Origin of the sequence: Flavobacterium muglaense, from assembly GCF_014305155.1 — a bacterium.
Classification (GTDB): Bacteria; Bacteroidota; Bacteroidia; order Flavobacteriales; family Flavobacteriaceae; genus Flavobacterium; species Flavobacterium muglaense.
Genome location: NZ_JACRUK010000004.1, coordinates 1 through 57671 on the forward strand (window position 1 = coordinate 1; position 57671 = coordinate 57671).

Below are 57671 nucleotides of genomic sequence, written 5' to 3' on the forward strand. Positions count from 1 at the left end.
AGAAAGGTATTTAGACGAATATAGTTATAGATTAAATAGGTCAATATACAAGGAAACTATTTTTGACAACCTAATTATTAAGATGATGAAGCATAAACACATTGGATTACAAATAATTAAAATAAGTACATAACTTTACACCTCTAATTATTTATTCATGATTCTTTGTTTTATTTTTTTTAGATCTTCAATTGGACTCACAACCCTTGCAATTGTTACAAACCACTACTACTAATTAGATTAGACCGTAAAAAAGACAAATAGTTTAATGCAAATCATTCGATTTCCACAAAAAGTATAAAAGCCTTACTTTACTGTTTTATTTAAAAAGCAATTCCTAACAATTGTTGCTGTTTTTTAAATGAAATATAAATGTACTGCATAGTATCTAAACCGCTAAATAAAATAGATTAGCACCTACTAACCATATACAAATGCGATCAATTACATGACGAAAGTCCAACAATTGTGTAATTTTATACAGACTGCATAAATAATCCCATTTTTTTGTATTTTAGCCTAGTCATGAAAAAAACAATCCTCCTCTTTTTTATTGTCCATTTGTATCATTTTACAGCGCAAGGGCAACTAATAAAAGCACTTCCGGTTTCCTCTCAAAAAACAGATGCCGATGTTTTCATTGGATTGGACAGTATGGATCACAGTTACTACATCAAAGACAATGTGTTTTATAAAAAAAATCAAACAGCCATCTGGCAATACAAAAATGTTTCTTGGGGCCAGATCACAAAAGTCGACCTACAAAACCCATTAAAGCTTGTCCTGTTTTACGAAAACTTTAATGCAGTGGTTATCCTAGATAATCAACTGAATGAAATTCAAAAAATAAACTTATCGAACAATCAAGACCCTATTATTGCTAATGCTATCGGACTGGCAACTCAAAACCAACTTTGGGTGTACAATAGTTTCAACCAGCAAATAGGCCTATACAATTACTTAAAAAACGAATACAAGTCCATCTCGACTTCCTTTCCAGAGAGCATTCTTTATTACCAATCGACCCTTACTACATTTTACTGGATCGATAAAAAAAACCAATGGTATTCGTGTGATCGTTTTGGAAAAATAACAGCAATAGCAACAACTACGGCATTTGATCAAATAGAAATTATCAGTGACAATCAATACCTCTATTCGAAGAACTCAATCATTAGTATTGAAGATATTGCGAAAAAAGAAAAATATGAAATTGAAATTTTAGAAAAAAGCTTTAAATATTTCACTTACAAAGACCAAATTTTATCTATTTTTACATCAGAAGGAATTACAAATTATAAAATCATAATACCGTAATGCACATAGCAGTAGCAGGAAACATTGGATCAGGAAAAACAACATTAACACGTTTACTAGCCAAACACTTCAAATGGGAGCCCCATTTTGAAGACGTTGTTGACAATCCATATTTGGATGATTTTTATCATCAAATGGAACGTTGGTCGTTTAATTTACAAATATATTTCTTGAATAGTCGTTTTCGTCAAGTGATGCAAATTCGCGAAAGCGGAAAAAAAATCATTCAAGATCGAACGATTTATGAAGATGCACACATCTTTGCTCCCAATCTATACGCTATGGGATTAATGACTAATCGTGATTTCCAGAATTACAGTTCCCTTTTTGAACTGATGGAATCAACCGTTAAGGCACCTGATTTACTTATTTATTTAAGGAGTTCCATTCCTAATCTAGTAGGACAAATTCACAAACGTGGACGCGAGTACGAATCTACAATTTCAATTGACTACCTGAGTCGATTGAATGAACGTTACGAAGCTTGGATTCACACCTACGATCGCGGAAAGCTACTTATTATTGATGTAGACAACATTAATTTTGTTGACAATCAAGAAGATCTTGGTAGTATTATACATCGTATCGATACCGAAATCAACGGACTTTTCTAAAGTTCAAACTATACCATAAAAAATGCCTCGCAACTTAATAATTGCGAGGCATTTCTATTTGAAATAGAATGAGCATTTAACAACAAACTTGAAACTATTAAAATTCAATATCATCGCTTACATTACCACCTTGCTCACTTGCGAATTGGCTAGAATACTCTTTTATTTTTTCTTGCTGGTAATTTGAAAAATGCAACACATTCTCAAAATCATCACCATCTACCTCACTTTTTTGAATAGCAGCCCATTGCATTGCCACTATTTGAAAATCCCCAAGATTTATTCCAAAGTTATCTTGTGTCCACTGTGCACCATCTAAACCATAATTGTATGCTGCTATTCTAGCACCACATAATTCTTCGTAAAAATAGCGATCCGTTTTAAGTTTTTCCATATTTTCTAAACCATCTTCAGTGACCGCTGCATTGAGGTCTTTTAACTTTGGATGATTCTCTACTTCTGCAAAACACTTCCCAAATTCAGTAGTAACTTCCCAAGTGCTATCTTCTTGCATTCTAGCTACCCATAATGCCGATGCTTCTTCATAAACAGCAGATTCAATTCCTAAAGCGCTTAGAACATCATTCTCTGCAACTCCCGCGCCTAACTTTGCACAAACCGCGGCGTAATCAAACAACGATACACCGTGAATGGGCTCTAATAATGGATTACTCATATCTTTAATTTTATATATAATAATTTTCTTTTAATAATCTAGTGTAAAATTTTTCGTGTTCGTTTTTCATGGTAGGATTAATTGCATTCCAATGATCAAACAAAGTGCGCAAATACCTTTCATATAAAATGGGTAACTCCTTTTCGACAGCTTCATTTTGTGCTGTCAGTTCTTGGATAATTTTAGTTTTTTGGACTATTACATCTTTAAGATTTTCACCTGCTAAACTCATCTCTAATTCATGCTTTTTACTAAAAATAACCGACGCTAATTTTGATTGCTCTTTATACTCTTGCAATAAATGAGCGGTTCTTTGCTCAGCAAGACTCCTTCCCACATGTTCTAATTGTTTAGTTTGAGAGCTGGGTTCAAAAGTATTTTGAGTAAAACAAGCTGCACAACTGAGATAGGTGGTAGTAAAATAAATTTTATCAATTAGTATTGGACTACTACACTGCACACAATTAAAATTATTTTTAATACTATCGTATTCTTCAAGAATAGCTTGGTAGACCATTTCGTAATCCTGAGAATCTGTCCCTTCAATTTGATTTTTGTAATAATTTCGAGTAATTTCAAGCTTTTGCAATCCATCCAAACATTGATTCCTAAAATCATAATAAAGAGAGCGATGCTCATGCTCTATTTTACCTTCAAAATAATTCTTTTTTTCCTCAAAGACGTCTCTTGCTTTTTGTACAATACTATCAAGCTGTCCTTCCACCGAGGACTTCATTCGATAAAAACCCAACTTATTACCATCAGGATCATTTTTATTGAGATCAGTCAACTCAGGCAATGCTTCTTCGGCAAATTCCTTTAATCTTATCTCTAATTTTTGTAAAAAAACAAAAAATCGATCCTTAGTTGTATGGACTTCATCAATCACTTTTTCTATTTCTACATTTTTAGACAAATTAAACATACAACTGTCAGTTAGAGTTATTTTCTTTTTTTATAGTAATACCATCGGTAAGCCGAACCGATAGGAATTCAAAATCACAGTACGCACAAATGGTCAAACCTTCATCCTTAGCTCTACCGGCCCCGCAATTTGGACAATTACGAACAGTTAGCTTAGCTTCCTGCTCCACTAAAGCTCCTCCATAGGATTTTTGGGTTACTGCTTTAAGCTTCAATCTATCAATTAAGCTTAACGGTGTTTTATCAGCCTCTTCCATACCTTATAATTGAGCAATCAAATCAGCTTTCTTTGCTTTGTATTCGGCTTCGTCAATCAATTCATTTTCAAAAAGTATTTTAAGTTTTTGAAGTTTAGCAGTAACATCATCATTAGCATGAGACTGCTGATGCGATTGTTGCTGTACTTGATTCATCAACATTCCCATAGCCACAGCATTTTGAGCCGCATCATTTAAAGCAGTTCCTTTTTCTCCAATGGCAGATGCCGTATTGAATTTGGTAAACTTATCCATGTCTGCCACCATATTCATATTGGTTATTTTATCATAATGTACTAATACGGAGTCCGGTAAAGTGACACTAGTAATTGTAAAACTGATCAATTCTATTCCAAACTGATCAAAATAAGGTTTGAGAAAAGGCTCTATTTTTTTCCCTAACTCACTAGCATTACCTGCAACATCAATAACAGCCCAATTTTGTTGTGCTAGCACTTCCCCAAACTTAGGCGCAATAAAATCTCTTAATTCATGCTGTAGTTCAAAAATCGTAAAAGTGTTATAGGAGGCTGCATATTGTGTGAAAAAACGAGCAAAATCATTTATTTGAATGTCAAACGTTCCAAAAGCCCGCACTCTCACTTGACCTAACTCTGGATCCCTCATTAATATGGGAGATGGCGTCCCCCATTTATTGTTAACAAATTGGCGTGTATTCACAAAGTAAACATCCGCTTTATACGGACTATTAAAACCGTACTTCCAACCTCTTAAACTACTTAAAATAGGAATATTCTCTGTAGACAACGCATGCAAACCTGGTTTAAACACATCAGCAAGCTGTCCATCGTTCAAAAAAATAGCAACTTGAGATTCCCTTACAATCAGCTTAGCCCCATTTTTTATTTCCTTATCCTCATCTTCATACTTCCACATCAGTAAATTTGGATCAGGAGTAGTGGCCTCGATAATTTCTATAAATGGTAATTTCATATTTCTACAAGATTTTTTCGTCATTACAAGCTATTCTGTAACACTAAATAAAAATGTTACCTATAGCTATTTAGTAGCGTTTTGAAAAATCAATATATAATGCTGCTCAACTACAACTGAAATTGCCCTTAAAGCTGCACGTCAAAACGGCACATATATCTCTCTACTCAAAAAAAACTACTTAATAAAACCAAACTTATTTTCGAATATTGCTCCAATAACCGGAACAGGCTTTTCAACTTCATTCATTGCATTTATAATTCCGAAGATCCATAAAACCAAAACCAATAAACTAATCAATGAAAGTACACTGGCAAGTGCTGGAACAATCAAAGCAATGACATTAATTGCTACACCAACAATCAACCCTACGCAGGCCACACCTAAAGATTGCTTTAAGTGATAGTTTACCAATGCGCTCTTTGGTGTTCTGTCTTTATAAGAGAAATAAGAAATTAACCATCCGATAATGGTGATGTAAGAAACGATAGCAACTGTTTTGTTGTTCATGGTTGATTGTGTTAAATCAATACAAACCAAATGTACATGTATACCTACTAATCTTGTTAAAAACAGTGTCTACAAAGTGTCTACAACACACATCCACAAAGCAACAAATCATATACGCAAAAACACAAGCTGCTAGTAAACAGATAATTATAACCAGTGAGATGAAAAAAAAGAGGATCGAATAAAAAAAGAAAGCGATTATTTTTTTAGCTATTTTTAGCAAATGAAAAAAAGTATAAAAACAGTTTACATTCTAGTAAGTATTCTGATCTGGCAATTGGGCTTTAGTCAGCAAACCCTTATTACTGAACTACAAACTAAAGTTACCAATTCAAGCAAAAATACCCAAGTCCATTACCTACATAAAGCACAACTTGCTGAAGCTATCAAATTCAAGGAGCATTCAAGAAGCCTTGCGTTAGTGAACGAAGCCTTACACCAACAAAATGTTAGCTTAAAAGATAGCGTCAAAATCCAAATACTCAAAATTGCTGTAGACATCTACAGGATTAATAACCAGTACACTGATATGAACAATGCGATAGAAAACCTACTAACTATTGCCTTGAAGACAAAAAAACCAGAAGATCTAGCTAATGCTTATTACTTCAAAGCCAAAGGACTAGACGTTTTAAACAATCCAAATATTCTACCGTACTACTTCAAGTCATTACAATATGCCGAAAAAACCAACAACAATCTTTTACTGAGCAACATTTATTATAAAATCTACGGTTATTATGCCTCAAAACATGATTTATTATTAGAAAATAAATACGCAAATCACTGCTTGAGTGCTGCTATTAAATCAAATGATCCGCAACAAATCACCTTAGCTTGGCAAGCTAAAGGAACTTCATTTTATGATCTCAATAAAAACAAAAATCCAAAAATTGACTCCACCCTAATTGCGTTTCGGAAAGGAATTAGTGTATTCAAACAAAATAAAAACAAGATCATTCTTCAAAGTCAGCTTGCCATACTACAACTCAACACTGCGGTACATTTGTACCAATTGTACATGCCTGCCGCTAAGGATTCGGTAGACCTGTACGCAACACTTGCTTTAAAAAACGGATTAGCAACAAAACACGAAGGAATCATTATAAACTGCCTTGGCTTGCTTTCACAGCTAGCCGATATGGATAATAACAACTCAAAAATTGAAGCTCTATTATTGCAATCGAAAGCCAAAATCGAAAGCTACTCCGTAAAACAACCCGATTTACAATCTAAAATCTATTATGCTTTATCACAATTTTACAAAAAGAAAAATGACCAAGCACAAGCACTTACTTACTACGAGTTATATGTAGAAAGCTACACCTTATCTAGCGAAGAAAATCTCCAAAGAAGCAACCAACTTCTTGATGCCAAATATGAGCTAACCAAAAAACAAGATCAGATCAAATTATTAGACGATAAAAACAAAGCCATAACCTACCAAAAGTACATATACGTAGGTATTGCGATCTCACTATTTATAGCGCTTATACTTTTATTTGTTTCTTATAATTACAAACTAAAGTATTCTATCCAACAACAAAAAGTACTAGAAATAAAAACCGAAGAAACCAATCTAAAAGCAGCACTATTAGAAACAGAGCAAAGATTGATCTTGGCAGAAAAAAAGCAATTACAAAAAGAATTATTAGCTGAATCTGTGCAAGTAGAGCGAAAAAAAGAACTACTGCACAACATGAAAGCGGAATTTGGTACCGACAAATTGGACCAAAAAACAATCCAAAATCTAACCCGAATAATAAACGAAGAAATCAGACTTGACAAAGATTTCGCTACCTTAAAAACAGATATTAAAGAAATTGATCCCGAATTTATATCGCGATTACAGCAACAAAGCGATAATAAACTAACACAATTAGATCTCAAATACTGTTCCTATTTAAAACTAAACCTGACAACCAAACAAATGTCAAAACTACTTCATGTAGAACCCTCTAGCATACGGATGAACAAATACCGCTTGAAGCAAAAACTACAACTAAGCAAAGACCAAGACTTAAACAACTATCTTGACCAATTATAAAGTGCCAATGTGATCTATTTCTTGGCTGAATAAAAAAATGCCTCGCAATACTAGATTGCGAGGCATTTCTACTGATGTCTTAAATGAATTATTTTTCGGCATCAAGTTTAGCCTGAACTTCACTTTCGGATCCTTCAAAAACTTTGGTGGTTACTTTACCATTCACGTTTTTGGTTATTTTACCAACCGTTTTTCCATTACTTGTAGAAACACTTACATCAACACTGTTTTTACTGTATTTAGAAGTATCAAAACAATCTGTTCTTTGGTTTAAAAACTGACCATCTTTATCATAATGAGCTAGACATTTCTCTTTTTGTTCAGGTGAGCAACCTACCTCATCACACATTTTGACACATTCTTCCTTAGTCATTGTAGCACATTTACTCATATCGCAGCCAGTTGCCTCCATTGATGCACCAGCCATTTTTACTTTTGAGCAACATGCACCATCTGTAATCGTTGCGCTGCCATTTCCTAAAATAGGGGCCATCACTAATCCAATCAAACAAGTTAACTTGATCAATATATTCATTGATGGACCAGAAGTATCTTTAAACGGATCTCCAACTGTATCTCCAGTCACAGCAGCTTTATGTGCCTCAGACCCTTTATAGGTCATTTCGCCATTGATCATAACACCAGCTTCGAATGATTTCTTAGCATTATCCCAAGCACCACCAGCATTGTTTTGAAAAACAGCCCACAATACCCCCGAAACCGTTACTCCCGCCATATAACCCCCAAGCATCTCGGCTATTAATTGGTTGTTATCTGCGTAGACTAATTTACCTAGCAATACAATCGCTATCGGGAAACCAATAGTCAAAATACCCGGTAACATCATTTCGCGTAAAGCGGCCTTAGTCGAAATATCTACACATTTTGCATACTCAGGCTTACCCGTTCCTTCCATAATTCCTGGGATTTCTTTGAACTGACGACGCACTTCATACACCATATCCATCGCTGCTTTCCCTACGGAATTCATAGCCAAAGCCGAGAAAACTACAGGAATCATTCCACCTACAAACAACATAGCCAAAACGGGCGCTTTAAAAATATTTATTCCATCGATACCTGTAAAGGTTACATAAGCCGCAAACAAAGCCAAAGAAGTCAATGCTGCAGATGCGATTGCAAATCCCTTACCTGTTGCCGCAGTAGTATTCCCAACAGAATCTAAGATATCAGTACGTGTGCGCACTTCTTTAGGCAATTCACTCATTTCGGCAATTCCACCTGCATTATCAGATATAGGACCAAACGCATCAATTGCAAGTTGCATTGCAGTAGTAGCCATCATAGCCGAAGCCGCCAATGCCACCCCGTAAAATCCTGCAAAAGCATACGAAGACCAGATCGCTGCTGCAAACAAAATAACGGTAGGAAAAGTAGAAATCATTCCCGTTGCTAAACCTGCAATCACATTAGTTCCAGCACCAGTGCTTGATTTTTGAACAATGGCCATTACTGGTTTTGTACCTAATCCGGTGTAATATTCTGTAACTGATGAGATGCTTGCACCTACCACTAAACCTACAATGGTTGCATAGAATACTCTCATGGAAGAAATGTCTTGAATTCCTTCACCAAAAAACTCCATCTTCATAGTGGTAGGCAACATATATTGAACTAAAAAATAACAAGCAATCGTGGTCAAACCTATGGAAACCCAATTCCCTATATTCAACGCTTTTTGCACCTGTGCTTCCTTAGCATTATCATCCGTAATTTTAACTAACATGGTTCCAATTATCGAAAACAATATTCCGAATCCGGCAATTGCCATGGGTAGCAATATTGGACCGATTCCGCCAAAAGCATCTTCAATTTTCCCGCCCATGTCTTTAATCACATAATTCCCTAGAACCATAGCTGCCAAAACAGTCGCAACATAAGAACCAAATAAATCCGCTCCCATTCCCGCTACATCCCCTACATTATCCCCTACATTATCTGCAATAGTGGCTGGGTTACGAGGATCATCTTCCGGAATTCCTGCTTCGACTTTCCCAACTAAATCAGCACCTACATCGGCAGCTTTAGTGTAAATACCTCCACCTACACGGGCAAAAAGAGCAATAGATTCGGCTCCCAATGAAAAACCGGCAAGCGTTTCAAGAACAATGGTCATGTCTTCAGTAGAAGTCCAAGTACCATTCATAAAATAATGAAAAAAGATTATAAAAAAAGAAGTCAATCCCAGCACAGCCAAACCGGCTACACCCAGACCCATTACCGTTCCACCACCAAAAGAGACTTTTAAAGCCTGTGGCAAACTTGTACGTGCCGCTTGGGTTGTTCTAACATTGGTTTTGGTTGCGATTTTCATACCCATATTTCCAGCAAGAGCCGAGAAAAAAGCACCAAAAACAAAAGCAACCACTATCAAAATATTAGTGGTGGGCACAAAATAAGAAACCCCAGCTAGTGCAATACTAGCTCCTATTACAAAAAAAGTCAATAACCTATACTCCGCTTTAAGAAATGCTAATGCACCTTCGTAGATGTAATCTGAAATCTCTTTCATTTTCCCATCACCAGGATCTTGTTTTAGCACCCAAGCTCTTTTAAAAAACATAAACAGAAGTCCGACGAATGCCATGACTATTGGCAAATAAATCATAATTGTATTCATAAATTCGTTTTGGTTTTGGTTAATAATCAATACTATACCAACGAATTTAAATAAAAAAAGCAATACTCTTGGTAGAATATTGCTTTTTTTATAAAATATAAAGGTTGAAATTATTTAATTCCAAATAATCCTTCTGGTTTGTTTGGAATTGCATTAAAACGCTCTGTACATTTCTTGATAATGTCATAGGCTTCATTAACATCTCCCCATCCACCTACATCAACAGTTTTGTTTTCAAGATCTTTGTACACTTGAAAGAAGTGTTCAATTTCTTTTACTAAGTGTGGATTCATGTCAGACAAGTCATTCAATGAATTCCAAATTGGATCAGAAACTGGTACACAGATTACTTTTTCATCTGGTCCTTTATCATCTGCCATATGGAAAACTCCAATTGGCTTTACTTCCATCACACATCCAGGAAAAGTTGGTTCATTTACTAAAACCAAAACATCAAGTGGATCTCCGTCTAAAGCTAAAGTTTCTGGAATGAAACCATAATCCGCTGGATACATCATCGAAGAGAACAACATTCTATCGAAACGCATTCTTTTTATTTCGAAATCGTACTCATATTTATTTCTACTTCCTCTTGGAATTTCGATTAAAACATCGAAAGTTGTTATTTTATCTGCAGTCATATTATTATATTGTCTTAAATTCAATTTATGCGTGAGCAAAAGTAAGATAAAAACCCATTTATCACAAGAAATATCACCCTTAAAACACAAGAAAACAAAAGCATTGCATTTTGTGCAACAAACACCTGTTTTTCATCATAGTAAACTATCTCACAACAAGATAAAGCAGCTGCTACCCACTTAAAACAGTAAGGCTTTCGCCAAAATTACTTTGGTTTTCTAAATCCATTTCGAATAAAAAACCGCAACAAATCCTGTTTTTTATATATTTCCGTATACCAAAAAGAGAATAGAAGAACCAAATTCGATTAAAAATAAAACCCAAATGATCCTTTTACAGAAAAACGCTGTGTGTCTGGCGTATTCAAATAATTCCCTCTCCAAGCTAAATCAATGCGAAATACTTTAAAAATATTCCCAATTCCGGCGCTATACTCCCAGTACATTTTCTCTGGAGCCATATAGGTTAAGCCTGATGCATTGATGGCTCTATTAGCATCTGATATGGTGCCATAAACACTCCTTGCTCCTACAATCTCTCTCCAATTCAGTTTTCGCATAAACGGTATTCTTGAAAAAAGTCGCCCACCAAAGTTATGTTCCCATTGCAAAGTAGCATACTGATCAGTTACAAACTCATAGAAATTAAGGTTACTAAAAGTGTTTTCTATTGTAAAATAGGTTTGATTCCCTGGAATAACACTCATCAAACCAAGCGGTATTGTACCAAAGGTTTTTCCAAGCTCCACAATAACATTCGACTTCCCTAAAGGCCCAATAATAATAGGTTGCTTGTAGTACAGCTGAATCTTATCGTATTTAAAATCACTATTCAACAATCCTTTAAAACCATGACTGTAATTCACATAAAAACGGCTAAAAGGACTATCCACATTAGAACGTTCAACACCGTAGCCAATTGTTTTTCTATTAGGCGTATACTCTACTTGAAAATTAACTTCAGATTGTTTCACATCACTCTTTATAGTTGTAAAACTAGGATCTGTATAATAATCCAAACTAAATAACGAAGAAGCCGACTCTAATGTACGGTATGAAAAGCCCGCTTGAAACGTCAAATTTTTAACTGGTTCCATCTCGATCCCTACATTGGTCAAGTTGATATTAGTCAACTTCCCATTACTTCCTGTTGAAAACACCGATGATGACGCAAAACTACGTCCAAGAACATCATTAGTACTAGTTAAACTAGCCCCAATTTGTTCGATATCGCGTCTATTTCCTCCCGATAGGATGATTCTTCTTTTCTTATCGACCATCCATTTTCCAGACAATCCGTATTTAAACTTATCATCTCCAAAACCATAAGCTGTATATCCTTGCAAACGCCAAGTATCGTTTGGCCCAAAATACGTTCGACCACCTACACGCAAGCGTACACCCTCGACTACATTATAACCAAAAGTTGAAAAAATAGGCCCATAATCAAAATGCCCTTTTTGTATGTAACCGCTTCCAAGAATAGAAACCAAGTTGTACAAATTTTGAAACTTCTTAACGGTTTGTAAGGTATCTAACATTTTATAAACCCCTTTTTCGTCCTTATTCAGGTTCTCAAATCTATTTTCGTCCCAATACTCTTCGGATTTATTATAGACGTCATTATCAATATAATTAACCTCTTCCCTATAAAATGCAGTAGGTTTTTCTATATTAAATTTATGATTTTGATACAAAGTAGTTCGTTTACCATACACCCCTTTTGACTCGTCTTTTTTATTCAAAGCAAAATCAGACATCATATAATCTCTAGTCAATAGAAACACCGAATCGTTTTGCACTTCAAATTCTTGTTCGATATAAATATCTTTCACCCAGTTAATATTAGCGCTTTTTGTAACTGCCATATTAATTTTCTTGATGGCAAAAGTGCTGTCATTCACCCAAAAATCACCTTTAAAGGTTAGTTCATTTTTACGTCTAGGATAAAATATAATATTGTAGCACCATTTCTTATCAATATAAGCACTGTCTCTTAAAATATAGTTATACGTGTCAATCCCGGTTTTAGACAAAGGACTTGTAAAGCTTTTATCAAAAAAAGTAAGGTGATTGTTGTAAATATCATAGTCTGAATACAAATCTTTTACAAAGGATAAAATTTGTTGATTATCACTAAAACCGGAGTTCTTATTGGCTTTAATTTTTTCTTTTACCTTATTGATTTTGTTATTTCCATACACATCGTACAAAGACTCGTTTATAAAAATAGGTAAATAGGTTTTTCCAGTAACATTGGAAGTATCGACATGATTAAAAATGAACTCCATGCCTTTGAAAATTTTATTTTTCATGAAGGCACTATCAATAGTATTCATATCAAACTCAACCTTCTCGTACTTTTCCATTTGATATTGTTCAAATTTCGAAAGACCGTTTTTACGTTTTCTTTCCCAAATTTTCCTCAAAATATCAAGTGCCGGATTGTCTTTTTTAGAGGTTTTTCCGGTAAAAATCACCACCTCTTTCAAACTTTCGGCTTCACTTATTTGCACTTTAAAATCGTAGTTCACCAATTTAGGCAAACTGATTTCCTTGTCCGAATAGCCTACAGACGTGATAATTAATGTTGTATAATTTTGTGCTGCTTCAATATAAAAGCGACCGTCTTCATTTGACAATACACCAATATTAGAATCCTTAAAAAGGACATTTGCAAATGGCACAGGTTGATTGCTTTTATCAACAATGATTCCGCTCACTTTAGTTTGAGCATTCAAAACAGTTGTAAACAACAATAAAAACAAGAGTATCTTCTTCATAATTTAACTTTAAAAAAAAACTTCATCACACTAACGCATGATGAAGCCTTTATAGTATAATTTAGAAATGTATTATTTTTTATACATTACTTTTTTAACCGCTTTGATAACATCATCAGCATTTGGCAACCATTCTTTCAGTAAAACTGGAGAATAAGGAGCTGGAGTATCAGCAGTTGTAATTCTTTGGATAGGCGCATCAAGAAAGTCAAAAGCACGTTCTTGCACCACATAAGTAATCTCTGAAGCAACACTTGCAAAAGGCCAAGCCTCTTCAAGAACTACTAATCTATTTGTTTTTCTAACCGAAGCTAAAACAGTATCATAATCTAATGGACGAACCGTTCTTAAATCTACAATCTCACAAGAGATTCCTTCTTTAGCCAATTCTTCAGCAGCGATATGAGCTTCTTTGATGATTTTACCAAAAGAAACAATTGTTACATCAGTACCTTCACGTTTAATATCAGCAACTCCTAGAGGAATAGTGTATTCTCCTTCAGGAACTTCTCCTTTGTCACCATACATTTGCTCTGATTCCATGAAAATAACTGGGTCATTATCACGAATAGCTGCTTTCAATAAACCTTTGGCATCATAAACAGTAGATGGAACTACCACTTTAAGGCCAGGCGTATTAGCAAACCAGTTTTCTAAAGCTTGAGAGTGTGTTGCCCCCAATTGTCCTGCCGAAGCAGTTGGTCCACGAAAAACGATAGGTACATTAAATTGTCCTCCCGTCATTTGACGCATTTTGGCAGCATTATTTATAATTTGATCAATACCTACTAAACAGAAATTGAAAGTCATGTATTCCACAATTGGTCTACAACCATTCATTGCTGATCCTACAGCAATACCTGTAAAACCAAGTTCTGCAATTGGAGTATCAATAACTCTTTTTTCTCCAAACTCAGCTAACATACCTTTAGATGCTTTGTATGCACCATTGTATTCAGCAACTTCTTCACCCATTAAATAAATAGACTCATCATGACGCATTTCCTCGCTCATTGCTTCGCAAATGGCCTCTCTAAATTGTATCGTTCTCATATTTGATATTGTATCAGTGTATTTTTCGAAAAGCAAAAATAAATATTTAAAATCATTAAAAGCAAAATTACAACAAAATAATGCTATGTTATTTTAAGTAATTTGTTATATCTTTTCACAGTTTAACTAATTTCAAACACTAATGCTTTACTAATCCGAACACGAAAACGTAATAGTTTAACAAAAAATATTATGCACGCATAGTATATTATTCAAATTATTATTTTAAATTTGTAAAAGAAATTAAGAAATAAAAACATACAACCATGAAAATATTAGTTTGCATCAGCCACGTTCCTGATACTACTTCGAAAATTAATTTCGTCAATGGCGACTCAGAATTCGATACCAACGGCGTTCAATACGTAATTAATCCAAATGATGAATTCGGGTTAACACGTGCAATTTGGTTCCAAGAAAAACAAGGAGCAACAGTTACTGTTATCAATGTTGGTGGTCCAGAAACCGAACCTACTTTGAGAAAAGCACTTGCTATAGGTGCTAATGAAGCGATTCGTATCAACGCTAATCCAACTGACGGATTTTTTGTTGCCAAGCAATTAGCCGAAGTAATTAAAACAGGAGGTTATGACTTAATCATTGCTGGTAAAGAATCATTAGACTATAACGGTGGAATGGTTCCTGGTATGATTGCAGGAATCCTAGGATACAACTTCCTTAATTCTTGTACTGATATTACAGTTGATGGTACAAATGTAACTGCTGTACGTGAAATTGACGGTGGAAAAGAAACCGTTACTACTACTTTACCATTAATCATTGGTGGTCAAAAAGGACTAGTTGAAGAAAAAGATTTACGTATTCCTAATATGAGAGGAATCATGACAGCAAGAACAAAAGCGCTTGCAGTTGTAGAGCCTACAGATGTTGCTGCGACAACTAAAGCAGTGAAGTTTGAAAAACCAGCAGCTAAGTCGGCAGTAAAATTAGTTTCTGCAGATAATTTAGATGAGTTAATCAACTTATTACACAACGAAGCCAAAGTAATCTAGAAATCAGTGTACAGTATTCAGTGTACAGTGACAAACTTTACACCTGGAACTTTAAACTTTAAACAAATAAATCATGTCAATATTAATATATGCAGAATCAGCAGAAGGAAAATTCAAAAAAGTAGCTTTTGAATTGGCTTCATATGCAAAAAAAGTAGCTGAAACATTAGGAACAACAGTAACAGCCCTTACAATTAATGCCGGAGACGTATCCGAACTTGCTAAATACGGAGTAGACAAAGTATTAAAAGTAAGCAATGACAAATTAAACGGTTTTACAGCTAAGGCTTATGCCGATGCTATTAAACAAGCTGCACAAAAAGAAGCTTCAAAGGTAATTTTACTTTCGTCAACGACAGATAGTATTTACTTATCATCACTTGTTGCAGTTGGACTAGACGCTGGTTACGCTTCAAATGTTGTTGGACTTCCTGTAAGCACAGCGCCTTTTCAAGTAAAAAGAAATGCTTTTTCAAACAAAGCTTTTAACATTACTGAAATAACTACAGATGTAAAAGTATTAGGACTTGCTAAAAACTCGTACGGTATTTTTGAAACACCATCTACACTAACCGAAGAAGACTTTGCGCCATCTATAAGTGATGCCGATTTTGGAGTAAAAGTAGCATCAGTAGAAAAAGTATCTGGAAAAGTATCTATTGCAGACGCAGACATTGTAGTATCTGCAGGACGTGGATTAAAAGGACCAGAAAACTGGGGAATGGTAGAAGAACTAGCAACAGTTCTTGGAGCTGCAACCGCTTGTTCAAAACCAGTATCCGATTTAGGATGGAGACCTCATAGCGAACACGTAGGACAAACAGGAAAACCTGTTGCTACTAACTTGTATATCGCAATAGGAATTTCTGGAGCAATCCAGCACATTGCAGGAATTAGCTCTTCTAAGGTTAAAGTTGTGATCAACAGCGACCCTGAAGCACCTTTCTTTAAAGTAGCTGATTACGGAATAGTAGGAGATGCGTTTGAAATCGTACCTCAATTAATAGAAAAACTAAAAGCATTCAAAGCGCACCAATCATAATAGCACTTTAATCTTTAATAAATAAGCTGCCTGACACAAGATAATTGTATCTTTGTAATCAGGCAGTTTTTTTGTGTCCTATTTTTTTAGTAAAATTGCACTGTAATTAAAATCAATTCCCAATCACTAAATAAGTACGAAGTACTAATCATTTCAGCAATTATGAGCTTAGTAAAATTATCCATTAAAGGAATTTCATACAGCCAAACACAAAATGGAGCTTACGCTTTAATTTTGAACGAAGTTGACGGCGAAAGAAAACTACCCATTGTAATAGGGGCTTTCGAAGCGCAATCAATAGCAATTGCACTAGAAAAAGAAATAAAACCACCCCGTCCTTTAACACACGATCTATTTAAAAACTTTGCAGAACGATTTGATATTGTTGTAAAACAAGTCATCATTCATAAGCTAGTAGATGGTGTTTTTTATTCAAGTATTATCTGCGAAAGAGATAAAATTGAAGAGATTATTGACGCTAGAACATCCGATGCAATTGCATTGGCGCTTCGTTTTAATGCACCAATATTTACCTATAAAAACATTCTTGACAAAGCCGGAATTCATTTAAAAACCAATCAGCAAGATACTGATCAAGACTCTCAAGATATTGACGACATACTTTCTAATCCAGAAACTTTTGGCAACGAAGATGACAATCAACAATCTAGTAGAACCTATATCAAACATAGCTTACAAGAATTAACCGAATTACTAGAGCAAGCGGTAGAACAAGAAGACTATGAGAAAGCTGCAAATATAAGAGACGAAATTTCGAAAAGAGAATCGTAACATTCATTGCAATCAATTATCTAGAAATAGCACCGATTAACCCTTATTTAAAATGAAACAGTATTTAGACTTAGTGCAACATGTAATGGAAAATGGTTGCCAAAAAGGAGACCGAACTGGAACAGGAACAAAAAGTGTTTTTGGACACCAAATGCGTTTTGATCTAAGCGAAGGATTCCCAATGGTTACTACCAAAAAGCTACACTTAAAGTCGATCATTTATGAACTATTATGGTTCCTAAAAGGAGACACTAACATTAAATACTTACAAGATAACGGCGTAAAAATTTGGGATGCGTGGGCAGATGACAACGGCGACTTGGGTCCGGTCTATGGTCACCAATGGCGCAACTGGAATAGTGAAGAGATTGACCAAATTAAAGATCTAATCACGGAGCTAAAAACCAATCCTAACAGCAGAAGAATGATTGTTTCGGCCTGGAACCCTTCTGTATTGCCTGATACCACAAAATCATTTGAAGAAAACGTAGCCAACAATAAAGCTGCACTACCTCCTTGTCATGCCTTCTTTCAATTTTATGTATCGAATGGTAAACTTTCGTGCCAATTGTACCAACGTAGCGCCGATATTTTTCTAGGAGTTCCATTTAACATAGCGTCCTACGCATTACTAACAATGATGATTGCACAAGTATGCGATCTTGAAGCAGGAGAATTCATCCACACTTTTGGTGACGCGCACATTTACAACAACCACTTTGAACAATTAGAATTACAACTGTCACGTGAACCAAAACCACTACCAAAAATGATCTTAAATCCAGCGATTAAAGACCTATTTGAATTTGATTTTAACGATTTCACACTGGAAGGTTACGATCCTCATCCATTGATCAAAGGAAGTGTTGCTGTATAAAAAAAATGTTTCAGAAGCCTAAACCTCTAAAACACTATTTTCTGCTCCTGCAAATTCATTCCATTTGAAAGAATCCGCTTCGGGCTCATTTACAAACGCACCGTCAATTACATATTTAAACTCATAAGCTGCGTCTTTATCCACACTAAAAACACCCTTAAAAGTCCCGTTTTTTAATTTACTTAAAGCACCTTCCTCTGGATTCCAATTATTAAAATCACCAACAACAGCTGCTTGACTAGCATCCTTGGCCGCTACAGAAAAAGTAACTTTACACACTGGTTTTGATTTTACAAATTGCTTCTTGATAGACATAACTATTTCATTTTTAATATTATGTAACAAAGTAAACAAATTCAAATGAACTTATAACCATTCAAATCAAGTTTTAAGACTATACCTTAAACTATGTTAAATTATAAATGAATTATCATTTTTTCAAACTTTAATTTTTATATAAAAAACAGAAAACGTTTTCTTAATAAATATTATCAAAGCGGAATAGTGTCTTTAGATTTTAAATTTTATCTTTAACAACTAAATTTAAACTTATGGAAAGAGAACAACACGAACTATATGAATATGCCCGTAGAAGATTAAAACAAAAAAAGAGGCTGTATTTTCATTTTGTTGTTTTATTCTTGGCAAGTTTATTTCTGTTTATAGCCACCAAAATATTCGAATTAGGCATTAGTACCACTTGGTATATATGGATTATCACCATTTGGTTTTTCCTATTTCTATTGCACTTTATAAAAGTATTTATCACAGATCGTTTTATGAACAAAAACTGGGAACGAGATCAAATAAACAGATTAGTTACTTTACAGCAAAAGAAAATTGAAGAGCTAACCGCCCAAATAAAAGAAGACAAACCCTAAATAGCACTATAAAATGATCACAATGATTGCGGCAGCTGCAGAAAACAATGCCTTAGGAAAAGACAATGAACTCGTGTGGCACTTGCCAAATGATTTTAAAAGATTTAAAGCACTCACATCTGGACACTATATTATTATGGGTCGAAAAACATTTGAAAGCTTCCCTAAACCTTTACCAAATAGAACGCACGTAGTTATAAGTAGACAAAAAGATTATGCTCCAGAAGGTTGCATTGTAGTAAGTAGTATGGAAAAAGCAATTGCTATTTGCCCCAAGGACCAGACGACTTTTATTATTGGTGGTGGTCAAATATATGAACTAGGATTGGCATATGCAGACACTATAGAACTCACTCTCGTTCATCACAGCTTTGAAGCCGATGCTTTTTTTCCGGAAATAGATCGCAACAACTGGGAATTAACAACTAGTGAATTTCACAACAAAGACGAAAAACACCAATACGATTACACCTATCAAACTTTTACTAAAAAATAAAAACACCCCAATTGGGGTGTTTCCTTTTTAATCAATGATTGGGATAAACGATTCACTCTTGAAACAATATCTGATAAGATAATAAAAAAATTACAAAAGTTAATAATACCCCCGAAACGAGGATAATAACATTTGATGTTTTTTGAGAGTACATCTCAAAAAAGCCCTTAATACCAAATACCACGAAGGTACTAAAGACAAAGAAAATTAAAATTTCCAAAAACAAATTTAATCCTAAGAACGTATTTTGCGCTGTAAACATATCGCTATTCCTAAGAACGGCACCATCAAAAAAGCTAACAAGAACAAGTGAAATGACCAACGCAAAAAGCAACCACTTGATTTGAATCATAAATCCCATTTTAATCATTGATAAAATCTATATTTTAATTCTTGGTAAAATTCGACATTAAAAACGGCGCACACAATACCCACTTTTAGTGATATTTCAATTATTTTTTACTGCAAAGCAAAGAGACCTATTAGACAATCGTTAAATCTTTGCCTTAATACATATTTATTCTTACTATTTAAGAAACTAGATTCCAGTTCAATTTAGATTGTATTATATTTGTCAAAAATTAAAAATGTCAAAAAACATAACTCCATATAAAGATTCCGATTTAGGCAAAAAAGAACAAGTAGCTCAAATGTTTGATACTATCTCAGGAAATTACGACAACTTAAATCGCGTGATTTCTTTTGGAATAGATGTCAAATGGCGTAAAAAAGTACTTGCAATCGTCAACCAATCTCAGCCCGAAGTTATTCTAGATATCGCAACTGGAACCGGTGACCTGGCTATTTTAATGGCACAAACAAAAGCTAATAAAATTATTGGTTTAGACATTTCGGCTGGAATGCTTGAAGTAGGAGTTAAAAAAATAGCCGACAAAAAACTTTCAAATAGAATCGAAATGGTTTTGGGAGATTCAGAAAACATGCCTTTTGACGATAATTATTTTGATGCAATAACCGTAGCATTTGGGGTAAGAAATTTTGAAACACTTGAAAAAGGACTATCCGAGATATTACGTGTATTAAAACCTAACGGCGTATTTGTCATCTTAGAAACTTCGGTTCCAGACAAGACTCCCTACAAACAAGGATATAATTTTTACAGTAAAAACATACTACCATTAATAGGAAAACTATTTTCAAAGGATGATGTTGCTTATGGATATTTATCAGAATCTGCTGCTTCTTTCCCATATGGAGAAGCTTTAAACAATATTTTAAGAAAAACTGGGTTTATAGATGTGAAGGCCATGCCGCAAACATTTGGAGTAGCTACAATTTACTCTGCATCTAAAAAATAATACGTTAGTTATTCGAATACTATGAAAAAAGTTGTCCTCATTATATTTCTTGCTTTATCCTTTCAGGGCAATTCGCAGTTTAGAAAAAGTATGTTTAGCAAAGATCCCATAATCAATCTAGAAAATTTTCAAAAATCTAGAGTGTATTACGGTTTTTACTTGGGTTTAAATAATTTTGATTTTAAGATAGACTACAAGACGGATACTCCAGATATATTAGTGAAACGAGCTACCGGTTTCAACGTAGGAATCGTAGCCGATCTAAAACTACAAGAATACATAAGCTTGCGATTTGAGCCTGGTTTATATGTTTCAAAAAGAGAAATGTATTTCCCTGGTTTCAGCACAGATCTAGATCGAAAACGAGAGATAGCAAGTACTTACATCCATTTTCCGTTCTTAGTAAAATTCTCGTCATTGCGTACAGGAAACATCCGTCCTTACCTAGTAGGTGGTCTTGCAACAACCTTAAACCTATCTAGTAATGCAAAATTAAAAGACGATAACGCCGAGCAAAAATTTAGAGTAAAAGCCTGGAACGCAAGCTATGAAGTAGGTTTTGGTGTCGATATATTTTCGGAATATTTCATCTTCTCTCCTTCGGTGCGCGGCTCTTTTGGAATTAATGACGAGTTGATCCGAGACAAAGACCCTAATAGCCCATGGACCAGTAATATTGAATCATTAAAAAGTAGAGCTATTTTAATTAATTTTACTTTTCATTAAAAAAAATCACGCTATCTTTTCACTACAAAGACCTTCGGAATTCACTAAGAATGACACCAGTTGCTGTAGCCACATTTAAACTCTCCGTTTCTTTAAGTGCTCCAAAACGAGGAATTGCCAATCTGTTTTTAACCTGTTTTTCTAGTACCTCAGAAATACCATTAGCCTCATTACCCATTATAATAATTCCTTCTTGGGGCAAACTAGTTTTGTACACATTTGCGCCATCCATAAAAGTTCCATAAATAGGCAAAGTTGCCTCTTTTATATAGACATTCAAATCCAAATAACTCACATTAACTCTTGTAATAGAACCCATCGTTGCCTGGACCACTTTAGGATTATAAATATCAACAGTTTCCTTCGAACAAACAATTTGATTCACCCCAAACCAATCGCACAAACGCATAATAGTCCCCATATTTCCAGGGTCACGAATACTGTCTAGCGCTATGATCAAACCTGTATTTTCAACCTTTCTTTCGGCTGGGATTTTAAAAACTCCTAAACAAGTATTAGGTGTAGCCAATGCACTAATCTTCTTCAAATCATTCTCATGAATCAGTGTTTTTCGGGCAATACTTACCTCGTCAAAATCATTTTGAGTTGTATATAAGTGTTCTAACTCAAACTTAGATTTAAGCAATTCTTGAATTACTTTTACGCCTTCGGCAAAGAATAATTGATTGACTATTCGATACTTTTTTTGCTGTAAACTAGTTATAAGTTTTATTTGGTTTTTACTAACCATAAAAATATGTACTTTTGAATTAAATAATGACAGAACACTTGAAACAAATTTCTACAAAAATAACAGCATTTATTCTAATTGCAATATTTTTAATTGCCTGCAATGCCGAAAAAAGAGTTCCTGAAGGAAAAAAACTGCTTACTAAAAATAAAATTATAGTAAATGGCAAATCCATCACGGATGAAAACGTCTTTACACAACTGTATCAAAAATCCAACAGCACCTTGTTAGGGTACAGATTGCGATTGAACTTATACAATTTAGCCAATTTAAACCCAGACTCTACTTATCAAGCAAAATTCACGAATCATCCAGGTAAATACGAACGAAAGTCAAAATGGCTATCAGCTAAGCAAGTTGACCGTTTAGGACAATCATTTTGGTACAAAGGAATCCATGAATTCTTAAAAAAAACAGGTGAACCGCCCGTAATTATTGACAGCACGAAGACCTTAAAAACATTACAACGTTTAAAATACTATTACTTTAACAACGGCTATTTTAATATACAAGCTTCCTCTACTCTAGACTCCATCAAACCGAAAAGAGGAGCAATCAATTATACCATCACGACCGGACCAGCTTACTTATTAGACTCTATAAAAACAACCATTTCCACACCTGCTCTAGATTCTTTGTACACAACAAATCAAGTAAACACCTTATTAAAAAAAGGCCAGCAATACAAAACAATCGATTTTGACGAAGAAAAAAATCGCATCACCACGCATTTTAGAAACAATGGCGTGTATTACTTTCAACCTACCTATGTTACATTTGATATTGACACTATCAACAAAGTAAACCAAGCAGCAGTAAACTTAATTATCAACGATTACTCCTACCAAGACAAAGATTCAACAAAAACCGCACCTTTTAAAATATACAAAATAAGTGATGTTAATATTTTTACTGATTATGCACCCAACACTAATCATCAAAAAATCACCGACAGCATCACCTATAAAAACTTCAATCTTTATAGCCGTAACAAACTTAAGTACAAACCACAAGCAATAACTGACGGTATTTTCATAACAAAAGGATCCCTTTTTGCCGATAGTAAAACCGTACTAACAACACGCTACTTAAACAATTTAAAGATTTTTACCTATCCAAGTATTCAATATGAAGTAGATAAAAGAGACAGCACAAATACTTCATTGATCGCCAAAGTCTATCTGACTCCTAGAAAAAAATATAGTTTTGGAGCTTCCTTTGATGTCACACACTCCAACATTCAAGACATCGGAATTGCATTTAGTCCGCAATTAACAATTAGAAATGTATTTAATGGCGCCGAAACATTGTCTATTTCAGGACGTGGAAACATTGGCTCCTCTAAAGATTTAGCCAATCCGAACAATCAATTTTTTAATGTATCCGAATATGGAGTCGACCTAAAACTGAACTTCCCTAGGATACTGATGCCTTTTTCGACCGAAAAAATAATCCCAAAAAGTATGATTCCATCTACTTTAATGGCCGTGGGTTTTGCTAGACAAACCAACATTGGTTTAGACAAGGAAAACTTTACAGGATCTTTTAGCTACAACTGGACCCCTAAAAAAAATAACACTGCCCGTTTTGATCTATTCAACGCACAGTTTGTAAGAAACTTAAACAAGAAAAACTACTTCAATGTATACAGCTCTTCCTATGATGCGCTCAACACTATTGGAAAAACCTACAATACAAACGACACTTACTTCAATAATCTTACTGACAAAGATTTAATTATTGAGACAGGGACAAAAGGATTTACATCTGACGTGTTGAACGACCTTACAGCATTAACGTCTACAGATACCGACTATAAATCTGTAAAAAGCATCGAAGAACGTAGAGTTAGACTAACCGAAAACGACTTTATTTTAGCCACTAGCTTTAGCTTTAGCAAAACAACCAAAACTGACTTACAAGACAATACTTTTTATTTGTTTCGAACAAAAATCGAATCGGCAGGGTCTTTATTATCGTTAGTTTCGAATGCTGCAAAGCTTCCTAAAAATGCCGACGGCAACTACGAACTTTTCAATTTAGAATACTCAGAATACATAAAAACCGAATTTGATTACATCAAACACTGGGATTTAACCAAGGAAAAAGTGTTGGCAGTACGTACCTTTTTTGGTATTGCCATCCCTTTTGGCAACTCAGACAACGTTCCCTTTTCCCGAAGTTATTTCTCTGGAGGATCGAATGACAATAGGGCTTGGCAAGCCTACAGCCTAGGGCCAGGAAGCAGTGGAGCAACCAACGATTTTAACGAAGCGAACATGAAAATCTCCTTAAGTGGTGAATTTCGATTTAAAATTTTAGGAGACTTAAAAGGGGCTTTATTTGCAGATGCCGGAAACATCTGGAATGTGTATGACAATGTTACAGATGAAGCTTCCGTTTTTTCCGGCTTTAAAAGCCTAAAAGACCTTGCGTTAGGATCCGGATTTGGATTAAGATACGATTTAAGCTTCTTTGTTATCCGTTTTGATTTTGGTTTTAAAACCTATAATCCCGCCAATGAATCGGGTAAAAAATGGTTCCAAGAGTACAATTTTGCGAACACTGTTTTAAATTTTGGAATAAATTACCCGTTCTAATGCTAATTAATTCTTATTTTTGCTGTCTTAAACTAAAAACTAAAAAAACAACTAAAACAAATTAACAATGGCACATAACATCAAACCGGGAGTCGCTACAGGAGATCAAGTACAAGAAATTTTCAATTATGCAAAAGAAAAAGGATTTGCTTTACCTGCAGTGAATGTTACTGGTTCAAACACGATAAATGGCGTTCTTGAGACTGCAGCCAAATTAAATGCTCCAGTAATTATCCAATTTTCAAATGGAGGAGCTCAGTTTAATGCTGGAAAAGGACTTTCTAATGCCGAAGAGAAATCAGCTATCGCTGGTGGAATCGCTGGAGCATTACACATTCATACAATGGCCGAAGCATACGGAGCTACAGTAATTTTACATACGGATCACTGTGCCAAAAAACTTTTGCCTTGGATCGATGGATTATTAGATGCATCAGAAAAACATTTTGCTGCAACTGGAAAACCATTATTTAGTTCGCATATGATTGACTTATCAGAAGAGCCAATCGAAGAAAACATCGAAATTTGCAAAGGATACTTAGCTAGAATGAGCAAAATGGGAATGACATTAGAAATCGAACTTGGAATTACAGGTGGTGAAGAAGATGGTGTTGACAACTCTGATGTGGATAGCTCTAAATTATACACTCAACCAGAAGAGGTTGCTTATGCTTACGAAGAACTAATGAAAGTAAGCCCTAAGTTTACAATTGCTGCTGCTTTTGGAAACGTACACGGTGTTTACAAACCAGGAAACGTAAAATTAACTCCGAAAATCTTAAAAAATTCTCAAGATTTCGTTCAAAACAAATTCAACACAGGACACAATCCAGTTGATTTCGTATTCCACGGTGGATCAGGATCTACTCTAGAAGAAATTAGAGAAGGAATTAGCTACGGTGTAATAAAAATGAATATTGATACTGACTTGCAATTTGCATTTACAGAGGGTATCCGTGACTATATGGTTAAAAATCTAGAGTACTTAAAAACTCAAATTGGAAACCCTGATGGCGCTGATGTACCAAATAAAAAATACTACGATCCAAGAAAATGGTTGCGTGAAAGTGAAGTTACTTTCAATGCCAGACTGGAACAAGCGTTTGCTGACTTAAATAATGTGAATACACTATAATTAAAAGTTTTAAGTTTAAGGTTTCAAGTTAAAAACTTGAAACTTGAAACCTTAAACAAATAAAAAAGAAATTTATGGCTTGGTTTAAAAGAAAAGAAAAAGGAATTACTACTGCTACCGAAGACAAAATGGATGTCCCTAAAGGACTTTGGTATAAATCTCCAACAGGAAAAATTATTGATGCCGATGAGCTAGAACGCAATTTATTTGTAAGTCCTGAGGATGGTTTTCATGTTAGAATAGGTAGTGCTACTTATTTCGAAATCTTATTTGACAACAATGAGTTTGTTGAACTAGACAAAAACTTAACTTCAAAAGATCCTTTGCATTTTGTTGATACAAAAAAATATGCAGATCGATTAAAAGACGTTATGGAAAAAACCAAACTAAAAGACGCTGTACGTACAGGAGTTGGAAAATCAAAAGGTAAAGACATTGTTATTTGCTGTATGGATTTTGCTTTTATTGGTGGATCTATGGGTGCAGTAGTAGGAGAGAAAATTGCTAGAGGAATTGATCACGCGATCAAAAAGAAACTACCATTTGTAATGATCTCAAAATCAGGTGGAGCAAGAATGATGGAAGCCGCTTATTCTTTAATGCAATTAGCTAAAACATCTGTAAAACTAGCACAATTATCCGAGGCTAAACTACCGTATATCTCATTATGCACAGACCCTACAACAGGAGGAACAACCGCATCTTACGCCATGCTTGGAGATATTAACATTGGTGAGCCTGGAGCCTTAATTGGATTTGCAGGACCACGAGTAGTAAAAGACACGACAGGAAAAGATTTACCAGAAGGTTTTCAAACCGCTGAGTTCTTACTAGAGCACGGCTTCCTAGACTTTATAACGGCTAGAAAAGAATTGAAAGACAAAATCAACTTGTATATCGATTTAATTCAAAACAATCCTATTCGATAGTTTTGAAACTTTTAAAGACAAAAAAATTCCCATCTCTACAAGGTGGGAATTTTTTTTATACCGCTACGCTACTTTCTACTTTTACATTCCCGTTCGAATTGCCTCTACCGGATCTAATTTTGAAGCTGTGATCGCTGGCAATATGCCCGAAATCAAACCGATTAACGCCGCCAATCCAGTTCCTAAGAACACATTTCCCATGCTCAATACAAATTCAAAATCAAGAGCCTGTGTTAATATAATTGAAATAATCCACACTAGAACCAAACCAATAATACCCCCAATTACCGACAGAATTACTGCCTCAAATAAGAATTGGAATAAGATAAATCTATTTTTAGCCCCTAATGATTTTTGAATACCAATCAAGTTCGTACGTTCTTTTACCGAAACAAACATAATATTAGCGATTCCAAAACCACCCACCAGCAACGAAAACCCACTAATAATCCAACCTACAACATTCATTTGCCCTATAATTCCATCAATAAGATCTGTAAATCCAGACAATACATTAATAAAAAAATTATCAATTTCACCCGCTTTCACTCCTCTAATACTTCGTAATTTATAAGTCACTTCAGCTTTGTAGGCATCCATATCTACACCTTTGTTTGGTTTTAATAAAATCACCGGCGTCATTGTATCATTATTATCACCGTACAATCTTCTTAAAAAATTGACAGGTAAGAAAACAGAAGTATCATTACTATCTCCAAAAACACCTGCACCTTGTTTTTTTAATACACCAATCACAGTGAAACGTTGTCCATACAAACGAATATTCTTTCCTAAAGCATTAGTACTCCCAAAAAGACCTTCGGCTATCTCATAACCCAATACAATCACCGCAGTACCAGAATTAGATTCAGACTCGTTATAAAAACGCCCTTGCTCAAATTCCAGACCTTGTATATCAATAAACTCGCTAGAAACCGGCACCACGTTTACATCGCTCACCAGCTTTGACTCATATTTTATAGATTCCCTTTTGACAAATAATTGATACGCTACTTGATCAGTATTCGTTAACGACCCTTTCAAATAAGTATATTCATCAAATTTAACATTAGGGAACTGCTCTCTTTTCCATTGCGGTATCTCAGACGGACCAAAAGAGAAACGCATTAAATAAATCGTGTTTTTATCTAAGCTACTTAAATCTTTGGTTATTTTTCGATCTAAAGAATCAACAGCTGCCAAAACCGCGATAATCGACAATATACCGATAGTCACACCAAGCAAAGACAAAAGCGTTCTTAACTTATTGTTTGTTAACGCATTGATCGCAAAACCAAAACTCTCTTTTAATAATCGTAGATAAACTAGCATAATGGTATATTTTCTATTAAAGTAAAATTCTATAAATTAAATTCAAAAACCTAATGAAATGAATATTCGTTCAAATTACAGCTAACACATTTAGTGTTTTGCACAAAAAAGTCATTATTTTCCAAATAATCTCATTTTCAAATAGTCCAATTTTCACATTAAAAAACTATTTTTGCACTTTATAACTATAACTACACATGAACACAACAAAAACAATTCAATCTGCATTAATTTCTGTCTTTTCAAAAGAAGGCCTTGAACCAATTGTAAGACTATTAAATAGTCAAAATGTTACACTTTATTCAACAGGAGGAACAGAAGATTTTATTAAAAACCTAGGAATCCCTGTAGTTCCAGTAGAAGACGTTACTTCATACCCATCAATTTTAGGAGGAAGAGTTAAAACTTTACATCCAAAAGTTTTTGGAGGAATCTTGAATCGTCAAGACAATGAAAGTGATGTACAACAAATGGAAGAATTTAATATTCCGCAAATTGACTTAGTAATTGTTGATTTATACCCTTTTGAAAAAACAGTAGCATCAGGAGCAACTGAAGCTGATATTATCGAAAAAATTGATATTGGTGGAATTTCATTAATTCGTGCTGCTGCAAAAAATTTCAAAGACACTGTAATCGTCGCTTCTGTTGATGACTATGGCACATTTTTGGATTTAATTACAAAACAAAACGGAGCAACTACATTAGCAGACCGAAAATTATTTGCATCAAAAGCATTTCATACATCATCCCATTACGATACTGCCATATTTAACTATTTCAATGCAGATGAAACAATCTACAAAGAAAGCATTTCAAACGGTCAAGTATTGCGCTATGGCGAAAATCCACATCAAAAAGGATTCTTCTTTGGCGATTTTGAAGCGATGTTCAATAAAGTACACGGAAAAGAATTATCATACAACAACTTACTTGATGTAGATGCAGCCGTAAACTTAATCAACGAATTTAAAACTGACGGACCTACATTTGCCATTTTAAAACACAACAATGCTTGTGGCTTAGCTTCTAGAAACACAATTAGCGAGGCTTACAACGCTGCTTTGGCTTGTGATCCTACATCAGCATTTGGAGGGGTTTTAATTTCGAATACAACAATTGATGTAGCAACCGCAACCGAAATCAACAAACTATTTTGTGAAGTGGTTATCGCACCCGCTTACGATACAGCTGCCTTAGCTATTTTACAAGAAAAGAAAAACCGTATCATATTAATTCAAAACGAAGTAAGCTTACCAGCGAAACAAGTAAGAACTTGTTTGAATGGACTGTTAATTCAAGAAAGAAATAATATTACAGACAATAAAGAAGCTCTAAAAACCGTTACACTTACAAGTCCAACAGAGCAAGAAATTCAAGATTTAATTTTCGCATCAAAAGTATGTAAGAATACTAAATCGAATACTATTGTTTTTGCAAAAAACGGAACTCTTATCTCATCAGGTACTGGACAAACTTCAAGAGTAGACGCACTAGTACAAGCTATAGAAAAAGCTAAAAACTTTGGATTTGATCTAAACGGAGCTTCAATGGCAAGCGACGCCTTCTTCCCATTTCCTGATTGTGTTGAGATTGCAAAAAATGCAGGAATCACAGCCGTGATACAACCTGGAGGATCAATTAAAGACGAATTAAGCATTAACTATTGCAATGAAAATAAAGTTGCAATGGTATTTACAGGAACACGCCATTTTAAACATTAATTTGTATAACTTTGTGTGCTCGTAATTTTTTAACTTTTAAACCCCTGACAAACTTATGGGATTTTTTGATTTCATGACTGAGGATATCGCGATAGACCTTGGAACCGCAAATACTTTGATCATACATAATGATAAAGTAGTAATTGACAGCCCTTCAATTGTTGCCAGAGATAGAATTTCTGGGAAGATAATTGCTGTTGGTAAAGAAGCCAACTTGATGCAGGGAAAAACACATGAAAACATTAAGACCATAAGGCCTTTAAAGGATGGTGTAATAGCCGACTTTGATGCTTCTGAGAAAATGATTAGTATGTTTATTAAAAGCATACCAGCATTAAAAAAGAGAATGTTTACTCCTGCTTTGCGTATGGTAGTATGTATTCCTTCTGGAATTACCGAAGTTGAAATGCGTGCCGTTAAAGAATCTTGTGAAAGAGTAAACGGAAAAGAAGTATACTTGATACACGAACCAATGGCAGCTGCTATCGGTATTGGTATTGACATCATGCAACCAAAAGGAAACATGATTGTAGATATCGGTGGTGGAACTACAGAGATTGCTGTGATTGCATTAGGCGGAATTGTTTGTGACAAATCGGTTAAGATTGCCGGTGACGTTTTTACAAATGACATCGTATATTACATGCGTACACAACACAATCTTTTTGTAGGAGAAAGTACTGCCGAAAAAATAAAAATTCAAATTGGTGCTGCGATCGAAGATTTAGAATCTGCTCCAGAAGACATGTCTGTTCAAGGTAGAGATTTATTGACCGGAAAACCAAAACAAGTTGAAGTTTCTTATAGAGAAATTGCTAAAGCATTAGACAAATCAATTCAAAGAATTGAAGATGCTGTAATGGAAACATTATCACAGACTCCTCCTGAATTAGCAGCAGATATCTACAACACTGGAATCTACCTTGCAGGTGGAGGATCTATGTTAAGAGGTCTTGACAAAAGAATTTCGCAAAAAACAGACTTACCTGTTTACATTGCCGAAGATCCTTTACGTGCAGTAGTACGCGGTACAGGAATGGCTCTTAAAAACATCACTAAGTTTAAAAGCATCCTAATAAAATAAGACTATTCTAGATGAATTATTTCATTAAACTCTAAAAATCATTTTAAAGTTTAATGAAATAACAAGTCTGAAACACTATAATTAATCGAGAAATGCAGCAAATATTTAATTTTATATTCAAAAACAGTAATAGACTACTGTTTTTGCTGTTATTAAGCATTTCGTTTTTCCTTACGATACAATCACACTCATTCCACAAAAGCAAAGTCATAACTTCGGCTAATTTTGTTAGTGGCGGGGTTTACGAACAAATCAATGAAGTAAGGGAATATTTTAATTTACAATCACAAAATGAAGCTTTAGCACTTGAAAACGCTCGTTTGAAAAGCATTTTATTCAAAACAGTAGATTCAACTTCGATCTTAAAATTTAAAAACCTTAAGAACACACTTCCAGATGATATTGTAGTTTCTAAAGTCATTCATAATTCCTACAACGTTCACGAAAATTTCCTAACCTTAAACTCGGGTTCACTTCAAGGTATCAAACCAGACATGGGAGTGGTAAACAATCTAGGAATAGTAGGAATCATAGACAACACATCGCCTAATTATTCTACGGTAATTAGCATCCTGAATGTAAAATCGCAAATCAATGCCAAAATCAAGAAATCAAACCACTTTGGTTCTTTAATTTGGAATGGTAAAAGCACTGGATTTGTACAATTGATAGATGTACCGCGATTAGCAGCCATTAGAAAAGGAGACACCATTGTTACGGGAGGACAATCTGTAATTTTCCCCGAAAACATCAACATTGGTACAATTGACAAAATTGAAATAGACGATCAAACCCACTATTACACCATTAACGTGAAGTTGTTCAACGACATGACTAACCTAGGACATGTTTACATCATCAAAAGCAAAAATAGAGAAGAACTAATTAATCTAGAAAAAACAACGAAAGATGAATAGCACCTTGTTAGTCAACATTTCTCGATTTATTTTGTTATTAAGCGTTCAAATCCTTATATTTAACAGTATGAGTTTTCTGGGGTTTATCCTTCCATTGCCTTATATTTTATTCATAATTCTATACCCTGTTAACGGTAACAAATCAGGTCTTCTTGCGGCAAGTTTTTTACTTGGCCTTACGATGGACTTCTTTTTGAACTCTGGCGGAATACATGCCACAGCCTGCATTGTTTTAGCATTCATGAGACCTCTACTGTTCAAATTTTCTTTTGGAGTCAGTTATGAATATCAAACCATAAAAATAAACGATGCTTTAACCCCTGAGCGATTTTCACTTATATTACTCTCAGTTGTCATCCATCATTCGACCATGTTTTTACTAGAAGCTTTTCAAGTTAGCTTTTTTTGGGACATTTTAATCCGATCTTTATTAAGTTCCGTATTTACCATTATTAGTTGTATTATTATCATTTACCTTATTAAGCCAAACAAACGATGAGAAAATTATTGCTGCCTTCTTTAATTATTGTTGCAGCATTATTGCTAGTGATCCGTATATTTTATTTGCAAGTAATCAATGATACTTTCAAACTAAAATCGGAAAACAACGCCATTAAAATAAAATACGATTACCCAGAACGTGGATACATCTACGACAGATACGGTAAATTGCTGGTTGCCAATCAAGCGTCATATGACATCATGGTTATTCCAAGAGAACTAAAAAACATAGACACACTAGAATTTTGCCAACTACTTAAAATTACTAAAGAGGATTTTATCAAAAAAATTGCTAAAGCAAAGGTATACAGCCCTCGCTTGCCCTCTGTGTTTTTACCACAATTGAACAAAAGTGAATTTGCTGCCTTTCAAGAAAAGATAAGAAAATTTGAAGGTTTCTATTTTCAAAAGCGTTCCTTACGCGACTATGAAGTAGATTTTGGAGCTAATATTTTTGGCTTTATCACACAAGTCAACGACAAATTAATAGCCAAAAACCCTTACTACAACAGCGGAGACTTAATAGGAAAACAAGGTGTTGAGGAAAGCTATGAAAGCGTATTACGTGGTATAAAAGGAGTGAAATACTTCCAAAAAGACAAGTACAACCGCGAAATAGGATCTTACAAAGACGGGAAATACGATACAATAGCTGTACAAGGAGAAGACATCAACCTAACATTAGATGCTGAACTTCAAAAATACGGAGAACAATTAATGATCAATAAAAGAGGTGGAATTGTTGCCATAGAACCTAGAACGGGAGAAATTCTAGCGTTAGTAACCGCACCGTCTTATGACCCATCTATATTAGTAGGAAGACAGCGTTCTACAAACTATACTTTGTTGTACCGCGATTCTATCGCAAAACCACTATACGATAGAGGCTTGCTTGCCGAATATCCCCCTGGTTCACCATTTAAAATTTTAACTGGATTAATAGGACTTCAAGAAGGTGTTGTAGACGAACAAACAACTTTTATGTGTCATCATGGTTTTAGTTACGCAAGAGGTCGATTTATGAAGTGTCACGGTTTTGGCCCACACAACCTCCACAACGGTATTTACAATTCCTGTAACACCTACTTTGCCAACGTTTACATGCGTACGATTAACAAATATGCAAAACCAGCTTATGCTGTAGATGTATGGAGCAAACACGTAAAAAGCTTTGGTTTAGGAGATTTCATGGGATACGATTTACCAACGGGAAAAAGAGGGAATATTCCCGATTCTAAAACATACAAAAAAATATATCCAAACGGCGGATGGAGAAGTACAACCATTGTATCTAACTCAATCGGTCAAGGAGAAGTTTTAATGACACCTATACAACTTGCTAACATGATGGCTACAGTAGCGAATGAAGGATATTACTACACTCCTCACATCATTAAGAAAATTAAAGGAACCAATATTGATCCAAAGTTCACAGAAAAACACCAAACAACTATTGATAAAAAGTTTTTCAAACCAATGATTAGCGGACTATTTGACGTTTACAATCTAGGAACCGCAAGAGGACTAGGAGTACCCGGAATTGACATTTGCGGAAAAACAGGAACTGCAGAGAACTTCGCCAAAATTAACGGAAAACGTGTAAAACTAGAGGATCACTCTATTTTTGTGGCTTTTGCACCAAAAGACAATCCAAAAATAGCCATCGCCATTTTAGTTGAAAACGGAGGCTATGGTAACGCAATCGCGGGGCCTATTGCCAGTTTAATGATTGAAAAATATTTGCGCAAAAAGATTACCAGAACCGACCTAGAGAAAAAAATCTTAGAACGAAGTTTAAGAGATCGCTACGCCAAACTTGGAGGAATGAAAGATGCAAACGCAATTGAAACTAGTCCGAAAAAAGACACTGTCAAAAGCAAAGTAATAGAAACAGCTCCACCGGTAGCCAACCTAACAATAGAAAACTAACAAGAGATTCGTTTCAAATGAAAAACCAAAGCATAAAGAAAAATCTGGATTGGACCTGTGTCATCATCTATAGCGTCTTAGTGATCATGGGATGGTTAAACATCTACTCGTCATCATTATCGTCTACAGAAGGTACCTATGAAAAGCAGCTTATTTTCATTTTATTGACAATCCCTTTGATCTTTATCATACTTGCTATTGATGGGAAATTTTATGAAAAATACGCCAGTATTATTTTTGGAGTAGCCTTACTCTCATTAGTAGGTCTATTTCTTTTTGGAAAAACGATTGCCGGACAACGCTGTTGGTATGCCATAGGTAGTTTCACTATACAACCATCTGAATTTGCCAAAGCCGCAACTTCATTAGCGTTAGCTAAATATTTAAGTGATTCCCAAATAAACCTAAAAGATGTCAACAGGCAAATACAAGCGCTAGCCATTGTATTTTTGCCCGTAATGCTAATTTTACCACAACCCGATCCAGGAAGCGCCCTTATTTACAGTGTTTTCATAATAGTTTTATATAGAGAAGGCTTACCTGCATGGTATGTTTGGACAGGATTCACAACCATTTTACTGTTTGTATTAACCTTAGTTTTAGAACCGCAATATGTAATTCTGATCGCTTTGTTAGTAATTGTATTAATACATATAAAATCTAGAATTGCCGACCGAAATATTGTACTAAGCAGCATATTGTTTGTCGTTATATCTGTATTTGTATTATCTGTAAACTACGTATTTGAAAACGTATTCAAACAGCATCATCGCGACCGCTTCAACATTTTACTTGGTAAAACAGTCGACTTAAAAGGAATTGGATATAATACAAATCAATCTGAGATAGCTATTGGATCTGGAGGATGGATCGGAAAAGGTTTCCTAGAAGGCACGCAAACCAAAGGAGGATTTGTACCAGAACAACATACAGATTACATCTTCACGACTGTAGGAGAAGAATGGGGATTTGCAGGATCTCTAGCGGTTATCGCCTTATTCGTAGGCCTGTTCTTGCGTGTCATTTACCTTGCCGAAAGACAAAAAACAATCTTTAGCCGCGTGTATGGCTATTGTGTAGCAGGTATTTTATTCACCCATTTCTTTGTAAACATAGCCATGGTTATTGGTATATTCCCAACTATCGGAGTACCCCTACCCTTCTTCTCGTATGGAGGATCAGGACTATGGGGATTCACCATACTACTTTTCATATTTTTAAAAATGGATGCCAACAAAGTCAACGAATGGTAGAGGTTACATTAATTAAAAACCCAAGATTTAATATCTTTTTGTTTTTCTAAAGTGGTTTCTAATTGATCTTCTAGCTGGGGAAAGAAATCTACACCCGTCATTTGCTCTAGGCTATCAACAGATACCACGTACGTATACAAAGGCTCATTACTTTTTTTATTAGGAATTAAAAAAGCAATCATTTTGTACTTACCATTGTATTCATCTAGTATTATTTTATAAAAATACTCTGGCACAACCACTTTCTCGGTACCGATAGATTTATAAGTTTTATTAAGCACGCCCCCTGTAACAACATAAACACCATCGTATCTAGAAGCCCAATAACGCACTTTTTGCTCCAATCGATTCCAAATACCACCATTAAAATCATGGTTTTGAGGTGAAATATTTGAGGTGAAAAAAGTATCAGTATACGCCTCTTTACTAAACTCCATATCAGCAGCAGGGCACAGATGGCCTTTGTCATATCCACTTTGTTTGTAATTGCGCCAATCAGCCGAACCTGTTTTAACCTTTGGATCAACATTAAAATAAGGACGTTTAAAATCGCTGTTTTTTACATACTCTTTCTTTAATTCATAAGCCAGCCACTCCGCTTGTTCTGCTTCTTCTTTATACGACAAGGTATAATAAGAATGTTTTACAATCTGACCAGTAGTAGATGAAGGCAAATAATCAAAATCAACCGCATTTGATCCTGTTTTATTCACATCCCTTCCAATTATTTGCTCTTGCCCATTTAACTGCTCCACAACTCCATTTACACCTTTATCATCCATCTTACAAGACAGACTTAAACCTATGATTATCAAAAGAACTGTTTTCAAAGTAATATTCTTCATTTTTTTCTATATTTTACTGTATCGTATCATTAAAAAAGGGTTCAACTTTAATTTCTAAAGTTAAACCCTTTCTTAATTTCAATTAGATTTGATTTAAGACTTAACTAGTTTATCTTTTTTCAAACTAGTTGGAGTCGTTTTCTTAACTACTGTTTTTGATTGTAAATCGTCCAAGACATTTAATGCTTCTTCAACATAAATATCTTTGGCCAATCCTTCATGCCAACGATCTCTTTTCTCCTTCAATACATTGTCTTTTTCCATTTGCGCCACCTCATAAGGCAAGGATGAAAAACGCAGTTTACTATTATACTGAGAGATTGGTTTGTATTTCTTCGCTTTCTCTTCAAGGTCGTTTTGTGCCTTTTTAAATTTATCAATATTCAAGCTATAAGTATTCTCTTCACTTCTACTATCAATCCATTTTGCATTTTCTTCAATCAATTGAAATTGTGCGTTACCAGCAATCCTATTTTTACTATTGGCTATCGCTTGATCAAAATTGGCATTTTTATTCCAAACAGTATAATTTGCAGCATCAATTTTATCCCAAGGCATTGCATTTTCCACATCACGTTCTCCCATTTTCAAGTATGCATAACGATCTGGCATCACCACATCACTACTAACACCGTCCAACTGCGTGGAACCACCATTAATTCTATAAAATTTCTGAGTAGTTGTTTTCAACGCACCCAAATCACCCACTGCACTATTACGAACAAACTGGTTTAGATCAATAACATTTTGTACCGTTCCTTTTCCATAAGTTTGCTTACTACCAATGATAATTCCTCTTTTATAATCTTGAATGGCTGCCGCCAAAATCTCAGAAGCAGAAGCTGAAAAACTATTAACCATAATCACTAGTGGTCCATCCCATTCAATCTTTGGGTCTCTATCAAAAAGAACCTCTTTTTTAACACCAGTCGACTTAATTTGAACGATAGGCCCTTGCTCAATGAACAAACCAGCAATATCAACAACAGTAGACAAAGAACCCCCACCGTCATCTCTAACGTCTAAGACGATTCCGTTTACACCTGCTTTTTTCAAACGATCTACTTCTAATGCAATATCTTTACCTGCATCTCTACCGTCTTTGTTTTCGAAATCAATGTAAAACTTCGGCAAATAAATCACCCCGTATTTCAAACCATTTTTTTCAACAACACTTGACTTAGCGTAGGTTTCTTCGATCTCAACAATATCTCTAATAATAGAAATAACCTTTACAGTACCATCTACTTTTTTAACAGTTAAACGCACCTCAGAACCTTTAGGTCCTTTTATTTTTTTAACAACATCATCAAGACGCATACCCACAACGTCAACGGGTTCTGCATTTCCTTGCGCCACTTTCATCACTAAATCTCCAGATTCTAATTGTTTGCCTCTCCATGCTGGACCTCCCGAAATTAATTCGGAAATTTCAGTGTAGTCATTTTTCTTTTGCAAACGTGCCCCAATTCCTTCTAACTTCCCACTGATGCTAACGTCGAAACGTTCTTTTTCTTCGGGAGCAAAATAATTAGTATGCGGATCAAAACGAGCTGTAATTGAATTAATGTAAACAGAAAACCAATCATTCCTATCCAAATCATTCATGAATCCAAAATACTCATCCAATGACTTCTTAGCATTTTCACGTGTATCTATTTCTAGCTCTGCAAAAGTTTTCACTTTAGTATCATCAGCTGCAGCTACTTTCTCTTTAGCAGCATCAACTGGCAATTTTTCAATGGTTTGCCCACCTACTAAACTGTCATTACTGACTTCGTTTGTGATTCCCTTTGCTTTGTTTTCTTGAAATTTCAATCGATCCGTTAAAGATGCAAGCGCAGATAATTTAAGTTGCTTGCGCCATCTGTCTTTTAATTCAGTCGTATTTTTAGCATAAGGTGCTTTTTCATAATCTGTATTAAAACTTTCATCGATAGTATAATCAAATGGCACAGCAAGAACGTCTTTGTACAACGTTTTACTCTGATTCATTCTTGTAATCAATCGATCGTAAGTCAAGTTGAAAAACGTCAAATCTTTATTGATCAACTGATCGTCAAGTTGCGTTTCAAACTGAGCGAACTCATCAATATCCGATTGCAAAAAGAATCTTTTTGACGGGTCTAAAGCCTGAATATAATCTTTATAAACCCCCTTAGAGAAGGCATCATCAATTGCAGCAGGGTTATAATGTCCTTTTTCTATGACGAAAGTCAATAATTCTAATAGTAATTTATCTTTTTCAGGATCCTCAGCATTCGAAGATTTGATTTTAAAAGCAAATAATGTGGCCGACAGGAATACAATTCCAAGGAGTATTTTATAATTTCTTTTCATAAAGTTAAGAATAGCATTCATCCAAAATTTTTAAACTAAGTTACGGTAAAATCAATGTGAACTACAATAGACACGCCATAATTTTTTGTTAAAGATATAAAAATGGATTTTGTTTTCCCTTTTAATCTTCGCCAATCATTATTTTTTGTTTTACTTTGTTTGATTAAATAGATAACAATTTTCGTTCCATTTTGACGATAAAACAGATAAAAAAACATGACTAAAAATAAACCCTTAATTTTAATTACCAATGACGATGGAATTTCGGCTCCAGGCATTCGTGCTTTAATTGACGTAATGTCACAAATAGGCGAAGTAGTCGTTGTTGCTCCAGACAAACCGCAAAGCGCCATGGGTCATGCCATTACCATCAATAATACTTTGTATTTAAATAAAATTTCTAAAGAATCAGACCCCGTACTAGAATACAGCTGCTCTGGAACACCCGTAGATTGTGTCAAGCTAGCGGTAAACGAGATCTTAAAAAGAAAACCTGATTTGTGTGTTTCTGGCATTAACCACGGATCAAACTCCTCGATCAATGTGATTTATTCTGGAACCATGAGTGCTGCCGTTGAAGCAGGTATAGAAGGAATTCCAGCAATAGGTTTTTCACTATTAGATTACGACTGGAATGCCGATTTTGACAGTATAAAATCATTTGTAAAAAAAATAACAACTGAAGTTTTAGAAAAAGGTTTACCCAAAGACGTGGTTTTAAACGTAAACTTTCCAAAATTGAAACAAGACGAAATCAAAGGAATTAAAATTTGCCGTCAAGCGAAAGCATTATGGGTCGAAAAATTCGACAAAAGACAAACACCACAAGGCCGAGATTACTATTGGTTAGCGGGAGAATTTGTAAACAAAGACAAAGGAGAAGATACTGATGAATGGGCATTAGAAAACGGGTACATATCTGTAGTTCCCGTACAATTTGATTTAACTGCACATCACGCTACTCAAGAACTTAATAGCTGGAACTGGAATGAATAAAAAAGACTTATTTATAGGATTAGGACTTGGACTTATAGCCTCCCTGGCAGGTTGCTACTTGTTTATTATTTTGGGAACAAATTACAATTTCATTGCTGGAATACAAATTTTAAAACAACAAGGATCACTGGGAAAACTCGTGACTTTGGGCTCCTTGCTAGACCTGGCCTTGTTTACCATTTTATTAAAAAAGAACAAAGAAATCATGGCGCGAGGCGTTGTTTTATCAGTAATTTTACTGGCTTTACTCACCTTGTTTTTATAAAATAAAAGGGATTTTATTTGACAGTCGCCTGGTCAATACTTAATTTTGAACATTCAAGTTTTTAACCCACTCAAATCTTACAAATGAAATACTACATTCTAGCCGGAGAAGCATCAGGAGATTTGCATGGATCCAATTTGATAAAAGAAATATTCAAGCAAGACAAAAACGCACAGATACGATGCTGGGGTGGCGACTTGATGCAACAAGCGGGAGCTGAACTAGTGTCTCATTATAAAGAGCGTGCTTTTATGGGCTTTGGTGAAATCATTAAAAACTTATCCTCCATACTCGATTTTATAAAATTTTGCAAGCAAGATATTGAAGACTACAAACCCGACGCTTTGATCTTTATCGATAATTCTGGCTTTAACCTTCGAATTGCTAAATGGGCAAAACCCGCAGGCTTCAACACGTTTTACTACATTAGTCCGCAAGTATGGGCTTCTAGAGCGGGTCGAGTAGAAACCATCAAGAAAACCATAGATCATATGTACGTGGTCTTGCCATTTGTTAAACCATTTTATGAAAAATACAATTATAACGTCACTTATGTTGGACATCCGTTAATTGACGCCATACAAAACCATCCTACTAAGGAGGCAAAAGATTTTAGAATCGAAAACAAATTAAGCGACAAACCTATCATTGCCTTACTCCCTGGAAGTCGTAAGCAAGAGATCACTAAAATGCTTACCGGCATGTTGAGCGTAGTGAATGATTACCCGGATTATCAATTTGTGATTGCAGGTGCACCCAGTCAGGATTATTCATTTTACCAACAATTTATTAAAAATGAAAATATTAAATTCATTTCGAATAAAACCTATGCTTTACTAAAGAATGCTACTGCAGCTTTAGTTACTTCAGGTACAGCAACACTTGAAACTGCTTTATTAAAAGTTCCAGAAGTAGTGTGCTACAAAGGAAGCTGGCTTTCATACCAAATTGCAAAACGCATTATTACACTAAAATACATTTCACTTGTCAACCTAATTATGGACGAAGAAGTGGTCACTGAATTAATTCAAGAAAAATTCACCACCAAAAACATCAAAAAGGAATTAGACAAAATCTTAGAACCCAACTACAAAAAACAACTTCTAGCAAAATATGAGGTACTTGAGCAAAAACTAGGAGGTGTTGGAGCCAGTGAAAAAACAGCTAAACTAATTATCAAAGACTTAAAAGCTCTTTTACAAAATCATTAAAACAATACATTTTGAATAAAATAATCTGCCTTTTCTTATTCCTGATACTATTCACTTCTTGTAAAACTAGTTCCAAAATAGTAACTACAAAAAGCAAGGCACACAGTAGCGTCTCTAATAGAAAAACCAGTCAATTAATAGACGATATTGTAACCACAGCAACAGATAACATCGGAGTGCGCTATAAAGCCGCAGGAACAACATCATCTGGTTTTGATTGTTCTGGATTAGTTTATAGCACTTTTAGTCAATACGACATTGCACTTCCTCGCACTTCGATAGAACAATCCAAAACAGGAACTGATCTAGGCAAAAACACCAATAAAGCACAAAAAGGAGATTTAATATTTTTTAGAACTAACAATAGATCACAAATAAATCATGTAGGAATCATTACCGAAGTGACAGATGACGAAATTAAATTTGTCCACGCATCGACTTCCAAAGGGGTTATAATCTCTTCGACCAAACAAGCCTACTATCAAAAAACTTTTGCACAAATCAATCGTGTTTTAGAATAAAAAAAAATATTTTGTAGCTAAAAAGCTGTACTTTAGAACAATGAAAGTACTGCAATTCCCTTTGGCACGAATAACGATTGGATTTATCCTTGGGATTTTGCTGTGTTTTTATACCACGCCCTCATTTAATTTGATTTTAGCAATAACTGCATGCACGTTTATTGGCTTTATTGTCGTCTACTTTCGCTGGAGCAAAACCAGCTATTTTGGTTTACTAACCTTCATTGTTGCAATTAGTTTGGGCACGATTACGCAAATAGCTCACACAGACAGCTACCAACCTAATAATTACATTCACAATCACTCCTCCTTTGAGCAATCACAAAATATTTCGATAGTCATAGGTGAACAACTAAAAAAAACCAATTTCAACGACCGCTATTACGCAACAATAACCCAAATAGGCAACAAAAGCAACTCGGGGAAAATAATCCTAAACTTACCCAAAGACAGCACCAATCACATTTTTGAGACGGGGACTTGCCTTCTAATCAAGGGAAAATTGATTCGCAACAACAAGCCATATAATCCCAACCAATTTGATTACGGTGCCTACCTACAACAAAAACAAATTTACGCACAACTGTATGCTACCAATGAATCAATAGCAATTGGTAATATGGTTCAAAAAGACATTTGGTATTACATATCCCGTTTAAGACATACCATCATACAGAATTTAGAAAAAAATAAATTCAACAAGAAGGAATTAGGCGTAGCACTTGCTCTAGTGATGGGCCAACGACAAGACATTTCACCCGAATTAATACAAGAATACCAATATGCAGGAGCTGTCCATATTTTATCCGTCTCAGGACTACATGTTGGTTTTATACTTTTATTTCTAAACTTATTGCTCAAACCGATTCCAAACACTAACAAAGGAGCTATTATAAAATTAATGATAAGCATTAGCTGCTTGTGGGTTTTCGCTTTAATCGCAGGTTTATCGCCATCAGTAGTGCGATCCGTAACCATGTTTTCATTTGTTGCAGTAGGCTACTATTTGAGACGGACATTAAACACCTACCACAGCATACTCGTTTCTATATTACTAATCCTTCTATTTCAACCTTCCTTTCTGTTTGATGTAGGTTTTCAATTGAGCTACTGTGCGTTGTTTTTCATTATTTGGCTACAGCCATTACTTGCAAGCATTTGGAAACCCAAAAAATGGCTTTCAAAATACATTTGGAACGCCCTTACTGTGTCATTTGCAGCACAACTTGGCACTATGCCGTTAAGCATTTATTACTTTCACCAGTTTCCCGGTTTGTTTTTCATTACCAATATTATCATTATACCACTAGTCTGTTTTATCATGGTACTGGGTGTTCTAGTATTATTTCTTGCTGCCTTTAATTACATTCCTATATTGCTAGCAAAACCGCTAGAATGGGGAATATACTATCTGAACACCATTATATCAACCATTGCATCCTTTGAAAAATTTGTATTCCATAATATCCCTTTTCACTTCTACCTACTACTGAGTTGTTACCTATTAATCATCAGTAGTATTGTTTATTTAAAAAAACCTCGTTATACTAGCTTGCTAATTGTTTTACTTTCGATCGTAACAATACAAATTAGTTATATGACGATCAAATATAACATTAGACAAGAAAAGGAATGGATTGTACTCCATGTGAAACGCCAAACCCAAATTGTAGAACGCCATGGCGAAGACGTCGTTTTATACCAGCGAGAGAAGGACTCGGCATTGTCCAAAAACAACACATTAAACGGCTACTTAGTCGCTAATTTCAGCACCATTAAACAAAGACAGAACCTCAAAAATCTATTGTATTGTAACGGAACTAAAATTCTTATTGTAGACAGCTCAGGGGTATACCCTACAACTAGCAAACCTGATATTGTATTGCTCACACAAACACCCAAAATTAATATGGATCGAATGTTAATTGCACTACAACCAAAGCTAGTAATCGCCGACGCCTCCAACTACAGAACCATACAAAACAACTGGAAAGAAAGTTGCTTACAACAAAAAATCCCTTTTCATGCTACCGCCGAAAAGGGATTCTTTAAACTAAATTGAATTTATTTTTTTTTGATAATTCCGTTAGCCACTTCTAACCAAGCTGCTGGACCTCCAGATACATAACCTGTACTTCCTAAACCTGCAAAATTAATCTTACCTTCTTTATCCACTGTCCCTTTGGCAAAATGAACTGTTGGAAAACCTTGTATTGCAAAAGCTTGTTGCAACTCGTCATTTTGTTTTTTAATTTCTGGTGCTTGTGGAGTTCTTCTTGGATAATCCAATTCGACTAAAACCACATTATCAGTAGCCCATTTTTTAAAATCAGGTGTTTTCAAGACTTCTTTTTGTAAACGAATACACCATCCACACCAATCGCTACCTGTAAAGAATAACAGCAGCGGTTTCTTTTTCTTGTTTGCTATAGTAATCGCTTCTTTTACATCAGTATGCCATTTTAAATCTTGTGCCTGCGCACTAACAATTCCAATACAGAATACTACTATCAAATATATTTTCTTCATAACTAATTTTATTTATACACAAATTTAAACAAAAATTATTCCACAAACTGTCGTCTACCTTACACCGTGCATTAATTTTTTCATCAATGGCGATAAAATAACCATTAATAACCCTGCTCCCATTGGAACGATGGTAAAAATGAGAAAAAATGTAGATAAACTATATTGCGTTGTAATTGTTTCAATCATTCCTCCCATTGATCCTGCAATTTTATTACCCATACCAATGAATAAATAGTATACTCCGAACATAATACCAATCCACTTAGCCGGTACTAACTTACTTACATAAGACAAACCAACTGGTGATATACAAAGTTCTCCTAAAGTATGAAATAAATAAGCCGCGATCAACCAAAACATACTTACACGAACTACAGAATCAGCATTGATACCCATACTTCCATACGCTAAGAAACCAAAGCCTAAACCAAGTAATGTTAATCCTAAACCAAATTTCATCGGCCCAGAAAGATTGTATCTGCTCTCCCACCATTTTGAAAATACAGGTGCAAAAACCACAATAAACAACGAGTTCAGGATTCCGAACCAAGTAGCTGGGACCTCTGTTCCTACTGCTGCATATTCTCTACCAACTTTCCACAATACAATTCCCCAAATTATTACAAAACTCAAAGAAAGTATAATATTTCCTTTAGAATATCTCTCAAACGTTTTTGAAAACAACTTAATCAAAACGTAAGTAATAATTAACAAAGGAACAATTGTCAATAAAGTATCCGCAATTTTAAACATCATGGCACTACTACCAAACAATTCTCTTTGCGTAAATTTTTCGGCAAAAATGGTCATAGACCCTCCTGCTTGTTCAAATGCCGCCCAAAAGAAAATAGTAAATACAGAGAAAATCAATACTGCTATAATACGATCACGAACAATATTAGCAGGAACTTTTTCAAGTGCTGCTTTATCTTTTGATTCTTGTTTAGAAGCTGCTGTAGGTTTTAAACCAATACTACCAAAGATATTTTGTGTAAAATAAAACTGTAGCATCCCGAAGAACATAAATATCCCTGCAAGACCAAATCCCCAGCTCCAAGAAATTTTTTCGCCTATGTATCCGCAAAGCATAATTCCTAAAAAGGCACCTGCATTTACTCCCATGTAGTACAATGAATATGCTCCATCTTTCTTTTCAGGATGTTTCTCGTATGCATTAGAAATAATTGAAGTCATGTTTGGCTTGAACAAACCATTACCAATTATTAAACAACCGATACCCACATATAGCATCGTTGGCGTCTCAAAAGCCATTGCAGCATGACCTAAAGTCATTGCCAAAGCTCCCAATATCACTGCCCAACGATATCCTAAATATTTATCGGCTAGAAAACCACCAACTACTGGTGTATAATATACAGACATGGTATACGTACCATACAATCCTAATGCGTCTTCAACGCTCCATGCCCAACCGCCTTTAGCAATTGAAGAGGTTAAAAACAATACTAGCAATGCACGCATTCCGTAATAAGAAAAACGCTCCCACATTTCGGTAAAAAACAACACGAATAAACCTGCTGGATGTCCTAAGACAGAATCTTTAAAAAATTGATCCGAAGTATCTTGACTCATATAAAACTTTTTTAATTGTATTGGAATAAATATTTATTTCTCGTTATCCTCAGCTCCGTGAGTTAAACGGTTTAGCGGCTTAAGCAACATCAAGAACAAAGCTCCTATGACAATTGTAAACACTAAGATCCCCAAAAACACTGCGTATTCTCCTAATTCACTCGCTGATTCACCTATAATTCCTGCTACTTTATTCCCTAAACCTGTAGCTGCAAAATACACACCCATCATTAACGAGGCATATTTCACTGGAGACAACTTCGTTATAAAAGACAGTGCCACTGGTGAAATACAAAGCTCCCCAATAGTATGAAATAAATACGCCAATACCAACCATAACATACTTGACGAACCTTCTTTTTCAAATTCCATGGTAGCAAAAACCATGAATAAAAAACCAAATCCCATGATAATAATTCCTATTGCCATTTTAAAAATCGATGAAGCTTCCTTACTTTTCAACTTACGATTAGCCCAATATGAAGCTACAATTGCTGCAAAAATAATAATAAAACCAGCATTTAAACTTTGGAACATCACCGTAGGAACTTCCATCCCTAATAAGTCTCTATCTGTTTTTGAGTCGGCGTATAAATTCATTAATCCACCTGCTTGCTCATAAGCTCCCCAGAAAATAATTACCATAATAAACGATAATAACAAAACTAAGAAACGGTCTTTATCTTGTTGAGAGTCTAATTCTTTGTAAATCATCATCATCAAAGCAGCAATCACTGTCAAGAAAATAAAAAACAAACCAAATCCCCACCCTAAAGCATACCATCCAAAAATAGATACCGCAGCAAGAGCAATCGTTATGAATAACTGTGTTTGTGAACTTAATAAATTTTTAAAAAGTAAACCGTATGAGCTCTGGTCAACAACAGTTTCTTTTTGCACTTCAAAATTACCTACTTGTGTCAAGTATTTTTGTCCCCATACATAAACTACAAGCCCCAACACCATTGCGATACCGGCTAAACCAAAACCAGCATGCCAACCCCATTGCGCTACAACAAAACCAATAACTAATGTAGCTAATAGAGATCCTGTGTTTATACCGATATAAAAAATACTAAATCCTTTATCTCTACGAATATCGCCTTGAGCATACAATCCTCCTACCATAGTAGAAATATTCGGTTTCAATAATCCAACTCCTAGAATCACTAATCCAAGACCCGTATAAAAAGCCCAAGTATATGTAAAGACCAGTACACCATGCCCAATACAAAGTATCACCGCTCCTAATAAAACTGCTTTTTTCTGTCCCAACAACTTATCCGCAATCATCCCACCCGGAATAGACATAACATACACTAACATCGTGTACCATCCGTACAAGGCTAATGCTTCTTGACTTGTCCATCCTAAACCTGGTCCTCTTGCGTCTCCCATTGTCTCGGTAGTCATATACAAAACCAGTAAAGCACGCATACCGTAGTATGAAAAGCGTTCCCACATTTCGGTAAAGAACAAGATGAATAATCCAATAGGATGACCAAATAAGGTCGATTGATGATCTTGCGTTTTAGTGTTTGACATAATTTATTTTTAGATTACTAATTATTTTATTTAACTTCTTGCATTAATTTTTTGATAAGAGGGGCAGAAACAATCAATATTACTCCAGCTATAATTGAATAGATTGCTAAATCATAATAACCTTCGGTATAAGACTGTAATTTTGAAACTAACGTTATCCCATTGTTAGCATTTGACATTTCAGCTCCTAATTTTCCAGCGAAAAATTGCCCAAAAGCACTTGCTAAGAACCACAATCCCATCATCATTCCAAAGAGCTTTTTGGGTGATAGTTTTGTAATTATTGACATCCCAATTGGCCCTAAACACAACTCCCCTAATGTAGTAACCAAATATGCAAAGGTAAATAGGTTCAATGAAGTGATTCCATTCACATCTGCAAAAAATCGTGTATAATAAAACAAGTAGAAAGAGGCTCCTAAAAACAAAAATCCTATTCCAAATTTAATTACCGTATTGGGTTCAATTTTCTTTTTCGCCAACCATAACCACAATAAACCGACCAAGGGACTAAATATAATTACAAATAAAGAATTGGAACTATTGTTAACAACATTTGGATCGATTTTAAAGAACAATAAATTATCATCCAGATTGTCTTTTGCAAATAAGGAGAGAGAACCACCACTTTGCTCAAAAATGGCATTAAACAATAAATAGAAAAAAATAAACAAAAAAGCGGCTATTAACTTCTTTTGTAAATTGATTTGCTTTAATTTAACAACCTCAAACCCAAAATAAACCATTGCTATTATACCAATGGAATACATGAAATAATCGGTGTAATCTGTATTTTTAACCATTATAAAAATAAATGGTATACACAGTAAAGAACCAATATAGACAGCAACCTCTCTTACTTTTCTTTTGGATGCATCTAAAGATATTAATGGAGAATCCCCTATAGGGCCAAGGTGTTTTTTAGTAAATAAAAAGGTTAACAACCCTAGTATCATAACTATTGCAGCAGCTAAAAAACATAATTTCCAGGAGTAAAATTTCCCTAAATAAATACACAAAGCACCTCCTAAAAGTCCTCCTATATTTATTCCGGCATAAAACATTCCGTAACCTGCATCTCTACGAGGATCGCTTTCATGGTATAATTCCCCTACCATCGACGATATATTAGGTTTAAAAAAACCTGTGCCGATAATTGAAAAAGCCATCCCATAATAAAACAGATCTATAGGAGAAAAGGCAATCAATAAGTTACCTAATATCATAACTATTCCTCCAAAGAATAAGGATTTTCGAAATCCCAAAATCTTATCGGCAAATATACCTCCAATAAAGGTAAACGCATAAACAAATGCTTGGATAGCTCCATATTGTAGATTGGCTGCAGCGTCATTTAACAAAAGCTGATCAACCATAAAAAATGTTAATACGCCTCGCATGCCATAGAAACAAAAACGTTCCCACATTTCGACTAAAAACAAGTACCATAATTGTTTTGGATACTTCCCTTCGAAATTTTGAATTTGGTCTAAAGATAAATTTGTTGTACTCATTTCCGGCTTACAGGTTAGCTTTAATAAAGTTGGTCATCTTGTTGTACAACTGAATTCTAGTGTAACCTCCGTAAATCCCGTGATTTTTATCTGGATAGATTTGCGAATCAAATTGTTTATTAGCTTGAATCAACGCTTCCATCATTTGCATCGAGTTTTGAACATGCACATTATCATCTCCACTACCGTGAATTAATAAAAACTTCCCTTTTAACCCATCAACATAATTAATAGGTGAATTATCATCATATCCACTTGCGTTTTCTTGCGGCGTATGCATGTAACGCTCTGTGTACACACTGTCATAAAACCTCCAGTTTGTTACTGGCGCCACGGCAATTGCCATTTTAAAAGTATCATTCCCTTTAAACAAACAGTTGGAAGCCATAAAACCACCAAACGACCATCCAAAGATTCCAATTCTTGATTTATCCACATAAGGGTAATTCCCAATCACTTTGGCAGCATCAATTTGATCTTCTACCTCATATTTCCCTAATTCCAGTTGCGTTACCTTTTTAAAATCGGCACCCTTGAAACCAGTTCCTCTACCATCCACACAAGCCACAATATAGCCTTGTTGTGTTAACATCATGAACCAATAATCATTTCCACTGTTTGTTTGGTTCGCTACTTGTTGAGAACCTGGACCCGAATATTGGTACATAAATACAGGGTACTTTTTAGAAGGATCAAAATCTTTTGGTTTCATGATCCATGCATTCAATTCGTTTCCTTTTGCTGTTTTTAAAACAAAAAACTCCTTAGCAGGCAAATCATATTTTTTAAGGCTTGACGCCAATGTAGCGTTATCTTCAATCACTTGCAATTGTTTTCCAGACTTAGCGTCATTTAAAGTATAACGAGTAGGCTGTTTTGCACTTGAAAATGTATTAATGTAGTATTGAAAATTAGGACTAAAAGTTCCCTTGTTTGTCCCCACTTCATTCGATAACACTTTCTTATTTTTTCCGTCTAATGCAATGCTGTAAATAGATCTGTTGATCGAACCGTTTTCTGTTGATTGATAGAAAACCGAATTTGATTTTTCGTCAAAACCATAATACGAAGTCACTTCCCAGTTTCCTTTGGTCACTTGGTTTTTCAACTTTCCGTTTTTATCGTATACATAAATGTGGTTGAAACCGTCTTTTTCACTCGTCCAGATAAAGCTATTGTCTTTCAAGAAAGTCAAGTTATCCGTTACATCAACATACGCTTTGTCTTTTTCGTTCAAAACCACTTTGGCTACAGCCGAATTCCCATCAATAAACAATAAATCTAAATTATCTTGATGACGATTTAACACCTGAGCCGACAGCACATTGACATCATTTGTCCATTGCATGCGCGCAATATAAAAGTCGTTGTATTTCCCTAAATCCACTTTTTTAGTAGCTGCTGCGGCAACATCGTAAATATGCAAAGAAACTTCGGCATTTTTCTCGCCCGCTTTTGGATACTTAAAAGTTTCAACGGTAGGATACAATTCCTGTCCAAACATCGACATCGAAAATTCAGGAACTTCACTTTCGTCAAAACGAATGTAAGCTACCTTTTTACTGTCCTTACTCCAATCGAACGCTTTTACAAAAGCAAATTCTTCTTCATAAACCCAGTCGGTAATTCCATTAATAATCGCATTCTTCTTTCCATCAATAGTGATTTGAGTCGAAACTTTGGTAGCTAAATTGTAAACAAAAAGATTGTTGTCTTTTGCGTAAGCGATCATTTCTCCATCAGGAGAAAACGTAGGTTCTTGTACTTGAAAGTCGAATAATTTAGTTAGTTCTTTATTCGTTGTATTGTATAAATAATAATCCGCCGTAAAAGAGTGACGGAAAATTTGATTGGTATTGCAAGCTAGCAAAATCATTTTTTCGGTAGCGTCAAAGGTATAACTATCTATTGATGGTAAACCCGCATGATTTTTAGTATCAATTAAAGTAGCTGTCTTTTTTAGAGTAGCAAAATCGTACAAATCAATTTGCATCGACCGCGTTGCACGATCAGCGTTTAAAACCGTGTATTGATTCGAATTTTTCAAAGATTGTAATTCGTCCATTCCTTGCTCTCTAAAAGCACCCCTAAAAATCTCATCGACTGTGATTTTTTGCTGTCCAAAAACAGTAAAACACAAAAATAAAAATAAGACCGAAAATTGTTTAGATTTCATAATATGGTTTATATGTAAAAAAGAGACCAATTATAGTGAAAATTTTGCAATTATCTCACATTTGATATGTTAAATGTTAAAAACAATAGTCAAAACAGTCTCGTAATGACTATCATTTATTGAGTAACAAAACGGCTAAAAACGTATCTTTGCCACTAATAATCACATAATCTATTGAGAATGAATAACGCTGTTGCAGGATTTTCTAAATTATCGAAAGAAGAAAAAATAAATTGGATTGCCAAAGAATACTTTTCGACACCGACAGAAGCTATCGCTTTGTTAAAAAACTACTGGAATACAGATGAAAAAATTCAAAATTTACATGATGAATTCATCGAAAACACCATTACCAACTTCTACATCCCACTTGGAGTTGCGCCAAATTTTTTAATTAACGGCAAATACAGCACCATTCCGATGGCTATTGAAGAAAGCTCTGTTGTAGCCGCAGCCTCAAAAGCTGCTAAATTTTGGTCTACTCGTGGCGGATTCAAAGCTAGCATAATCAATACCGAAAAGAACGGTCAAGTTCATTTTATATACAAAGGCGATGTATCAAAACTAGCCTTATTTTTTGCCCAAACAAAGGCAACGTTTTTCTCTGAGACCGAAAGCATTACAAAAAACATGCAAAAACGTGGCGGAGGGATACTAGATATTGCTTTAAATGACAAAACTAATTTACTAGAAAACTACTACCAATTGCACGCTACCTTTGAAACCAAGGACAGCATGGGCGCTAACTTTATCAATTCCTGTTTAGAGCAATTTGCCAAAACATTAAAAAATGAAGCCTTGCAGTACGACTTGTTTACTGATGCTGAAAAAGACATCCAAGTGGTCATGAGTATTCTTTCTAATTATGTTCCCAATTGTATTGTACGTGCCGAAGTTTCATGTCCTGTAGCCGACTTGAAGGAAAAGCAAATTGAAAATCCACTAGACTTTGCCGAACGTTTTGTTCAAGCCGTACAAATTGCCGAAGTAGAGCCTTACCGCGCGGTTACACATAATAAAGGAATCATGAACGGTATAGATGCCGTGGTACTAGCAACAGGAAATGACTTTAGGGCTGTTGAAGCCGGAATTCATGCTTATGCTGCAAAATCAGGGCAATACTCCAGCTTATCACATGCCAAGGTTGAAAACGGAATCTTTAGCTTTTGGCTGGAAATTCCACTCGCTTTAGGAACCGTAGGCGGATTAACCTCTTTACACCCATTAGTAAAGCTGTCCTTAGAAATGCTAGAAAAACCAACTGCTCAAGAACTAATGCAGTTTGTTGCTGTAGCAGGTTTAGCGCAAAATTTTGCCGCATTGCGTTCTTTGACTACAACCGGAATCCAAGATGGCCACATGAAAATGCACTTAAATAACATTCTAAATCAATTTGACGCAACAGATACCGAGCGCATCACGGTTAGAGCTCATTTTAAACAAAATGCTATTACCCACAGCGCGGTTGTAGCACTTATAGAACAGATACGCCAGTAATTTTATAAAAAGCTTTTCGCAAATACAAAAACAAAACTTGAGATCAATGAAGCAGACTTTTTACAGCAACGGAAAACTATTAATCACCGGTGAATACCTGGTTTTAGATGGAGCGAAAGCATTTGCATTGCCTACAAAATTTGGACAAAACCTTACTGTAACAGAAGGGGTAAATCAAGAAATAGACTGGAAAAGCTACAATGACGATGGCACAATTTGGTTTGAAGCCAAATTGACATTCGCCGCAATAAAAAACCACAAAACCACCGACAATCCAACGGTAAAAGAAACATTAATCACCATCCTACATGAAGCTTATTTGAAAAACGCTAGTTTTTTAGGTACAGATTTAGGATACCAAATCACAACAACACTTAGTTTTCCTAAAAAGTGGGGACTGGGAACATCTTCAACATTAATCAACAACATCGCTCAGTGGCTGCAAATTGACGCGTTTGAGCTACTAAAAACCAGTTTTGGAGGTAGCGGTTACGATATTGCCTGCGCGCAAAACAACTACCCTATTACCTACCAAATCATCGACAACAAACCCGTAGTTAAAAAAGTAATCTTTGATCCTGCGTTTACTAAAAACATTTATTTTGTTTACCTTAATAAAAAGCAAAACAGCAAGACCGCTATTGCCAATTATCAAAAAAACAAAACCGATAATCTTAAAAAAAATATTGAGACTATCACAACACTAACAAATGCGACACTACAAGCAAATACTGCATCTGTATTTACGACTGCATTAGAAAAACACGAGGCAACCTTGAGTCATATATTAGAAACCAACACCATTAAGGAAATAGCATTTACTGATTTTAATGGGACTATAAAAAGTCTTGGTGCTTGGGGAGGTGATTTTATACTTGCTGTAAGCGAACTAAACCCTACCGAATACTTCCATTCAAAAGGATTCAACACCATACTAACGTATGAGGAAATGATTTTATAACTAAATGATAAAACAAAAACCAGTACGCCCATTACATTACAAAGCATAAAAAAACTCGATACTTAGTATCGAGTTTTTTTTATGAAATAATAACTAACTTTTAATTAGTAGTTGAATTGTTTTCTGTTGTCTTTAATATCAGCATTGTCTTTTAAAGCTGGTAACACTCTGTTTACATCTCCAGCAGTTTGCGCTTTCAATTGTGACACATAAGTAGCGTGCTCTTTTAAAGCTGGTGCTTTTACAGTTTTGATATTTTTAACCACATAAACTCCAGTAACCCCTTCGATAGGCGCTGATAATTTATTTGCTGCTAAAGCAAATGCATTACCCACTACTTTAGGTTCTTGACCAACACCTCCAGTTAAAACTGGATTTTGTAAAGTTACATCTGTTGCTTGTTGCACAGTAGAACCTGTAGCTTTAGCAATCGCTTCTAGCGTAGTTCCAGTCATTTTAGCTTTAATCAACTCCGCTTTTTTCTTGTTTTTAAGGATTGACTCTACATAAGATCTAGCTTGTGTAACAGAAACCAAACCAGAATCATCAATTCCTTTTACTGTTGCAATAACGTGACCTAAGTTAGCCACTTCAAAACGTTTTACAGTACCAATTTTAGTTCCATCTTCAAAAGCCCATCTTACAATAGATCTTTGATTACCTAATGGTCCAAAATTTTCATCCATTACACTCACAGTAACTGGAGCAGCAACAGTAAGCGCCATATCCTTAGCTACTTTAGAAAATCCTTTATCTGTAGCATCCATTTCAAACTTAGTCGCTTGTGTAAACACTTTATCAGAAGTAGCTGCAGAAGCTTCGATTTTTTGAGCAACCGTTGCTAAACGAATTCCATCTTGCTTATCTGTAATTTTTATAATATGAAATCCAAAAGGAGTTTCAACTAAACCAACTTTTCCAATTCCGTTATTGAAAACAAAATCATTGAATGGTTTTACCATTTGGTTAGACCCAAAATAACCTAAATCACCACCTTGTTGTGCAGATGAATCATCAGAGCTTTGAAAAGCCAACATCATAAAACTATCTGGATTAGCATTTACTTGCGCTAGAATTTCTTCTGCTTTAATTTTTGCTTCTTCTTTAGTTCTACTTTCTTTTTGATTTGGAACTTGAGTTCCTTCGTAACTTATTAAGATGTGACTTGCTTTTGCATTAACACCGTTTTTTCTTCCCATTGATTTTGAGATACAGTAGTATTTACCAAAAACGTAAGGACCATAAACTTCACCTGGCGCTAGGTTAAACAATTTATCAGCATCGATTGCAGGTAAATCTTTTTTGGCGATATAAGTTGAATCATAAGGAACATCTGAATTAGAGTTCACAAAATCAGCTGTATTCTTAGCCGCTCTAAATCCAGAAAGTGTATCATTTTTACCAGTTGCTTGGTTGTATACCACGCTTCCAGATAACAACGCATTGATTTTAGACTTCACTTCAGCTTCGTCTTCTTTAGATGCTTTATCTTCAATCAAAACATATTCAACCTCACGAGACTCGTCAGCTTTAAATTTCTTTTGATTCTTTTTCATGTACTCTAAGATGTCAGCATCTGTAATTTTAACATCACTATCTTTAATTGTTGAATACAAACCAGCTACATAAGCAAAGTTTACTTTGTTAGCGCTCATTTCATAACTCAACTTCCCTTCACTTTCAGTAGTGTAGATAGCTGCTTTAATCATTGTATTGTAAATTTGAAACTTCGCATTCAGCTCAGCATCTTTCTCTCTATCTTTCAAATATTGAGCTTGTGCTGGATTTGTTTTGAAATATTCTTTGAATTTACCAAGATCAAACATTCCTGCTGCATTCAAAAACAACGGATTATTACCAATGTTTTGATCTGCTTTTAAAACTTCTAATAAGTGCTTTTCACCTACTCTAAGTCCTAATTTATCAAATTCAGAAGTTAATAAAGCTATTGAAACTTCTTGATCCCATACTTTATTAGCTGCTGCTGTAGACGTGATTCCTTGACCACTTTTTTCCACATTACTTACTTTTATTCTAAAGTCTTCAAATGCAATATCTTTTCCATTGATACTTCCTACATCCTTTGACGTACTGTTGAAACTACCACTTTTAAATAAATCACCTATGATAAAAGCAAATAAAGCTAATGCGATAACTGCAATCATTAAAGCGGAACGTTGTCTAATTTTTGATAAAACTGCCATTTTTATTGTTGTTAATTTTATATTCAGTTTGCGAAAATACAATTATCTAATTAATAATTATACTAGTAGCGTTTTATTTTACAAAAAAAATATTTTTATAAAATAAATCACTCTTTTATGGTCATAATGACCAATTCAATTTTCTTATTTGTTGCTTCTTCTATCACAAAATGATAGTTTCCTATGGTGATTTCTTCTCCTTTTAGCGGAATCTCTTTTGTAAAATCAACAATAAATCCTCCTAATGTTCCATACGAATCACTTTCTGGAATACTCAATTTATAGTTTTGATTCAAATATTCTACATCAAACCGAGCCGAAAAAAGATAACTGTCTTCAGCCAGTTCCTTTTCGATCAATTCTTCGTCTGAATCATGCTCATCTTCAATTTCTCCAAAAAGTTCTTCAACAATATCTTCAATTGTAACAATTCCAGAAGTACCGCCGTACTCATCCAAAACCACTGCTACGCTCTTCCTTTTTTTGGTCAACAAATTCATAACATCCTTAATAAAAATGGTTTCAGGAACAAACTCAACAGGAATAACGACTGACTTTATACTTTTTGGCTTTTTAAACAAATCAAAAGAATGCACATAACCTACAATCTCGTCAAAAGAGTTTTCGTAAACTACAATTTTCGAATAACCAGTTTCAATGAACATTTCCTTAAGCGCATCAATAGAATCATGTAAATCTATAGCCACCAGTTCCGTTCTTGGACTCATAACATCTCTCGCTTTTACCCCCGAAAATTCGAGCGCATTTTGAAACATCTGGATCTCCGAATCGACTTCATCATTATCTTCCACAGTACTCATTTGCTCTGTGATATAATTACCCAATTCTACCTTACTAAAGTACAACTGAATTTGATCCCCATCTGTTCTAAAGAATTTTTTCAAAATAAAATCAGACACCCAAATAAAGAAAGTCGAAATAAAATAAAACAACTGGTAGAAAAAATAAGCCGGAATGGCAAAGAACTTAATCAGGACATTGGCATAAATTTGAAAAAAAACTTTCGGCATAAACTCAGCCGTAATCAAAACAATTAAGGTCGATAAAAAAGTTTGCAGAAACAAATTGGACAAATCAGACAAATGAAACGCTAATGAATCTACCCAATTCATTAACAAATCACCCATAAAAAAACCATATACTACTAAGGCAATATTGTTTCCAATAAGCATAGTTGCAATAAACTTAGAAGGTTTTTCGGTAAGTTTAGTTAGGATTCTCGAAAGAAAATTATTCTGCTTTTTTTCTATTTCTAAGTAAATTTTATTCGAAGAAATAAATGCTATTTCCATCCCAGAAAAAAAAGCACATAGTATTAAGCATATTATTATAATACTAATATCCATGAATTAGGCTTTAGGATTACGATTGTTCATCTTAGCAGCAAATTTGCGACGGAAGAAGAACATAAAAACAGCCAATACGGCAATACCTATAAAAAGAAAATGCTCATCTGTATCCTCAGTCCAGCCTTGAAATGCTTTTACTGCAAAGAAAACAGCAGCAATAAGATAAACGTAATGTGTATATTTTAAATAACCCATAATATATAATTTGAAATTTATTCGGCTGAATCAAATTCACCCGTGATTCTTTGTGAATTAATCACTTTGAAATCCTTACTAAAATCGATTCCTTGACCAATTGATGAGCCTTTTACATCTGTAAATTTAAACTTTTTCTCGGTAAAAAACCATTCATTCTTTTGATCGAAGTACAATTGCTCTGTTTC

50 protein-coding genes and 1 pseudogene (1 of these 51 running past the window's edge) are annotated in these 57671 nt (G+C 34.9%); 28 read left to right on the plus strand and 23 right to left on the minus strand.

Features of this window, described 5'->3' with window-relative positions; translation table 11 throughout:
• From H8R24_RS02770 to H8R24_RS02780, 3 genes and pseudogenes are all read left to right on the plus strand, one after another.
• Positions 1-133 (plus strand): annotated as a pseudogene (locus tag H8R24_RS02770) (IS1595 family transposase); the annotation flags it as partial.
• Between the two features lie 392 nt (positions 134-525).
• The gene (locus tag H8R24_RS02775; RefSeq protein ID WP_187017054.1) at positions 526-1317 is read left to right on the plus strand and encodes a hypothetical protein; all 792 of its coding nucleotides are present in this window, start codon (positions 526-528) and stop codon (positions 1315-1317) included.
• On the plus strand, positions 1317-1931 hold the full coding sequence (locus H8R24_RS02780; RefSeq protein ID WP_187017055.1) for a deoxynucleoside kinase: 615 nt from the start codon (positions 1317-1319) through the stop codon (positions 1929-1931). The genes H8R24_RS02775 and H8R24_RS02780 overlap by 1 nt, the downstream gene beginning before the upstream one ends.
• Before the next feature lie 97 nt (positions 1932-2028).
• Here the strand turns inward: H8R24_RS02780 and H8R24_RS02785 are convergent, their stop codons facing one another.
• The 5 genes from H8R24_RS02785 to H8R24_RS02805 all read right to left on the minus strand — a co-directional run bounded on the left by H8R24_RS02785 (position 2029) and on the right by H8R24_RS02805 (position 5252).
• Positions 2029-2607, minus strand: coding sequence for a DUF6620 family protein (locus tag H8R24_RS02785; protein ID WP_222617352.1), 579 nt, complete (start codon positions 2605-2607; stop codon positions 2029-2031).
• A gap of 10 nt (positions 2608-2617) precedes the next feature.
• Entirely contained in the window at positions 2618-3532 is a 915-nt protein-coding gene (locus tag H8R24_RS02790; protein WP_187017056.1) for a hypothetical protein, read from the minus strand.
• 7 nt (positions 3533-3539) lie between these two features.
• A complete protein-coding gene (locus H8R24_RS02795; protein ID WP_187017057.1) occupies positions 3540-3788 on the minus strand; it encodes a hypothetical protein in 249 nt (82 codons plus the stop codon).
• A gap of 3 nt (positions 3789-3791) precedes the next feature.
• Positions 3792-4742, minus strand: a complete 951-nt coding sequence (locus tag H8R24_RS02800) for an SPFH domain-containing protein (RefSeq protein ID WP_187017058.1) — start codon at positions 4740-4742, stop codon at positions 3792-3794.
• Between the two features lie 177 nt (positions 4743-4919).
• Positions 4920-5252, minus strand: a complete 333-nt coding sequence (locus H8R24_RS02805) for a DUF4870 domain-containing protein (RefSeq protein WP_187017059.1) — start codon at positions 5250-5252, stop codon at positions 4920-4922.
• A gap of 223 nt (positions 5253-5475) precedes the next feature.
• Here H8R24_RS02805 and H8R24_RS02810 point away from each other — a divergent pair, with 223 nt between their 5' ends.
• A complete protein-coding gene (locus H8R24_RS02810) occupies positions 5476-7299 on the plus strand; it encodes a hypothetical protein (protein WP_187017060.1) in 1824 nt (607 codons plus the stop codon).
• An 88-nt stretch (positions 7300-7387) separates the two neighbouring features.
• Here H8R24_RS02810 and H8R24_RS02815 read toward each other — a convergent pair whose 3' ends face one another.
• From H8R24_RS02815 to H8R24_RS02830, 4 genes are all read right to left on the minus strand, one after another.
• Positions 7388-9940: a sodium-translocating pyrophosphatase gene (locus tag H8R24_RS02815; protein ID WP_187017061.1), complete on the minus strand. Its 2553-nt coding sequence runs from the start codon at positions 9938-9940 to the stop codon at positions 7388-7390.
• 110 nt (positions 9941-10050) lie between these two features.
• Positions 10051-10581 (minus strand): inorganic diphosphatase, encoded by a 531-nt coding sequence (locus H8R24_RS02820; RefSeq protein ID WP_187017062.1) that lies wholly within the window; start codon positions 10579-10581, stop codon positions 10051-10053.
• A 308-nt stretch (positions 10582-10889) separates the two neighbouring features.
• The gene (locus H8R24_RS02825; protein ID WP_187017063.1) at positions 10890-13364 is read right to left on the minus strand and encodes a DUF5686 family protein; all 2475 of its coding nucleotides are present in this window, start codon (positions 13362-13364) and stop codon (positions 10890-10892) included.
• A 72-nt stretch (positions 13365-13436) separates the two neighbouring features.
• Positions 13437-14417 carry a pyruvate dehydrogenase complex E1 component subunit beta gene (locus H8R24_RS02830; protein WP_187017064.1) on the minus strand — a complete coding sequence of 327 codons (981 nt, stop codon included), beginning with the start codon at positions 14415-14417 and terminating at the stop codon, positions 13437-13439.
• A gap of 266 nt (positions 14418-14683) precedes the next feature.
• Between H8R24_RS02830 and H8R24_RS02835 the strand changes: the two genes are divergently transcribed.
• The 4 genes from H8R24_RS02835 to H8R24_RS02850 all read left to right on the plus strand — a co-directional run bounded on the left by H8R24_RS02835 (position 14684) and on the right by H8R24_RS02850 (position 18141).
• Entirely contained in the window at positions 14684-15430 is a 747-nt protein-coding gene (locus H8R24_RS02835) for an electron transfer flavoprotein subunit beta/FixA family protein (RefSeq protein WP_187017065.1), read from the plus strand.
• Between the two features lie 73 nt (positions 15431-15503).
• A complete protein-coding gene (locus tag H8R24_RS02840; protein WP_187017066.1) occupies positions 15504-16472 on the plus strand; it encodes an electron transfer flavoprotein subunit alpha/FixB family protein in 969 nt (322 codons plus the stop codon).
• A gap of 162 nt (positions 16473-16634) precedes the next feature.
• Positions 16635-17264: a bifunctional nuclease family protein gene (locus tag H8R24_RS02845; protein ID WP_187017067.1), complete on the plus strand. Its 630-nt coding sequence runs from the start codon at positions 16635-16637 to the stop codon at positions 17262-17264.
• Between the two features lie 52 nt (positions 17265-17316).
• Complete coding sequence (locus H8R24_RS02850) at positions 17317-18141, plus strand: thymidylate synthase (RefSeq protein ID WP_187017068.1); 825 nt, start codon at positions 17317-17319, stop codon at positions 18139-18141.
• An 18-nt stretch (positions 18142-18159) separates the two neighbouring features.
• Here the strand turns inward: H8R24_RS02850 and H8R24_RS02855 are convergent, their stop codons facing one another.
• Positions 18160-18456: an isoamylase early set domain-containing protein gene (locus H8R24_RS02855; RefSeq protein WP_187017069.1), complete on the minus strand. Its 297-nt coding sequence runs from the start codon at positions 18454-18456 to the stop codon at positions 18160-18162.
• 236 nt (positions 18457-18692) lie between these two features.
• Between H8R24_RS02855 and H8R24_RS02860 the strand changes: the two genes are divergently transcribed.
• The 4 genes from H8R24_RS02860 (at position 18693) to porT (ending at position 21563) form a co-directional block, all read left to right on the plus strand.
• Positions 18693-19022, plus strand: coding sequence for a 2TM domain-containing protein (locus H8R24_RS02860; RefSeq protein ID WP_187017070.1), 330 nt, complete (start codon positions 18693-18695; stop codon positions 19020-19022).
• Positions 19023-19035: 13 nt separating this feature from the next.
• Positions 19036-19518, plus strand: coding sequence for a dihydrofolate reductase (locus H8R24_RS02865; protein WP_187017071.1), 483 nt, complete (start codon positions 19036-19038; stop codon positions 19516-19518).
• A 587-nt stretch (positions 19519-20105) separates the two neighbouring features.
• Positions 20106-20837, plus strand: coding sequence for a bifunctional demethylmenaquinone methyltransferase/2-methoxy-6-polyprenyl-1,4-benzoquinol methylase UbiE (gene ubiE / locus H8R24_RS02870; RefSeq protein ID WP_187017072.1), 732 nt, complete (start codon positions 20106-20108; stop codon positions 20835-20837).
• 21 nt (positions 20838-20858) lie between these two features.
• A complete protein-coding gene (gene porT / locus H8R24_RS02875; RefSeq protein ID WP_187017073.1) occupies positions 20859-21563 on the plus strand; it encodes a type IX secretion/gliding motility protein PorT/SprT in 705 nt (234 codons plus the stop codon).
• A gap of 22 nt (positions 21564-21585) precedes the next feature.
• Here the strand turns inward: porT and H8R24_RS02880 are convergent, their stop codons facing one another.
• Positions 21586-22314, minus strand: coding sequence for a TrmH family RNA methyltransferase (locus tag H8R24_RS02880; protein WP_187017074.1), 729 nt, complete (start codon positions 22312-22314; stop codon positions 21586-21588).
• 38 nt (positions 22315-22352) lie between these two features.
• Here H8R24_RS02880 and tamL point away from each other — a divergent pair, with 38 nt between their 5' ends.
• The 3 genes from tamL to accD all read left to right on the plus strand — a co-directional run bounded on the left by tamL (position 22353) and on the right by accD (position 26978).
• Positions 22353-24914: a translocation and assembly module lipoprotein TamL gene (gene tamL, locus H8R24_RS02885; RefSeq protein ID WP_187017187.1), complete on the plus strand. Its 2562-nt coding sequence runs from the start codon at positions 22353-22355 to the stop codon at positions 24912-24914.
• A gap of 67 nt (positions 24915-24981) precedes the next feature.
• The gene (gene fbaA, locus H8R24_RS02890) at positions 24982-26049 is read left to right on the plus strand and encodes a class II fructose-bisphosphate aldolase (protein WP_187017075.1); all 1068 of its coding nucleotides are present in this window, start codon (positions 24982-24984) and stop codon (positions 26047-26049) included.
• A gap of 74 nt (positions 26050-26123) precedes the next feature.
• On the plus strand, positions 26124-26978 hold the full coding sequence (gene accD, locus H8R24_RS02895; protein ID WP_187017076.1) for an acetyl-CoA carboxylase, carboxyltransferase subunit beta: 855 nt from the start codon (positions 26124-26126) through the stop codon (positions 26976-26978).
• Positions 26979-27059: 81 nt separating this feature from the next.
• Here the strand turns inward: accD and H8R24_RS02900 are convergent, their stop codons facing one another.
• Positions 27060-28310, minus strand: coding sequence for an ABC transporter permease (locus H8R24_RS02900; protein WP_187017077.1), 1251 nt, complete (start codon positions 28308-28310; stop codon positions 27060-27062).
• A 197-nt stretch (positions 28311-28507) separates the two neighbouring features.
• On the opposite strand from H8R24_RS02900, the gene purH reads away from it, so the two are divergent.
• The 6 genes from purH (at position 28508) to rodA (ending at position 35718) form a co-directional block, all read left to right on the plus strand.
• On the plus strand, positions 28508-30034 hold the full coding sequence (gene purH / locus H8R24_RS02905) for a bifunctional phosphoribosylaminoimidazolecarboxamide formyltransferase/IMP cyclohydrolase (RefSeq protein WP_187017078.1): 1527 nt from the start codon (positions 28508-28510) through the stop codon (positions 30032-30034).
• A 55-nt stretch (positions 30035-30089) separates the two neighbouring features.
• Entirely contained in the window at positions 30090-31118 is a 1029-nt protein-coding gene (locus H8R24_RS02910; protein ID WP_187017079.1) for a rod shape-determining protein, read from the plus strand.
• Positions 31119-31210: 92 nt separating this feature from the next.
• Positions 31211-32035 carry a rod shape-determining protein MreC gene (gene mreC, locus H8R24_RS02915; RefSeq protein ID WP_187017080.1) on the plus strand — a complete coding sequence of 275 codons (825 nt, stop codon included), beginning with the start codon at positions 31211-31213 and terminating at the stop codon, positions 32033-32035.
• Positions 32028-32534, plus strand: a complete 507-nt coding sequence (locus H8R24_RS18130) for a rod shape-determining protein MreD (protein ID WP_225876759.1) — start codon at positions 32028-32030, stop codon at positions 32532-32534. Before mreC ends, H8R24_RS18130 begins: the two co-directional genes overlap by 8 nt.
• Positions 32531-34465: a penicillin-binding protein 2 gene (gene mrdA / locus H8R24_RS02920; RefSeq protein ID WP_187017081.1), complete on the plus strand. Its 1935-nt coding sequence runs from the start codon at positions 32531-32533 to the stop codon at positions 34463-34465. Before H8R24_RS18130 ends, mrdA begins: the two co-directional genes overlap by 4 nt.
• 17 nt (positions 34466-34482) lie before the next feature.
• Complete coding sequence (rodA, locus tag H8R24_RS02925; protein WP_187017082.1) at positions 34483-35718, plus strand: rod shape-determining protein RodA; 1236 nt, start codon at positions 34483-34485, stop codon at positions 35716-35718.
• 8 nt (positions 35719-35726) lie between these two features.
• Here the strand turns inward: rodA and H8R24_RS02930 are convergent, their stop codons facing one another.
• Together H8R24_RS02930 and H8R24_RS02935 are read right to left on the minus strand one after the other, a co-directional pair.
• Positions 35727-36563, minus strand: a complete 837-nt coding sequence (locus H8R24_RS02930; RefSeq protein WP_187017083.1) for a DNA/RNA non-specific endonuclease — start codon at positions 36561-36563, stop codon at positions 35727-35729.
• Between the two features lie 93 nt (positions 36564-36656).
• Positions 36657-38924, minus strand: a complete 2268-nt coding sequence (locus H8R24_RS02935) for a carboxy terminal-processing peptidase (protein ID WP_187017084.1) — start codon at positions 38922-38924, stop codon at positions 36657-36659.
• A gap of 195 nt (positions 38925-39119) precedes the next feature.
• On the opposite strand from H8R24_RS02935, the gene surE reads away from it, so the two are divergent.
• The 5 genes from surE to H8R24_RS02960 all read left to right on the plus strand — a co-directional run bounded on the left by surE (position 39120) and on the right by H8R24_RS02960 (position 43958).
• Complete coding sequence (surE, locus tag H8R24_RS02940; protein WP_187017085.1) at positions 39120-39899, plus strand: 5'/3'-nucleotidase SurE; 780 nt, start codon at positions 39120-39122, stop codon at positions 39897-39899.
• A complete protein-coding gene (locus tag H8R24_RS02945) occupies positions 39892-40164 on the plus strand; it encodes a hypothetical protein (protein ID WP_187017086.1) in 273 nt (90 codons plus the stop codon). Before surE ends, H8R24_RS02945 begins: the two co-directional genes overlap by 8 nt.
• Before the next feature lie 83 nt (positions 40165-40247).
• Positions 40248-41375: a lipid-A-disaccharide synthase gene (gene lpxB / locus H8R24_RS02950; RefSeq protein ID WP_187017087.1), complete on the plus strand. Its 1128-nt coding sequence runs from the start codon at positions 40248-40250 to the stop codon at positions 41373-41375.
• Between the two features lie 11 nt (positions 41376-41386).
• Entirely contained in the window at positions 41387-41896 is a 510-nt protein-coding gene (locus H8R24_RS02955; protein WP_187017088.1) for a C40 family peptidase, read from the plus strand.
• Between the two features lie 40 nt (positions 41897-41936).
• Positions 41937-43958: a ComEC/Rec2 family competence protein gene (locus H8R24_RS02960; protein WP_187017089.1), complete on the plus strand. Its 2022-nt coding sequence runs from the start codon at positions 41937-41939 to the stop codon at positions 43956-43958.
• A 2-nt stretch (positions 43959-43960) separates the two neighbouring features.
• Here the strand turns inward: H8R24_RS02960 and H8R24_RS02965 are convergent, their stop codons facing one another.
• From H8R24_RS02965 to H8R24_RS02985, 5 genes are read right to left on the minus strand one after another with little or no spacing between them, the layout of a single operon-like run.
• Entirely contained in the window at positions 43961-44425 is a 465-nt protein-coding gene (locus tag H8R24_RS02965) for a thioredoxin family protein (RefSeq protein ID WP_187017090.1), read from the minus strand.
• Positions 44426-44479: 54 nt separating this feature from the next.
• The gene (locus H8R24_RS02970; protein WP_187017091.1) at positions 44480-46021 is read right to left on the minus strand and encodes a peptide MFS transporter; all 1542 of its coding nucleotides are present in this window, start codon (positions 46019-46021) and stop codon (positions 44480-44482) included.
• Between the two features lie 33 nt (positions 46022-46054).
• Entirely contained in the window at positions 46055-47566 is a 1512-nt protein-coding gene (locus H8R24_RS02975; protein WP_187017092.1) for a peptide MFS transporter, read from the minus strand.
• 26 nt (positions 47567-47592) lie between these two features.
• The gene (locus tag H8R24_RS02980) at positions 47593-49080 is read right to left on the minus strand and encodes a peptide MFS transporter (RefSeq protein ID WP_187017093.1); all 1488 of its coding nucleotides are present in this window, start codon (positions 49078-49080) and stop codon (positions 47593-47595) included.
• Between the two features lie 7 nt (positions 49081-49087).
• Positions 49088-51256 (minus strand): S9 family peptidase, encoded by a 2169-nt coding sequence (locus tag H8R24_RS02985; protein ID WP_187017094.1) that lies wholly within the window; start codon positions 51254-51256, stop codon positions 49088-49090.
• Between the two features lie 180 nt (positions 51257-51436).
• Between H8R24_RS02985 and H8R24_RS02990 the strand changes: the two genes are divergently transcribed.
• Together H8R24_RS02990 and H8R24_RS02995 are read left to right on the plus strand one after the other, a co-directional pair.
• A complete protein-coding gene (locus H8R24_RS02990) occupies positions 51437-52753 on the plus strand; it encodes a hydroxymethylglutaryl-CoA reductase, degradative (protein ID WP_187017095.1) in 1317 nt (438 codons plus the stop codon).
• A gap of 46 nt (positions 52754-52799) precedes the next feature.
• Positions 52800-53714 carry a GYDIA family GHMP kinase gene (locus H8R24_RS02995; RefSeq protein ID WP_187017096.1) on the plus strand — a complete coding sequence of 305 codons (915 nt, stop codon included), beginning with the start codon at positions 52800-52802 and terminating at the stop codon, positions 53712-53714.
• A gap of 104 nt (positions 53715-53818) precedes the next feature.
• Here H8R24_RS02995 and H8R24_RS03000 read toward each other — a convergent pair whose 3' ends face one another.
• From H8R24_RS03000 to lptC, 4 genes are all read right to left on the minus strand, one after another.
• Positions 53819-55918: a peptidylprolyl isomerase gene (locus H8R24_RS03000; RefSeq protein ID WP_187017097.1), complete on the minus strand. Its 2100-nt coding sequence runs from the start codon at positions 55916-55918 to the stop codon at positions 53819-53821.
• 107 nt (positions 55919-56025) lie between these two features.
• Positions 56026-57285, minus strand: coding sequence for a hemolysin family protein (locus H8R24_RS03005; RefSeq protein ID WP_187017098.1), 1260 nt, complete (start codon positions 57283-57285; stop codon positions 56026-56028).
• A 3-nt stretch (positions 57286-57288) separates the two neighbouring features.
• Positions 57289-57483 carry a DUF6526 family protein gene (locus tag H8R24_RS03010; protein WP_187017099.1) on the minus strand — a complete coding sequence of 65 codons (195 nt, stop codon included), beginning with the start codon at positions 57481-57483 and terminating at the stop codon, positions 57289-57291.
• A gap of 17 nt (positions 57484-57500) precedes the next feature.
• On the minus strand, positions 57501-57671 hold the 3' end of the coding sequence (gene lptC / locus H8R24_RS03015; RefSeq protein WP_187017100.1) for an LPS export ABC transporter periplasmic protein LptC. Its footprint extends 384 nt past the window's final position; the window shows 171 of its 555 coding nt (coding positions 385-555); the start codon falls outside the window, past its right edge; the stop codon is at positions 57501-57503.

Coding starts and splice junctions, on each gene's coding strand:
- H8R24_RS02775 (WP_187017054.1), top strand. CDS start 526: ATGAAAAAAACAATCCTCCTCTTTTTTATTGTCCATTTGTATCATTTT.
- H8R24_RS02780 (WP_187017055.1), top strand. CDS start 1,317: ATGCACATAGCAGTAGCAGGAAACATTGGATCAGGAAAAACAACATTA.
- H8R24_RS02785 (WP_222617352.1), bottom strand. CDS start 2,607: ATGAGTAATCCATTATTAGAGCCCATTCACGGTGTATCGTTGTTTGAT.
- H8R24_RS02790 (WP_187017056.1), bottom strand. CDS start 3,532: ATGTTTAATTTGTCTAAAAATGTAGAAATAGAAAAAGTGATTGATGAA.
- H8R24_RS02795 (WP_187017057.1), bottom strand. CDS start 3,788: ATGGAAGAGGCTGATAAAACACCGTTAAGCTTAATTGATAGATTGAAG.
- H8R24_RS02800 (WP_187017058.1), bottom strand. CDS start 4,742: ATGAAATTACCATTTATAGAAATTATCGAGGCCACTACTCCTGATCCA.
- H8R24_RS02805 (WP_187017059.1), bottom strand. CDS start 5,252: ATGAACAACAAAACAGTTGCTATCGTTTCTTACATCACCATTATCGGA.
- H8R24_RS02810 (WP_187017060.1), top strand. CDS start 5,476: ATGAAAAAAAGTATAAAAACAGTTTACATTCTAGTAAGTATTCTGATC.
- H8R24_RS02815 (WP_187017061.1), bottom strand. CDS start 9,940: ATGAATACAATTATGATTTATTTGCCAATAGTCATGGCATTCGTCGGA.
- H8R24_RS02820 (WP_187017062.1), bottom strand. CDS start 10,581: ATGACTGCAGATAAAATAACAACTTTCGATGTTTTAATCGAAATTCCA.
- H8R24_RS02825 (WP_187017063.1), bottom strand. CDS start 13,364: ATGAAGAAGATACTCTTGTTTTTATTGTTGTTTACAACTGTTTTGAAT.
- H8R24_RS02830 (WP_187017064.1), bottom strand. CDS start 14,417: ATGAGAACGATACAATTTAGAGAGGCCATTTGCGAAGCAATGAGCGAG.
- H8R24_RS02835 (WP_187017065.1), top strand. CDS start 14,684: ATGAAAATATTAGTTTGCATCAGCCACGTTCCTGATACTACTTCGAAA.
- H8R24_RS02840 (WP_187017066.1), top strand. CDS start 15,504: ATGTCAATATTAATATATGCAGAATCAGCAGAAGGAAAATTCAAAAAA.
- H8R24_RS02845 (WP_187017067.1), top strand. CDS start 16,635: ATGAGCTTAGTAAAATTATCCATTAAAGGAATTTCATACAGCCAAACA.
- H8R24_RS02850 (WP_187017068.1), top strand. CDS start 17,317: ATGAAACAGTATTTAGACTTAGTGCAACATGTAATGGAAAATGGTTGC.
- H8R24_RS02855 (WP_187017069.1), bottom strand. CDS start 18,456: ATGTCTATCAAGAAGCAATTTGTAAAATCAAAACCAGTGTGTAAAGTT.
- H8R24_RS02860 (WP_187017070.1), top strand. CDS start 18,693: ATGGAAAGAGAACAACACGAACTATATGAATATGCCCGTAGAAGATTA.
- H8R24_RS02865 (WP_187017071.1), top strand. CDS start 19,036: ATGATCACAATGATTGCGGCAGCTGCAGAAAACAATGCCTTAGGAAAA.
- ubiE (WP_187017072.1), top strand. CDS start 20,106: ATGTCAAAAAACATAACTCCATATAAAGATTCCGATTTAGGCAAAAAA.
- porT (WP_187017073.1), top strand. CDS start 20,859: ATGAAAAAAGTTGTCCTCATTATATTTCTTGCTTTATCCTTTCAGGGC.
- H8R24_RS02880 (WP_187017074.1), bottom strand. CDS start 22,314: ATGGTTAGTAAAAACCAAATAAAACTTATAACTAGTTTACAGCAAAAA.
- fbaA (WP_187017075.1), top strand. CDS start 24,982: ATGGCACATAACATCAAACCGGGAGTCGCTACAGGAGATCAAGTACAA.
- accD (WP_187017076.1), top strand. CDS start 26,124: ATGGCTTGGTTTAAAAGAAAAGAAAAAGGAATTACTACTGCTACCGAA.
- H8R24_RS02900 (WP_187017077.1), bottom strand. CDS start 28,310: ATGCTAGTTTATCTACGATTATTAAAAGAGAGTTTTGGTTTTGCGATC.
- purH (WP_187017078.1), top strand. CDS start 28,508: ATGAACACAACAAAAACAATTCAATCTGCATTAATTTCTGTCTTTTCA.
- H8R24_RS02910 (WP_187017079.1), top strand. CDS start 30,090: ATGGGATTTTTTGATTTCATGACTGAGGATATCGCGATAGACCTTGGA.
- mreC (WP_187017080.1), top strand. CDS start 31,211: ATGCAGCAAATATTTAATTTTATATTCAAAAACAGTAATAGACTACTG.
- H8R24_RS18130 (WP_225876759.1), top strand. CDS start 32,028: ATGAATAGCACCTTGTTAGTCAACATTTCTCGATTTATTTTGTTATTA.
- mrdA (WP_187017081.1), top strand. CDS start 32,531: ATGAGAAAATTATTGCTGCCTTCTTTAATTATTGTTGCAGCATTATTG.
- rodA (WP_187017082.1), top strand. CDS start 34,483: ATGAAAAACCAAAGCATAAAGAAAAATCTGGATTGGACCTGTGTCATC.
- H8R24_RS02930 (WP_187017083.1), bottom strand. CDS start 36,563: ATGAAGAATATTACTTTGAAAACAGTTCTTTTGATAATCATAGGTTTA.
- H8R24_RS02935 (WP_187017084.1), bottom strand. CDS start 38,924: ATGAATGCTATTCTTAACTTTATGAAAAGAAATTATAAAATACTCCTT.
- surE (WP_187017085.1), top strand. CDS start 39,120: ATGACTAAAAATAAACCCTTAATTTTAATTACCAATGACGATGGAATT.
- H8R24_RS02945 (WP_187017086.1), top strand. CDS start 39,892: ATGAATAAAAAAGACTTATTTATAGGATTAGGACTTGGACTTATAGCC.
- lpxB (WP_187017087.1), top strand. CDS start 40,248: ATGAAATACTACATTCTAGCCGGAGAAGCATCAGGAGATTTGCATGGA.
- H8R24_RS02960 (WP_187017089.1), top strand. CDS start 41,937: ATGAAAGTACTGCAATTCCCTTTGGCACGAATAACGATTGGATTTATC.
- H8R24_RS02965 (WP_187017090.1), bottom strand. CDS start 44,425: ATGAAGAAAATATATTTGATAGTAGTATTCTGTATTGGAATTGTTAGT.
- H8R24_RS02970 (WP_187017091.1), bottom strand. CDS start 46,021: ATGAGTCAAGATACTTCGGATCAATTTTTTAAAGATTCTGTCTTAGGA.
- H8R24_RS02975 (WP_187017092.1), bottom strand. CDS start 47,566: ATGTCAAACACTAAAACGCAAGATCATCAATCGACCTTATTTGGTCAT.
- H8R24_RS02980 (WP_187017093.1), bottom strand. CDS start 49,080: ATGAGTACAACAAATTTATCTTTAGACCAAATTCAAAATTTCGAAGGG.
- H8R24_RS02985 (WP_187017094.1), bottom strand. CDS start 51,256: ATGAAATCTAAACAATTTTCGGTCTTATTTTTATTTTTGTGTTTTACT.
- H8R24_RS02990 (WP_187017095.1), top strand. CDS start 51,437: ATGAATAACGCTGTTGCAGGATTTTCTAAATTATCGAAAGAAGAAAAA.
- H8R24_RS02995 (WP_187017096.1), top strand. CDS start 52,800: ATGAAGCAGACTTTTTACAGCAACGGAAAACTATTAATCACCGGTGAA.
- H8R24_RS03000 (WP_187017097.1), bottom strand. CDS start 55,918: ATGGCAGTTTTATCAAAAATTAGACAACGTTCCGCTTTAATGATTGCA.
- H8R24_RS03005 (WP_187017098.1), bottom strand. CDS start 57,285: ATGGATATTAGTATTATAATAATATGCTTAATACTATGTGCTTTTTTT.
- H8R24_RS03010 (WP_187017099.1), bottom strand. CDS start 57,483: ATGGGTTATTTAAAATATACACATTACGTTTATCTTATTGCTGCTGTT.